Below are 55,792 nucleotides of genomic sequence, written 5' to 3' on the forward strand. Positions count from 1 at the left end.
GTAGCCCAACACTTGGCACCGAAAATGAAAAAGGTGTTGGCCTTGGTTTGGTGCTTTGTAAAGAATTTACCGAACTGCAGGGCGGCCGCATATGGCTGGAATGCCCTGAAGAAGGCGGTACGGTTTTCTACGTTTCGATGCCGGCGGCCACCTGATAGCCTAAATCAGCTGATTGTAAACTATAAGTTTATATATTGTATCGATGGAATCATTTTTGTTAGTTTTGACAATATGAGACCCGGCGATAAAGTAATTTGCATAAACGATAAAATAGATCCTGATAAAAGCGAGGAAATACGCCGCGATTTTGAGATCTGGATCACCAAAGACAAAGAGTACACCATCCGTGAAATTTTAGATAACGATGGTATTGTTACCGGCGTTTTGCTTGAAGAGGTACATAACTTTCCCAAATTTTTTCAGCTCATTAACCGCTACCAGGAACCTGCTTTTGCCATTTGGCGTTTCCGCAAACTCAATTATAACAGCGCACCTGCCGAAGCAGTAAGTGAAGTAGAAGAGCTTGTATCAATAGAAGAGGATCAACTTGTAAAAACCAAGTAATTGCTTAAATATTCAAGCGCAACATATCTAATCGCGTTTTGTGATATCGATGCCGATTGGCATAACAGCTACCATTGTTTATCGCCTATAACTTCGGTTTCTACTAATTGCGTTAATACCTTTTTTAGTACCTTTTCGCGAGCCCATTGCTGTTCGATTAATGTAGCATCAGTTTCATACCATGTTAGCGGTGGGTTTATCTCAATACGGGTATTGTAAACAAACTGTTTATTGGCGTGTAATTTAGTACCCTCGTAGCTGTTAAAACCTTCCGCTTTTATAATTCGAGCAAACTGTTTTGCGCTGATGTCGAGCTGCAGGCACTCGTCCACCGTGTTTTTAAAATCTTGCTTGTCTTCCAGCCAAAGTGTGAGTGTGTCGTTGTTAAAATCATGATCCGCAATGCAAATGCGGCTATAATTATAGTCGACAGAAATGATTAGCCACCATAGTTGGTCTTTTAGTTTTTGTGAAAGTTTTATCATTGCCTTAGCGTTTGTGTTTTAATTACTATTTGTTATTGATTGATGTTAAAAGCGGGCATCCAGCCCGGTAAATACTTTTGTATTGCAGCTAAAGTATCGCTGTGTTTCTGGCAGGCAGCTTGGTAGGCTTCCAGGCGTTGTTTTAGTTGACTGTCTTCTTTCTGTCTAGACTTAAATTTCCCTGGGCTTTTAAATGCGTTGTAAACGATATGCATACTTGTAAAGTGTTTTCTTTAAACTTCTGTAGGTGTTATTTGTATATATTAATTATGTGTGTTAGATTAGCAACAATCAACGAAACAAATATACAGAAAAATCTTTAATTAAATAAAGAAAAATCTTTAAAATATTTTATCAATGGAAGACGTATCAAAATCAAACAAAATAAAAACGGTAAGGCCCGAAACACTCGAATTTATTATATTATATAACCAATTACGGGGACGCGCATTTAATAATAATTCCGAACTAGCAGAAGCACTAAACTTTAATTCGGCCAGTAGTATTACCGAGATTATTAAGAGCAGGCAGAATATTGACCCTGAAAAATTAAAGACGTTTAAAGAAAAATACAGTGATTTTTTAAATGCGCCAAAAGCCGCAGAAAAATCTGTATATCAACGTACGGAGGAAGGTATCCCTATGTACGAAATTATCGCTACGGCCTCGGGTGTTGAAGTTTATAATGACATTAATGATTCCCGCCCGGTTGGACGCATGAATTTTCCCGGTATTGAGGAATGCGACTTCGCATTGCCGGTATGGGGGCACTCTATGTATCCATATCTGGAAAACGGCTGCTGGGTGGCACTTAAGATTATAAACGACCGCAAAATACTCCCTGGCGAAGTGTATTATATTGAGTGGGGTGATTATCGTATGTACAAGCGCCTGCTGGCCAGTGATAATCCCGAAGAGGTGATTGCTCACTCTGATAACACTACAGAGATGGTTGGTAATCGTTTAAAGTATGCGCCGTTCCCAATCCGGATAGACGAGATAAAGAAGCTTTGCCTGGTAAAGGATATTCATAAAAAACATAATCATTAATATGGCCCACGATATTATAATCCGCGAGGCAAACCTGGCAGATGTGTCGGCCATTATGCAAATAGTTAAGGATGTGGTGCCCTTAATGCAGGCTGCCGGTAATTTCCAGTGGAGCGATGATTACCCCAATCCGGATGTTTTTGAAAGTGATATAGCACTCAATCAATTATGGGTGGTCGAGGATGATGGCAACGTTGTTGGTGTTGCCGCCATTACAACAGAGCAGTATGCCGAGTATGCGCAATTGGGTTGGGACATTAATGAAATAGCCATAGTTGTACACAGGCTGGCCGTTAGTCCGCATTTTCAAGGGAGGGGTATAGCTGCCGCACTGGTGGCCGAAGCCGATAGGGAAGCTGCAAGACGCGGCATTAAACTGTTGCGGGTTGATACCAATTCACAAAATAAGGCCATCCAGAAGTTGTTCCCTAAAATGGGCTATGACTTTGGAGGCGAAATTACACTGGAGTTTAGGCCCGGACTTAGCTTTTACTGTTATCAAAAGCGTTTGGACCCATCGGTGTGAAATGGCTGTGTAATTGCACTAAACGATACACAATCAGGCTGGTAGCTTTATAGTGTATGGGGTAGGGTTAACTTTGTAGACTATAGACGCTTAGTTTACCTATTACCAATTACACTATGAATGCAGCATTCCAATCGTTGGACATTAATCAACTTAGCGTAGGTAGTGTTTGGCAAAATATAGCATTCTATATAACCATACTTCTTGCTTGCGCTGTTATAGTTGTACAGCTAAACGCTAACAAAAAAATAGGCATGCGTGCTTTCTTTAAAACAATGTTCCGTGTAGTGGTTTTGCATTCCACGCAATTGATAATCTCCAAAGTCCGCGGGCAAGCATCAAAACTCGGTAAGGCCTTGCCCCATTCATATTTAAAGTAGGGGGCCTGTTAATAATGTTTTATGTTATTTCTGTGATATGTTTTTAAGCGGCTATACCCGAGATTTGAATTTATTGCTGCGAACTATTTGCAGATTAAAATAAACATATACACTATGGAATACAGACAATTGGGAGCATCGGGCCTGCATGTGCCCGTTTTAAGTTTTGGCACCGCAACCTTTGGCGGCCAGGGCGATTTCTTTAAAGCCTGGGGTAATACCCAGCTGGAGGATGCAAAAAAACTTGTACACTTATGCCTTGATGCGGGCGTAAATTTTTTTGATACAGCTAACGTTTACTCTAAAGGTGTATCTGAAGAAATCTTGGGCCAGGCACTCGAAGGTTTGCGTAACAGGGTGCTTGTATCTACAAAGGCAACTTTCAGGATGAGCGATGGAGAAAATGATTACGGTTCCTCGAGATTTCATCTTATTAATTCGGTAGAGGCAAGTTTGAAGCGACTTAACACCGACTATATTGATATTTTTCACTTACACGGTTTTGATGGCAATACACCGGTTGAAGAAACCCTGCGCACGTTAGATGATCTGATTAGTGCAGGTAAAATCCGTTACATTGCCTGCTCAAACTTTTCGGGTTGGCACCTGATGAAGTCACTGTCTGTTTCCGAGCGTTATGGTTGGGCGCGCTATGTTGCTCACCAGGCTTATTATTCACTGCTCGACAGGGAATTTGAATGGGAATTGATGCCATTGGGGATTGACCAAAAAGTGAGCACAATAGTTTGGAGCCCGCTGGCTTCGGGGCAATTAGGTGGTAAGTTCCGTCGCGGACAGCCGTTACCGCAGGATAACCGCCGCGCGCAGGGTGGCAGCCATGGCCCCGAAACGGATATGGAACGCCTTTACAATATAGTTGATGCTTTGGACGAGGTGGCCCAGGAAACAGGTAAATCTGTAGCCCAGGTATCTATCAACTGGTTGCTGCAGCGCCCAACTGTCGCCAATATTATTATAGGCGCACGCAATGAGGAGCAGCTTAAGCAAAACCTTGATGCAGTTGGCTGGAATTTGACTACCGAGCAAGTTAAAAAGCTTGATGCCGCCAGCGACAGGGACCCGATATATCCATACTGGCATCAACGCCAGGATACGGGCTTGAACCCATTGCCAAAATTTTATTAAAAAAGAAGGGGCTGCAATAATTGCAGCCCCTTCTTTTTTAAGTCTTAAGTCGATCTGGTTACCTAAGGGTTATTCTTAATAGAGAGTCATGTTGAGCATGACGAAACATTAGACGCTTTGTTAGGTCTTCGACAAGCTCAGACAGACTCTTGCATTAAATTTAAAGCATGTCATTGCGAGGAGCTTAGCGACGTGGTAATCTCATCGCGTTCAACAAGCGAGCGACGAGGTTGCAACGCTATCGCTCGCAATGAGATCCTGCTTTGATAGCTTACAATTGCTTTATCCTAATATCCTTAAAATATGCCTTGTGTCCATGGTCCTGCAGGGCAATGTGGCCGGTTTTGGTAATACCGTATTCGGGGTGTTCTTTCCATTTGCCTTCGGCTTTCTTTTTCTTCCAGTCAGCATCCCAGGCGGTAAACTCCAAAATCTTTTTGCCGTTAAGCCAATGCTCAACATGGCCATGGTTAAAAACAATTTTACTGGTGTTCCATTCGCCAACAGGTTTTAAAACTTTTTGCTTATTGGGGATGTGCATGGCATAGTCGGCACCGGTTTTTTGCCAGTCTTCTAAAACATCGGGTACCCAGTTTATATCATCTATAATCTGGTACTCGGGGCCGGTAGCATAACTGGCATCATACTTTTTATCTTCCACAACGTGATATAAAACACCGCTGTTGCTGCCTTTGTCAATCTTCCAGCTCCAGGTTAGTACAAAATTATCGTACTGCTTATCGGTAACTATATCGCCGCCTGTATCTGTACCGTGCACAGTGCCCAGGCAAACCAGGGCGCCATTTTCAATGGTCCAGTTTTTAACCTCACCGGTTTTGTTGAAGCCGTGCCAGCCGTTTAAGTTTTTACCGTTAAACAGGCTTACCCAACCGGCTTTTTTTGCCTGCGCAAAGCCCTGCGAACTCATAAAGGCCATCGCTGCTGCAAGCCCAAGTATCTTTAAGTGTTTTTTCATCTTGATATTATTTAGCTATGCGCATTTTCTCAGGATCCCAAAACATTGGCGTGTTTTTGTAATAGCTGTCGTTACATAGTAGGGCAGGGGCCGCTGCACGATAGCCGAATATGGCATCTTCGGCAACCTTGCCGTTTGTGCGTATGGCGGTAATCCAGTTGTTCATGTGATCATACGGGCCGCCTTTGTAACCTTTTTCTGCTTCGTAAGTAATTACCTCGGGTGGTAATATTTGCTTACGGCCACTGTCGCTTTGCCCCGCTTTACGCATCTTTTCAATATAAAACGGATCGTCGGATGCGATGACCTTGTTACGTTTTAGCGTAACACTATCCCAGGTAACATCCATAGATCCTTCGCTACCTACTAATTTTAAGTAGGTAGTGCCGCTTGTGCCGTCAACAAAGTTGCAGCGTAAGCTCAGGTTAAAAGCAGGATGGGCGGCTGTTTTGCCGTAATCAAACGTGCCTAATAAAACATCAGGTACTTCGCGGCCATCGTTCCAGTAGCGTAAACCGCCAGATGCATATATTTTGTTTGGCCCCATAGATTCGGTTATGTAATGCAGGCTGCTAAACAGATGCACAAACAAATCGCCGGCCATGCCGGTACCATAATCGGTATAATTGCGCCATCTGAAAAAGCGTTTCGAATCATACGGGCGCTTTTTAGTATTGCTGATGTAAGTTTCCCAATCTACCGTCTGGGTGGATGCATCTTCGGGAATAGGGTACTGCCAAACCTCGATAGGGGCGCGGCGCGCCCAAAAACCTTCGGCATAGTTAAGTTCGCCAATGGCGCCGGCTTTCAACAATTCATGCGCCTTCTCGTTTCCTAATGAAGATACGCCCTGGCTGCCCACCTGGAATATTTTTCCGGTTTCTTTTTGCGCCTTTATAACTGCAGGCCCCTCGGCAACCGAGTGTACCATCGGTTTTTCGCAATATACATGCTTGCCTGCATGCATGGCATCAACTGAAATCTGCTGGTGCCAATGATCGGGTGTGGCAATTATCACTGCATCAATATCTTTACGGTTAAGTATCTCTTTATAAACTTTGGTAGTAAAAATATCGTTACCCCAACGGGTTTTGGCATCCTTTAGGCGGCCATCGTAAAGGTCACATACGGCAACCATTTTTACGCCGGGTACCTGTAGGGCAACAATGGCATCCTGCACGCCCATGCCACCTGCACCAATCAGGGCAATGTTTACCTGGTCGTTTGGTCCAAATTGGTTATAATGCTGTTTAAGGTAATAAAAACTGCCTTTATTTTCGGCGGCTATTAAACTGCTACCTGCGCCAACGGCTGCTGCGGTAGTTGCAAGTTTTTTGAGGAACCCCCGGCGGGATGCTTCGTTCTCTTTCATGACGGGATGTTTTGTTTTGAGGTTTATTGATTGCTCAAGGTAAGGTTTTTAAATAAATTTAGGAAGCGGTTGAGCAGTGAGCAGTTATTAGTTTATTAGGTATTAGTTATCGAGGGGGGGGGTGAAAACCTGCAGCCATTATCATATGTTAAATCAACAGAATGACTGTTAACTAATAACTACTTACAACTACATACCCAGCACCAATTAAAACAAGTATATTTGCCGCACTATATCATGAGCAAAATTGTAACCCCATACCACGACAATAGCACCAAAAAAGAACAAGTTGCAGATATGTTTAATAACATATCAAAAACCTACGATTTTTTGAATCATTTCATGTCGTTAGGTATCGATATTATATGGCGTAAAATAGCTATCAACGAGCTTAAGCAGCTAAAACCCAAACGCATTTTGGATGTGGCCACAGGCACGGGCGATTTTGCCTTTGAAGCGCTCACCATCCTTAAACCCGAGAAGATCATCGGGGTAGATATTTCGCAGGGGATGCTTGATATAGCAGATCAAAAAATAGCTAAACGCGGCCTGGGCGACAAGTTTGAGGTAAAACTTGGCGACTCGGAAAAACTGCCTTTTGAGGACGCTGATTTCGACGCGGTAACGGTAGCCTTTGGTGCCCGCAATTTCGAGAATCTTGAAACAGGCCTGGCAGATATTTTCAGGGTGCTTAAACCAGGCGGCAAAGCGGTGGTGCTGGAGTTTTCTAAACCAAGAGTGTTCCCGGTAAAGCAACTGTATAATTTCTACTTTAAGTATATAACACCAGGCATAGGTAAGCTTTTCTCTAAGGACTCACGCGCATACAGTTATTTGCCCGAGTCTGTAGAGGCTTTTCCGGATGGCAAAAGCTTTGTTGCTTTAATGGATAAAGCCGGTTTTAAGAATACCAAAAATCGCCCGCTTACGTTTGGTATCTGTTCCATATATACAGGCATTAAATGATAAAATACCGGTACTTCATCATTTTATTATGGATGGGTTGCTGCAACTTTGCGTTTGCACAGCAATTTGTACCGGCATGGGGCGGCGGTGCCGACCAAACCGACCTTAGCTTTGGTTTCAGCTTTTCGTACGTAAACAATACCTACAAAATTGTTAAGACCCCCGGGTGGCGTGCCCCGTTTTTTGATGCCGAGAATAATATGTACGTTACCGACTCGCTAAACAGCATCAGCAGCAAATCAAAACCTGGCTTTGCGGTTGGCTTTTTAACCCGCTACCGCCTTACCGATCACCTGGAGATACGTGCCACACCGTCACTTGTTTTTTCTGACAAAGGCTTATCCTATAAGTATGTGGATGCTACGCAGGATGTGGATAAGCAGGTACAAACCACCACGCTCGATTTCCCTATCAGCCTCAAGCTAAAATCCGACAGGATATATAACTTTCGCGCTTACCTGCTTGGGGGTGTTAAATTTTCGGGAGCCATAGGTTCCAAAAAGGATGAGTCCAATATTGATCTTTTGGATAGGTCTGTTAAAAATGTACGTAGCTATACCTCGTACGAAGCAGGGTTTGGGTTTGATATTTATTTCGAGTATTTCAAGATGTCGCCCGAGGTTAAGATTACCAACACCTTTGGCAATATGCTGGTGCCCGAGAATCATCCCTTTTCATCGCCAATAAGCAAGCTGTCGTTACATACATTTATGTTTAGCCTTTACTTTGAGTAAAAGGGCTGTCATTTAAAGCGCGGGTTTTGATATTTCTAACGGCGATTTAACCGCCGCAACAAATAAAAAACATAATTTCGCTGCCGATAGTTAAATACCTATGGCTAAAATTGCATTGATTACAGGCGCAACTGCCGGCATTGGCGAAGCTTGCGCACATACATTTGCCCGCGAAGGTTATAACCTTATTTTAACCGGCCGCCGCATGGAAAGGCTGGAAGCCCTGGCGCAAACATTAAACGAAAAATATAATGTGGAGATAGCGGTATCATCATTTGATATACGCAGCCGCCAGCAGGTAGTTAAAAGCCTTGATGAACTGCCCGACAACTGGAAGAAGATTGATGTGCTGGTAAACAACGCCGGCCTTAGCCAGGGCCTTGACCCGGTAGACAAAGGCAATTTTGATGATTGGGATACCATGATTGATACCAACATTAAAGGCCTGCTTTACGTAAGCAAAATTGTTTCGGGCTGGATGATAACACATGGCAGTGGTCATATCATTAACCTTGGCTCGATAGCCGGTAAAGATGTTTACACCAATGGCAATGTTTATTGCGCTACCAAACATGCTGTTGACGCCTTAAATAAAGGTATGCGGCTTGACCTGTTGCCACATGGTATCAAAGTAACCGCCATACACCCCGGTGCTGTTGAAACCGAATTTTCTGAAGTGCGCTTTAAAGGTGATAAGGAACGGGCAAAAAAAGTTTACGAGGGCTTTGAGCCCTTGCTGGCTCAGGATATTGCCGAAACCATTTGGTTTGTGGCATCGCGCCCGGCACATGTAAACATTAATGATTTGCTGATAATGCCAACGGCACAGGCCAATGCATCAACCATATTTAGGAAATAGCGTTTTGGCGCTGCATCATACATAAATATACAATTACTAAATACAGACAATTACCATGTCACTCATCACAAAAATAGATCAGGATATTAAGCAGGCAATGCTTGCCAAACAAGCCGACCGCCTTCGCGGCCTGCGTGCAATAAAATCGGCCCTGTTACTGGCCAAAACAGAAAAAGGCGCATCAGAAGAACTTACCGAAGATGCGGAAATAAAAGTGCTGCAGAAACTGATTAAGCAACGCAAGGAAAGTGCCGACATTTACAAAGCCCAAAACCGCGAGGATTTGTACGAGATTGAAATGGCCGAAATGTATGTTATTGAGCCTTACCTGCCGCAGCAAATGAGCCGGTTTGAAATTGAAGGATACATACAGGAAGTGATAGAGCGCCTGGGTATTACATCTGTAAAAGAAATGGGCCGCGTTATGGGTGTTGCCAATAAAGAGCTGGCCGGCCGTGCCGATGGTAAAACAGTATCTGAGGTGGTAAAACAACTGCTTGGTTAATTTTATTGATAATTAATAGTTGCAACTGTAGCACAATAAACTAATTTTATACTCAACTTTACCAAGTTTTGTACCGTTAGTTAAATCGGTACAGATGCTTGGCAACCAATATTATACTTGTTATTTATGAGCTACGAGCTGAAAGAAGAAGGTGGTTTTAGTTATATAGACGAAGGTCAGGGCGAACCCCTATTGCTTCTGCACGGCTTAATGGGCGCTTTAAGCAACTGGGAAAAAGTGGTAGAGGAGTTTAGCCCTCATTACCGTGTAATACTACCCATGCTGCCCATTTATGATTTGCCTTTGCTTACCACTGGAGTGCGTGCCCTATCAAAATTCATACATAAGTTTATAAAACACAAAGGCCTTAAAAATGTGATATTGCTGGGTAATTCATTAGGGGGCCATGTGGGGCTTATTTACGTATTGGCTCATCCCGGTTATGTAAAGGCCTTGGTGCTTACCGGTAGCTCTGGTTTGTATGAAAATGCCTTTGGCGGTTCATTTCCGCGCCGCGAGAACTATGAGTTTGTTAAAAACAAGGTTGAATATACTTTTTACGACCCGGTAACCGCTACCAAAGAGCTTGTCGATGATGTTTTCCAAACCATTAACGACAGGAGTAAAGTAATACGCATATTGGCTATGGCTAAATCGGCCATAAGGCACAATATGAAAGACGAGCTGCGCAAGATAACCATGCCGGTTGCGTTAATATGGGGACGCGATGACAAAATCACCCCGCCGGAAGTGGCTGTGGAGTTTAACGAATTGCTGCCAAATGCCGAGTTGCACTGGATAGATAAATGCGGGCACGCACCAATGATGGAGCGCCCGGAAGAATTTAACCAGCACCTTGGCGCATTTTTAAATAAAATAAAAAAATAAAATATGCTTGCAGTTGAGCTTATAGCTGATGCGATACCGCCGGTACACACATCTGATAGTATACAGAAGGTGTTTGACCGTATGGCGGAGTTTCGTGTAAGGCATTTGCCAATTGTGAATGAAGAACAGTTTTTGGGCCTCCTGAGTGAGGACGACCTTATTGAGGAGCCTGATTACAGTGTTCAGGTTGGGTCGCTTGCTTTATCGCTTGTAAATCCATACGTATTGGAAGGGCAGCATATTTATGATGTTATCCGCCTGTTTTATGAGCAGCAGCTTAGCGTGGTTCCGGTACTCAACCACAAGAAAGACTACCTTGGCCTCATAAGCGTTAATGCCATGAATGACTATTTTGCGCAGCTTACCTCTGTAGCGCAGCCTGGTGGAATTATTGTGTTGGAGATAGACAACAAGAACAATTCGTTGGCGCACATGTCACAAATTGTTGAGTCGGACAATGCGCAGATCCTGAGCTCGTATATCCGCACCTTTCCCGACTCTACTCGCATGGAAGTAACGCTCAAATTGAATAAGCGCGATCTGTCAAACATCATCGCTACGTTTTTGCGGTACAACTACGATATTAAGGCTACCTTTAATAATACCGATCATGATGATGGCGCTATGGACAGGTTTGATTCATTTATGAATTACCTGAATTTGTAGCCGGGCCAGATGCAATCAAAGTAACAAAAGCAGCAATTAAATTAAACTGCTCTATTTAAAGTAAAGTTCGGATATTCGCCACAAGATATGAATATAGCAGTTTACGGCAGGCAGTTTAATGATGCATCGGTTTTTCCATTCATTCGCCAGGTGTTTGAAAATTTAGTGATGCACCAGGTAAATGTTTACCTGCATCCGCAATTTGCCGATACCTTAAAAGGGAATTTAGATACTGCGCCATACCATATTCTCGATAGTAACCAGCCCATAAAAGATTTTATCGATCTTTTTATAACCATAGGCGGCGATGGCACCATGCTTGACATGGTTACGCTTATACGCGATACCGGTGTACCCGTTATAGGTATTAATTTTGGTCGTCTTGGCTTTTTGGCGAGTATTAACCGCAATGATATAGCTGCCGCTATACATGCCGTAGTTAATAAGGAATATACCATTGATAGCCGCGAGCTGTTGGTTATCGACTCGGAACAAAACCTGTTTGGCGACAATAACTTTGCCCTTAATGATGTTACCATCCACAAGCGCGATGATGCAGCCATGATCACTACACACGTATCGCTTAATGGCGAGTTTTTAAACTCGTACTGGGGCGATGGTATCATCATATCTACCTCAACAGGTTCAACGGCCTACTCGTTAAGCTGCGGTGGTCCTATCATCTTCCCGCAATCAAACAGTATAGCTTTAACACCGGTTGCGCCGCACAACCTCAATGTGAGGCCTGTAATTTTACCGGATACCAGCGAGCTGTCTTTCGAGGTGGAGTGCAGAGGTACAAACTACATAGTGTCCTGCGACAGCCGTACTATTATTATTGACAAGAGCGTACCGTTTAAAGTTTACAAAGCCGATTTCAAGCTTAATTTAATACGCCTTAATAATGAAAGCTACTTATCAACGTTAAGGAAAAAGCTATTATGGGGACTGGACGCCCGTAATTATTAAAGCCAGCTTATGCCAAAACTGTTAACAGTTATTTTTTTACTCTTTATATCTGTTAAGGTTAGCGGCCAAACCTGGGAAGTTGGGGCCGCGCTGGGTGGCTTTGGCTACATGGGCGATCTGAATACCAACAACCCTGTTAAAATAAACCAACCTGCAGCCAGTGTATTTGGCAAATACAATTTTAACGGTTACATAGCCGCAAAACTAAGCTTCACGCTGGGCAATATTCGCGGGGCCGACAGCACATCAAACGATGAACAGGTACGTAACCGCAACTTGAGTTTTTATACCCCATTGCGCGAGTTGGCTTTGCTGGCCGAGTTTAACTTCATGAAATACATTCCCGAAGCCGGGAAAAACAAATATACGCCATACGTTTTTTTAGGAGCAGGCATTACATCTTACGCTCCACGCACCCGCGCAAACGGTAATGTTATAAGCTTAAGGCACTTACGTACCGAAGGGCAGGAAAACGAATACAGTACACGGACAGCAGTAATACCTTTTGGCGCAGGTTTCAAATATAACTTTACCGGCAAATGCACCATAGCTGCCGAGCTTGGTTACCGCTATACATTTACCGATTACCTTGACGATGTTAGCGGCGTGTATGCTGAAAGGAGCCGACTGCCACTACCACTATCTGTAGCTATGGCCGATAGGTCCGGAGAGCGTTTAGGATACAACATTGGCACGCCGGGATCGCAACGCGGCGACTTCCGCCCACGGGATATGTACCTTTTTGCAGGTTTTACCATCTCATATACTTTCGTTACATCTAAATGCTACTTCGATAATTAACCACATTTAATTCTATTAAAGATATTTTAAAAAAATATAATTTTGTTAAAGCGAAACTTAGTAATATATTTATCGTTATAAAGGTATAACAACATATCTATTAACCTAAATATTACTATCATGGCCGAATTAAATCAAACCCCGGAGAAAGCCGGCAGCAAAAGCCGCTCAAAAAAAGCCGCACTTCGTGTAGACCTGACTGCAATGGTTGATCTGGCTTTTTTACTCATTACGTTTTTTATTTTAACCACAACACTTTCCAAGCCACATGCTATGGATGTAGCCATGCCGGTAGGGGATGAGCAAGGCGGCGTGCCCGAGTCGCGCACGCTTACGGTTTGTTTAGGTAAGGATAATAAGGTAATGTATTACCTGGGCCTTGCTAATAAACCCCTTGTAGCAGCCAAGCTAACCAACTTTAAAAGAGATGGCCTGCGCAAAGCCATAGTTGACATACGCGAGCAAGTAAAAAAGGCAACCGGCAAAAGTATGATGGTGATGATAAAACCGGCAGATACATCTGTATATGAAAACCTGGTAAGCGCCCTTGATGAAATGACCATTGCCGGCGTGCAGCAATATGCCATTGCAGATATCGCCCCTAAAGATGTGAGCCTTTTAAAAGACAGGCAGGCTTATTAAGGCAAGCTTGAGCAAATAACAAAAGCGCCCTGCAGTTGCGGGGCGCTTTTGTTATTATGTTAAATGTAGTTAAAATGCCATTTATTTCTTTTCCTTTGCATACTAAAATAATACAAAGTAAGTTTTACCTTTGTTCCCTGAAAAAAACAGCATAAGTTATTGACGGCTTTGCTTAAAACGAGTTTTATTTTATCAAAGCAATGTACTTAGCAGCGCTATAAATTGCTGTTAAGCCCCCGCACAAAAATGAGTTATAAAGAGCAAATTGATTTGCAAAGATTGCCAAAACACGTAGCTATTATTATGGATGGCAACGGGCGTTGGGCAAAAGGGAAAGGCAAATTAAGGGTTTTTGGCCACCACAATGGTGTGCTGTCTGTACGTGATGTGGTTGAGGGCTCGGGCGAGTTAGGCATAGCCTACTTAACCCTTTATACCTTTAGTGCCGAAAACTGGAACCGCCCAAAATTTGAGGTGTCGGCCATAATGGAACTGCTTATAAGCACCATTAATAAAGAGATCAACACACTCATGAAAAACAATGTGCGTTTAAACGCCATTGGCGATCTGGCACAGCTTCCCGGTAAATGTTTTAAGGAACTCAACAATGCAATTGAGCGTACATCTGTAAATACAGGTTTAGTGCTAACACTTGCGCTTAGCTACAGCTCGCGTAATGAAATGGTACAGGCCGCAAAAAAGCTTGCGGAGAAAGTACAAAGCGGCCAGTTACAGCCCGCTGATATTAATGAACAGATGTTTGAAGATAATTTATATACAGGCGGTATGCCCAATCCCGAGCTTTTGATCAGGACGAGTGGCGAGTACCGCATAAGTAATTATTTGCTTTGGCAAATAGCTTATGCCGAACTGTATTTTACCGAAAAGCTATGGCCCGACTTTAGGCGCGAAGACCTTTACGAAGCCATTTTAGATTTCCAAAAACGCGAGCGCCGCTTTGGTATGACAAGCGAGCAGGTAAACTAAATTTTTCCTTTTAACACTTTTTAACAACTGTATAAATTATTTTTAGCCCACTAAAACATTCGGATGAATAGAGTTTTTATCGCTATACTGTTTTCTTTTATAAGCACTGCAGCCCTTGCCCAGGTTTCTGGTTTCCAGAGATCATCTCTTAGCAAACCCGTGGCTCAGGATACCACGCTTAGCTACCTTAACCCCAAAGAGTATATCATTGGCGACGTAACCATATCTGGTGCTAAGTATCTTGACAAGGATGTTTTACTGCAAATATCAAAGTTAAACAAGGGCGACAGGATTACCCTGCCGGGCGAGCAAAACGCAAACGTTGTTAAAGATCTTTACAAGCAGGGTTTGTTTGATGATGTGCAGTTCAATATCAAGCGCATTAATATGGATACTGTGTTTATTGAGCTTGCTGTTACCGAGCGCCCGCGTTTGTCGCGATTGAAAATGACAGGCATCCGCAAAGGCGAGATTGAAGACATCAATAAAAAGCTGGCTGATAAAACAGGCAAAATTGTTAACGAAAACTTACTGAGCACTACTACTGCTATAATTAAAAAGCACTTTAACGAGAAGGGTTACTTAAATACTACGGTAAACATTACCCAAACTAAGGATCCCGGCGACCCAAACAGCATCATCCTTGATGTAGCTATTGATAAAAAGCAAAAGGTAAAGATTAATAGCGTTGATTTTGAGGGTAATACAGCCTTTAGCGACAGCAAATTAAGGAAGTTTTTGAAAGATACCCGCGAGAAAAAGTTTTGGCACATATTCGGTTCCAAAAAATTTAAGCAGGAAAAATACGAGGAAGATAAGGTGTTGCTTGTGCAGAAAATGCAGGAGAAAGGATACCGTGATGCGCAGGTTGTAAGCGATACCGTAACGCCTCATGATGATAAAACCGTAGATGTAAAAATTAAGGTTTACGAGGGGCGTAAATATTACTTTGGTAATGTTAAGTTTTCGGGTAACGCAAGGTTCTCTACAGATTTCCTTACCCGCGTTTTACAAATTGAAAAAGGTGCGCCATTTAGCGAGGAAGAGTTAAATAAAAGGCTATCAGGCCCAACACCTGCTAATGATGACGTTTCTTCTTTTTATCTGAATGATGGTTACCTAACCTTCACGGCCGACCCGGTACAAACCCGCATTTATGGCGATACTATCGATTTGGACGTGCGCATTTACGAAGGCCCGCAATACACCATTAACCGTGTAATATTAAAAGGTAATGATGTAACCAACGATAAAGTGGTTATGCGTGAGATACGTACAAAACCCGGCCAGAAGTTTAACAAGGAGCTACTAATACGCAGTGCGCGTGAAATTGGCCAGTTGGGTAACTTTGACGAGCAAAAAACCGAACCAAGGCCTACAAATCTTAACCCTGCCGATGGTACTGTTGACTTGGTTTACAACGTAGTTGAAAAACCTTCAGACCAAATCGAGCTTTCGGGTGGTTTTGGTGGTGGCCAGTTGGTAGGTACGCTGGGTTTAACGTTCAACAACTTCTCGTTACGCAATATATTTAACCTTAAAGCCTACAAGCCATTGCCAAAAGGCGACGGTCAGAAACTGAGTTTACGTGGACAATCGAGTGGTCGTACTTATCAAAACTTCTCGTTTACGTTTTCTGAGCCATGGTTAGGTGGCAAAAAACCAATTTACTTTGCACTATCTGCTTATACACAAGGTAGCTCAACAGGGCAGTATTATCCAAAAACAAGCCCTTACTACAATAACCTGCGTATTAATGGTGTGGGTGTAACTTTGGGTAAACGTTTAAACTGGCCGGATAACTATTTCCAGTTAAACTACTCGCTAAACTTCGACCACTATAACCTTGATAACTATTCGGGCTACCTATTTAACAACGGTACTTCTTATAACATCAAATTAACGCAAGAGCTTAGTCGTAATTCTATTGATGTCCCTATTTATCCAACGTCTGGTTCAAACATCAAGTTAACTTTACAGGGTACGCCTCCATACTCATTGTTCAACAACATCAACTACGGTATAGCAACTCCTGAAGAGCGTTATCACTTTGTGGAGTACTACAAATGGAAATTTGATGCGCAGTGGTTCCAGCGTATAAGCGGTAAATTGGTTTTGATGACGCAAGCAAGGTTTGGTTACCTTGGTTCATATAACAAAAAAGTTGGTCAGTCGCCGTTTGAGCGTTTCAAATTAGGTGGTGACGGTATGCAAAGCTACCAGTTCCTGCAAGGTACAGATATCATCGGTTTACGTGGTTATGAAAACTTCTCTATCGTGCCGGAAGGGTCAAGGCTTACAGCTAATACCAACCAGGGTAATGCTATATATGACAAGTTTACAATGGAGCTAAGGCACCCGGTAATCGCAAGCCAGTCGGCAACTATATTTTTACTGGCATTTGCGGAAGGCGGTAACGTTTGGGACAATATGAACCAATTTAATCCGTTCAACGTAAGGCGTTCGGTTGGTTTTGGTGCCAGGATATTTTTACCGATATTTGGTTTACTTGGTCTTGACTATGGTTACGGTTTCGACAGGTTGCCAAACCAGATCGGTGCAAATGGTGGCCACTTCCATTTTACAATTTCACAGAGTTTAAGTGGCGGATTTAATTAAATTTGCACAACAGAATTTATGAAGAAGATAATTTTATCAATTTGTTTCACGTTTATTGCATTTACTGCTGCCTTTGCGCAGCGTTTTGCATATGTAGACTCGGACTATATTTTGAAACACATGCCGGAGTATGCTTCCTCACAAAAGCAGCTTGCGTCGCTATCGCAACAATGGCAAAAAGATGTTGACGCTCGTTTCCAGGAGATTGACCGTTTGTACAAAGCTTACCAGGCCGATCAGGTACTGATGACAGCTGATATGCGTAAACGTCGTGAAACCGAGATTGTGGACAAAGAAAAGGCTGCTAAAGATTATCAGCGCCAGATTTTTGGCCCGGAAGGAGATTTGGCAAAACGCAGCAACGCACTGATTAAACCTATTCAGGAAAAAGTGTCTAAAGCTGTACAAGCCGTTGCCGAAAGCGAAAACCTCGACATGATTTTTGACAAAAACAGCGAAGTGATTATGCTTTATGCTAATCCCCGCTATGACAAAAGCAGCGAGGTGATCACAAGATTGGGTTTAAAGCCGGGCGTGCTTGCCAAGTAATTTAAAATTGAAATAGAACTATAAAATAAACACCAGAACAGTAAAAATGAAAAAACTATTTAAAGTTGCTTTAGTTGCAGCGGGATTGTTATTTGCAGGCAACTTTGCACAGGCTCAGTCTAAAATCGGACACATCAATTTTGAGCAGGTATTGAGTTTGATGCCTGAGTCAAAAACTTTATCGACTCAGCTTGATGTATATAAAAAGCAGTTTATCGACGAGCTTACTACAATGAATAACGAGTTGCAGACAAAAAGCGCCGATTACCAAAAAGCGAGAGCAAGCATGACAGATGCTGTGCGTACATCTAAAGAAACCGAATTACAGGATCTAAGCAAACGTTTCCAGGATTACCAAACCAGCGCTCAGCAAAAAGTTGAAGCTAAAGGTAACGAGTTAACAAAACCATTGGTTGACAGGGCTCGTGCTGCCATCGTAGCAGTAGCTAAAGAAAAAGGTTATGCTTATGTATTAAACTCATCACAAACAGATCTTATCGTATCGCCTCCGGCTGATGATATGCTTGCTGCAGTGAAATTGAAATTGGGTTTAAAATAATCTGAAAGTATTAATTAATCACAAAGCGCCCTTTTACAGGGCGCTTTTTTTATTTTTGGTACATGGCAAGTCTTGGTCCTATTGGTGTATTTGATTCGGGCATTGGCGGGTTAACGGTTTTCCGATCCATAGTTGAACAGCTACCCGGGTACGATTATATTTATTTAGGCGACAATGGCCGCGCGCCATACGGTAACCGGTCGTTCAATACCATTCACCAATATACCTGGGAGTGCGTGCAATGGATGTTTAAGCAAGGCTGCCCGCTGGTGATATTAGCGTGCAATACAGCATCGGCCAAGGCACTCCGTACCATTCAGCAGCAGGATCTTCCATTACACCATCCAGATAAAAGGGTGTTAGGTGTGATAAGGCCTACAGCCGAGGTTATAGGGAATTATACACAATCGAAAAACATCGGCATATTGGGTACCAGGGGCACTGTGCAATCCGGATCATATCAATTAGAGATAGAACATTTTTATCCGGACTTGAACGTTTACCAGCAGGCCTGCCCATTATGGGTACCGCTGATAGAGAACGGGGAATATAACAAGCCAGGTGCCGACCATTATGTTAAACAATACCTTGGCGAGTTGATGGCCCAGGCAAACGGAATAGATACCATTTTGCTTGCTTGTACGCATTATCCGCTATTGTATGATAAGATAAAAGCACACCTGCCGGCAAATGTTAATGTAGTTGCGCAGGGTGATATAGTTGCCGAGAGCCTGGTTGATTATCTGAAGCGCCACCCAGAAATGGAACAGCGCCTCGCCAAAGGCGGACACAGAAAGTTTTATACCACCATTGATGACACCGCAGATTTTGACCACCACGCATCACAATTTTTCGGGGAAACCGTAACGAGCCAATCGGTTGATGTTAATGAAGGCTGTTAGTATTTTATATGAGTTGATGTAGAACTATTCTAAATAATCCTTAAAAAACAACTACCAAAACGGTCAACAATTGCTGCGCATTTGTTAAGTTTGCAGCCTAAGCAAAAGCCGTTTGAACTTTTACGTTACATATATAATTATTGCATTAGGCCTGTTTGCTTTTGTGGGGGTGTTCACGCTGTTCGGCGTTTGGTCCGAACGTAAAATAAGTGCCTTTATCCAAAACCGACTAGGTCCTACAGAAACGGGCAAGTTTGGCTCTTTACAAACACTGGCAGATATTGTTAAGCTTTTGCAAAAAGAACTTATCATTCCTGCTGCTGCAGATAAGATATTATTTATGATGGCTCCGGCCATTATTTTTGTTGCGGTGTACCTCGGTTTTGCAGCGTTACCCTGGGCTCCGGGGCTTATTCCGTCAAACATCAATCTTGGGCTGTATTACATATTTGCCATTATTTCGATAGAAACGCTGGGCATATTAATGGCCGGTTGGGGTTCAAACAATAAGTATTCTATATTAGGTGCCATGCGTTCAGCAGCGCAAATCATTTCTTATGAAATCCCTGCGGGTTTTGCATTGATAGCTGCTGTTATGATAACGCATACCTTAAATTTGCAGGAGGTATCTTTACAGCAAGGCACCTTATCGCATGAAGGGGTTAAGTTTTTAGGGGTTTGGGATGTAAGTAAAATAGGTGGCCTAACTGCCTGGAATATTTTCAGGGCACCGCATTTAATTATCGCTTTCGTTATTTATTTTATTGCCTCATTAGCCGAGAGTAACCGTGCCCCGTTTGATATCCCAGAGGCGGAATCTGAATTAGTTGCTGGTTTCCATACCGAGTTTACGGGGGCGCAGTTTGCACTGGTATTCCTGGCCGAATACTCGATGATGTTCTTGGTATCAATGGTTGGGGTAATATTGTTTTTGGGCGCATGGAATACGCCGTTGCCAAACATTGGTACAGTAAAATTGGCCGACTGGACAACCGGAAACGTTTGGGGCGTAATTTGGATATTGTTAAAAGCATTGGGCCTTGTAGGTGTGCAAATGTGGATCCGCTGGACACTGCCACGCCTGCGGGTTGATCAATTGATGAACCTTTGCTGGAAAGTGCTTACCCCGCTGGCATTTATTTGTATGCTGATATCCGGCGTGTGGAGGCTTTGGTTAATGTAGTAAATGATTTTAGATTCAAGATGTAAGGTGTTAGATTCAAGATGTGAGAATCAAGAAAAAATAAAAAAGATCAAGTTACCAGTGGAGATAAAGAAACATCGCATCAATTAAGAATATAATAATCCAGAGAATCAGAAAAATCTGTTTAATCCCAGTTAAATCGGTGTAATCACAAAAAATAAAAATGTTTAAAAACGCACTCAACGGACTAACAACTGCATGGAAAGGGCTTACGCTTACCCTAAAGCACCTTGTTACGGGGAATGCAAAGCGTGATGTAATTGCCATTACCGATGATAATTACTTTAAACGCCAGGAAAATACCAATACCATACAATACCCAAAACAAGCGTTGCCGGTACCCGAAGTGGGCCGCTATCAATTGGATGTAGAAATTGACGACTGTATTGTGTGCGATCTTTGCGCCAAAGTTTGCCCGGTTGATTGTATCACTATCGAGTCGATAAAATCTACAGAGGGTGTGATAGGCCAAACGTCGGACGGGTCAAAAAAAATGCTTTACGCAGCACAGTTTGATATTGATATGGCTAAGTGTATGTACTGTGGCTTGTGTACCATAGTATGCCCTACAGAGTGCATTACCATGACCAACCAGTATGACCGTACCGTTTTCCAGCTTGCCGATTTAAACTACGAGTTTTCGGACATGTCGCCGGAGCAGGCTGCCGAAAAGCGCACGCTGCTTGAAAAGCAAAATGCCGAAAAACAGGCGGCAAAGCAAGCTGCCTTAAAAGCAAAGCAGGAGGGCGATAAATGAGCATGATGCAGGCGCTGTTTTACCTGATGGCTTTTATTACACTTGGGTCGGCTTTGGTAGTGGCGGTCGCTAAAAACCTGGTACGCTCGATATTTATGTTCTTCGTAACATTGTTTGGTCTTGCGGGCCTGTATGTGCTTGCCCTTGCCGATTTTGTTGCCGTAACCCAGATAGTGATTTACGTTGGCGGCATATTGGTGCTTATACTGTTTGCCTTTATGTTGTCAGGTAAAGAGACACTGGCCATTGCGCAACAGCAAACCAACCGCTTTATAAGCTTAAATAACCTGCCGTCGGTATTGTTAGCCGGATTATTTTTGGTTGTCATTATCAACGTAATTTTTAAGGCAGATGTAAACAACCTGCCCTGGATAAAGGCAGCTATTACAAGCCAGGTAAAAGTGAGCGATGCCAATATCAATAACATTGGCATTAATTTAATGACACGCTACCTGCTGCCTTTTGAGGCCATATCGGTATTGCTGATGCTTGCCCTTGTAGGCGCTGCGCATATATCACGTAAAGAGGAGGGCAGTATATGATAACCCTTACCGATTTTATGCTGGTGAGCGCTGCATTGTTTTGCCTTGGGTTATTTGTGGTAGTATCAAAAAAGAATGCCATACAGGTTTTGATAGGGATAGAGCTTATGCTGAATGCTGCTATTTTAAACCTGGTGGCCTTTGGTAAGTACGACCGCGTAAATAACGGCGGGCAAATGTTTGCCTTGTTTGCTATTATACTTGCCGCGGCAACAACCGCCGTGGCGCTGGCAATCATATTAAACGTTTATCGCCAGTACAAAACCATCGATCCGGATAAAATTAACAGGTTAAAAGATTGACAGCTACTGTAGCAAATATTGATAATTCGCAAATAGTGACCCTTGTTTTAACAGCGGTTACCTTGCCTTTTGTTGCCTTTTTAATCAACTTCCTGCTATTGCAAAAAAGTAAAGTGTCTGGCTGGGTATCAACCGCGGCAATTTTATGTAGTGCAATATTAGCTGTAAAAATATTAATAGCGTTATGGAACCAAAAACCTATCACGGCCCAGTTTGCTTGGTTCCAGATAGGCATTACCCGTTACTATGCAGGTATCTGGCTTAACAACCTGTCTGTACTAATGCTGGCGCTGGTACCACTTATTGCGCTGCCGGTTCATATTTATTCAACCGCTTATATGAAGCATGATAGCGGTTATGGGCGCTATTTTACCTACCTCAGTTTATTTTGTTTCAGCATGATGGCGTTAGTTGTAATGCGGAGCATGTTGTTGATGTATGCGTTTTGGGAACTTGTTGGTTTTTCGTCGTACCTGCTTATTGGTTTTTGGTACACAAGGGAAAGTGCGGCTGCGGCTAATAAGAAAGCGTTTATAATGAACCGCATCGGTGATATTGGCTTGCTTGTAGCTATCATGATTATTTATGCCATGTTTCACACTTTTAACATGGATCGCATTTTTGGCGAAGCAGGCCTCATACGAAAGAGCAGTATTAACGGGCTGGTGTGGACTACGCTTTTTGAGCATATGTCGGCCTATTGGCAATATGTTGCAGCAGCCGGCCTTTTTTTGGCAGTTGCAGCAAAATCGGCCCAGTTTCCTCTGCATACCTGGTTACCCGACGCTATGGAAGGGCCAACATCCGTTTCGGCATTGATACACGCTGCTACAATGGTGGCCGCAGGCGTCTTCTTATTGGGCAGATTTCTGCCGTTTTTCAACGGGACAGAGTTGCACATATTAGCCATAGTAGGATGTTTGACCGCATTCATGGCAGCAACTATAGCGCTAACCCAAAATGATTTGAAGCGGATATTAGCCTATTCAACCATTTCACAGTTAGGGTACATGGTTATGGGTATAGGTATTGAAGCATATCCATCGGCGTTGATGCATCTTGTAACCCATGCGTTTTTTAAATGCCTTCTGTTTTTGGTTGCGGGTATTGTTATCCATGAAATGAAGCATATCAAGGAAGAGAATAACCTTGATATTGATCCGCAGGATATCAGGCACATGGGAGGCCTGCGTAAAAAGCTGCCGTTAACATTTCTGGTAACCATTATTGGCGCTTTGGCACTAATTGGTTTGCCGCTTACATCAGGATACCTATCTAAAGACGGCATATTAATACACAGTTTTGAATGGTCTGAAGACAATGTTAACCGGTTTGCCTTCGTACCCGTTATGGCGGTAATAACTACATGGATCACGGCTTTTTATGTAACCCGTATGGTTGTTAAAGTTTTCTTCGGCGAGTTGCAGCTTCTTAAATCAAATCCGGCATTAAGCCTGCATCTAACAGACGGCGGCTTGTTGTATAAGTTACCGCTTATCTTTTTAGCACTTTGCAGCTTGTTTCCACTGTTTTCATTTAACCCGTTGTCTTACGAGCACTCCTGGTTATTTAATGGCCTCGCATCTAATTTCTTGGTTCAGAAGAATAACTATCATTTGTTTGTGCCTATAATTGTAGGTTTGGGAAGCGTAACCACTATGTACATGGCTTATTTAAGTTACGGCAAGCATAAATGGGCATTTCCGCAAGGTGGCTTTTTCAACCGGCTATCATCTAATGAATGGTACATCGATGCATTTTACAGCCGTGTTGTTGTAAAGGGCGTACTGGCGTTTAGCTGTGCGCTTTATTGGTTCGATAAAAATATTGTTGATGGCCTGGTACACCTGCTTGAGCGCATCGGACTGTTCTTATCGCGGGTGTCGGCTTGGTTTGACAAGTATATTGTTGACGGCCTGCTGCACACGGTTGCCGCTATTGTTGAAGCCATAGGCAATTTTGCGCGAAGGTTTCAAAATGGTAAGGTGCAATATTATTTGTATAGTATGCTGCTGGCCGTTGTAATTGTGTTCGTTTTAAAATTATTGATCTGGTCCTGATGAATATATTAACCCTGCTTATTTTTATACCTGTAGTGTTCGGGCTCATCATATTGGTGCTACCATCATCATTGCGGGTAACATTTAAATATATCACGCTGCTTGCAACTTTTGTACAGCTTTGCCTGGGTATAAAAATGTATTTGGACTTTAAAACAGGGCCATCGTTTGCAGGTATCAGCAACATTAATCAATACCAATTTGTACAGAAACTGCCATGGATCAACCTCGACCTTGGGGGTGCCGGCAAACTGCAGATAGAATATTTTATCGGGGTCGATGGTATGTCTATCCTATTGCTTGTGATGACTACCCTGGTAATGGTTGTTGCCGCTGTAGCATCATGGGAAATCAAGAGCAATCTCAAAGGTTTTTTTGCCTTGTTCCTGTTGTTGGACATGGCCGTTATAGGTGTATTTTGCGCGCTGGACTTTTTCTTATTCTATACTTTTTACGAGTTGATGCTGCTGCCTTTATACTTTCTGATAGGTATGTGGGGAGGCGTAAGGCGCGAGTATGCGGCCATTAAATTTTTCTTGTACACCTTATTCGGTTCGGTATTTATGCTGCTGGTAATGGTGGGCCTCTACATGTCTGTAAAGGACCCGGTAACAGGCAGCCACACGTTCAACATCATTTATATGATGAACCCTAAAAATTACATTGATGGGTCGGTGTTTTCGGTATTGGCAAACGGCAGTATTTTAGGGATGCCCGCCCGTACTGTGGGTTTCGTAGTGCTTTTTATTGCTTTTGCTATAAAGGTGCCGGTTGTGCCATTGCACACCTGGCTGCCCGACGCACACGTTGAGGCACCTACACCGGTTTCTATTATACTGGCGGGTGTGTTGCTTAAAATAGGTGGTTACGGTATTATCCGTATTTGCATGGGCATTTTCCCTGAGGTGGCACATAACCAGGCTTTTTGGCTGGGCCTGCTTGGGGTAGTATCAATACTATACGGCGCATTCAACGCGTTGGCCCAGCGCGACCTTAAGCGAATGATCGCCTACTCGTCTGTATCCCACATGGGGTTTGTATTATTGGGTATTGCCTCCAGTACAACAGAAGGCATTAGCGGAGCCATGATGCAGATGGTCAGCCACGGTTTCCTGTCAACCATGTTGTTCTTCCTGGTTGGTGTGATATACGGCCGCGTGCACGACAGAGATATTTATAATTTTCGTGGACTGGCCAGTCTGATGCCCCGCTATACGGTTTATGTAATGGTAGCGTTTTTTGCGTCGTTGGGCTTGCCAGGCTTTTCGGCTTTTGTGGCCGAGGCTTTTTCATTGATAGGTGCATTCAAGTCACAAACGGTAAACGGCCTGTTACCACAGTGGATGGCTGTTTGCGGGTCTATAGGCATACTGCTGAGTGCCTCTTACTTTTTATGGACTTTGCAACGCATGTTTTTCGGACAGATGTCTTTAAAAGGCGGCGAGTTTTGGAAGATAGCGCTAACTGATCTCAACATCCGCGAAACCGCAACACTATTGCCATTAGCCCTTATTGCTTTGTTATTGGGTGTGATGCCATCACTGGTTTTTGATAAGCTGAACGAATCTGTTCTGGCTATGGTAAGTTTTTTAAGCGGGAAATAATTTATGCAGCCTTATGGAATATTGTAATACGCTGCATCCTACAGGTAAATAAATAATATCACATGAAAAAACTGTTATTTTTTACCTGCCTCGTTTTTTTTGCAAAAGTTGCCGCGGCAGCAGATGGTCAAAAGTTTTCATCAAAAGTCCAGCGAGTTACAGTATTCCTAAGTGGTGCGCAAGTAACGCGTTCGGCAAATGTCAGTATATCGCCGGGCACATCTACGCTGGTGTTTGAAAATATATCACCTGATATTGATGTGCAAAGCCTGCAGGTAAAAGCAGCGGGCGCTTTTACCATCCTGTCGGTTAAGCAAGAGATGAACTTTCTTAATGAACAAGCCAGGCAAACACGGGTAGAAGGCTTGCGCGCCCAACAAAAGGCACTGCGCGATAAAATTAACATGCAAAATGCCTTGATGGCCGTTAATGCCGAAGAGGCTTCTATGCTTGCCAAAAACCAGGTTATAAGCGGAAGCAATACCAATCTCGACGTCCTGAAATTAAAGCAAGCACTTGATTTTCAAACGCAACGTTTAACGGAGAACAAACGCAGGGAAATTGCCATCAATAAAGAAATAGAGACACTTAATAGCGAGGTTACCAAATACAACAAGCAAATAGCCGATATACTCAAAGGAAGCAGCACAGCTACGAGCGATGTGTTGGTTACTGTATCATCAAAGGCAGCATTGCAAACGGTGTTTACGCTTACCTACCTTGTTAGCCATGCAGGTTGGTACCCAACCTACGATGTTCGCGCTAAAAACATCAATAGCCCAGTTACCATAGCTTATAAAGCCAATGTATCGCAGCAATGCGGTGAGGACTGGAAAGACGTTAAATTAACCCTGTCTACCGGTAACCCAAGCATAAGCGGCAGCAAGCCCGACCTTAAGCCGTACTATTTAAATTTTGGCATGTATTACAGCAACCAACCGATAAGCATAACAAAAGTTAGTGGTACAGTAACTGATAATACAGAGGCCTTGCCCGGCGTAACCGTACGCGTTAAAGGCACATCTATTGGCACCACTACTGATAAGGATGGTCATTATACTTTGCAGGTGCCTGCTAATAACCCTGTACTGGAGTATCGTTTTATTGGATACAAAAGTACCGAGTTGCCCGTACACGGCGCTACTATGAATGTCAAGTTGGAGGAAGATGCAAAGCAATTAAATGAGGTTGTTGTGACTGGTTATAGTTCTTTACGGAATAAGTCTAATCCCGGAAGTGCTGCCGAAATCAGAGTTAGAGGTATGGCGACTATGTCTAACACCATTCCAATTGCTGTAAACCAGCAGGAAAATCAAACTAATACGGAATTCCAGATCGATAACCCTTATACTATCCCTGCCGATGGTAAGCAGTATCTTGTTGCCATAGATGAGATCAGCACCAACGCAAGCTACCAATATTATGTTGCGCCTAAGGTGAGTACGGATGTTTTTTTAACAGCAAGCATTATCGACTGGAACAAGTACAATTTCCTATCAGGCGAGGCTAACTTATTTTTTGAAGATACTTTTATAGGTAAATCATTACTTGATACACATATTGCGGGTGATACTTTGAATTTATCATTGGGCACCGATAAGAATATTGTAGTAACACGTACCTTGCAAACCGAAATGAAGGATAAACAAGGTTTATTTGGCTCAAGCAAAAAGGAAATACGGAACTGGCTTATTAGTGTTAAAAATCGGAAAAGTCAGCCAGTTCAACTTTTGGTGGAAGATCAGATTCCGGTCTCGCAAAATTCGGCCATTGAAGTGGAGACGCAAGACGTTAGCGGTGCCGAATTTGATAAGGGCAACGGTAAGGTTGCCTGGAACCTAACGCTTGCACCACAAAACGAAAAACAACTTAATTTAAAATACCAGGTTAAATATCCTAAAAACCAAACCGTTATAGTACAATAATGAACCGACTGCTACCCAATATAACAGCCCTGTTGAGTGATGCATTAGGCAGCGTAACGTATTTTATGCCCGAGGTTTACCTTACCGTACTTTTTATATTGGTTTTGGTAACCGATTTGTTGTTTGGCAAAAACTCGGCAAAGCTTTGCCGCACGGTGGCAGTTGTGGGGTTGATATTTGTACTGGTGAAGGATTTTGAACAGTTTACAGCCATAGTCAACGGGTCGCGTTTGCTATTTAACAATATGCTGTTGCTGCACAGGCCGGCAGTAGTATTTAAGTTAATTACAGATTTGCTTGCGCTTATCATCCTGCTTTACATTCCGTGGGATCATCGGTTGGCTGCGCATAAAAAAGGCTTATCAGATATGTACACCATCGTCATTGGGTCGGTTTTAGGGCTGCATCTAATGGCGATGGCTTATAACTTGCTGGCGGTCTACTTGTCTATCGAGTTTGTTTCACTTGCTTCATATCTGTTGGTGGCTTACCGTACGCAAAATGCCTTTAGTGCCGAGGCTGCTTTAAAATATGTACTGTTTGGTGCGGCAACCTCGGCAGTAATGCTCTATGGTATCTCGCTCATATATGGGTTCACCGGAACGCTCGATCTGTTTGGCAGCCACATGGGCGAAAGTCTTGCTCATGCCAACCCGTTGGCCGTTTCATTTGCACAGGTACTGGTGTTAATTGGCATTGGCCTTAAACTCTCATATGTGCCCGTACATTTTTGGGTGCCCGATGTTTATGAAGGTGCAGCTACACCTGTTACCGCTTTCCTGTCGACCCTGCCCAAAGTTGCCGGCTTTGCGCTGCTGGTTAATTTTGTACAGCCCTTTGTGTTTTACACCGGATGGCAGGGGTTCGATTTCAGGCTGGTGCTATCCGCAATAGGTATCGTTACGATGGTAGCTGGAAACTTTGCAGCTGTGATACAAACCAACGTTAAACGCATTTTGGCCTACTCAGGTATAGGGCACACGGGCTTTGCATTGATGGCCTTTGTGACGTTTACGCAACAGGGACTATCGGCATTGAGTTATTACTTGCTTATGTATGGACTTGCCAACATTGCCGCGCTGGCACTTGCCAACTATTTTGAAAATGCTGAGGGCATTACTGATGTTAAACAGTACAAAGGGTTGGGGTTCAAATATCCGCTGGCATCGGTAAGTTTTGTGGTAATATTAATATCGCTTACGGGTATCCCAATAAGTGCTGGCTTTACGGCTAAGCTGTTTGTGTTTTCGGCTACTTACGGTGTTTACCAGCAAACGCATGATATTTGGCTGCTTGCGCTGATGATAACCGGCGCGGTTACCACGGTGGTTGGTTTGTTTTACTACATCAAAATCCCGCTAAACCTGTTTCTGCGCAGAAGCGAGCTGTTACTGAGCGAAAACAGATGGTCATACAACCTGGTTATCTTATCAACCATTGTTGCGGTTGTGCTTATCGTATTTGGTATCTTCCCGAATGCGCTCATAAAGTTTATGTAGGTAAATTAAGTATGCGTGCATAGCAATAATTATATTTTTCTAAATAAAGCATACTTAACAAGTCGTTATTTTTCATTTTTCGTAATTTATTAGTGAAAAGTTTATAAATTCAGGCCGATTTTAACCAATTGGCTATTGATTTTATATGAAACGTTACTTTCCCTTCCTGGTTATCCTTGCAATTTTAGTGTTGACTTTTATTTTTCCGTCGGTTGAATATGACAAATCAATAAAATCAAATTTTAACAGCGGGGATATTGCCTGGATGCTGATGTCGACAGCACTTGTACTGATCATGACCCCCGGACTTGCCTTTTTTTATGGAGGGATGGTTAACAAAAAGAACGTTATCTCAACCATGCTGCAAAGCATTGTCTGTATGGTTATCATAACGGTAATGTGGGGAATATTTGGTTTCAGCCTTGCCTTCGGCGATAGCATTGGCGGGGTAATTGGTAACCCGTCAACGTACTTCATGATGAAGGGCATGTTAGGCAACGCCAGCTGGAAACTGGCACCAACCATACCGTTGTTGTTGTTCGCCATGTACCAGTTAAAGTTTGCCATTATTACCCCGGCGCTGATTACCGGTGCCTTTGCTGAGCGCATCCGTTTCAATTCATACATCATTTTTCTTGTACTGTTCTCCATATTTATCTTTTCGCCATTGGCACATGCCACCTGGCACCCTGATGGCGTATTGGCCAAATTAGGCGTGCTGGACTTTGCCGGCGGTACGGTTGTGCACATGTCAGCCGGATGGGCTGCATTGGCGTCAGCATTGTTTCTTAAAAAGCGTAACGAGGCTACACATTCGCCTGCGCGCATCACTTATGTAATTATTGGTACAGGCTTGCTTTGGTTTGGCTGGTTTGGTTTCAACGCAGGATCGGCACTTGGGGCAAATCATTTAGCGGTAACAGCATTGGCAACAAGTACAACAGCATCGGCAGCTGCAGGTATTACCTGGATATTTTTCGATATGCTTCGCGGACGTAAGCCATCGGCTATGGGTACCTGTATTGGTGCCGTTGTAGGTTTGGTGGCCATTACCCCGGCAGCAGGCTTTGTGAGCGTACCGCACTCATTGGCTATCGGTATCATCTCGGCAGTGGTAAGTAACCTTGTGGTAGAGTGGCGCACACGCACTTCAATTGACGATACGCTTGACGTTTTTCCATGTCATGGCGTAGGTGGTATGGTAGGTATGCTGCTAACAGGTGTATTTGCGAGCCAGGCCGTGAACCCAAACAACACAACCGGGGAGGGCCTTTACTTTGGGCACACGCATCTCTTCCTCATCCAGTCGCTTGCCTTGGTAGCTACATCACTTTTCGCATTTTTTGGTTCGGTTATCTTGTTAAAAATTACCGATATGATATCGCCGCTACGCGTACCTAAAGAGGATGAAGTAGTTGGTCTGGATATCAGCCAGCATGGGGAGAAGTTGTAAGATATTTTAGCGACTTTGATTAGCGGTGATCATTTTGTTAGTGGTTTTTTCTTTGGCGCTTTTGATAGCCTTTGCAACAAGGCCTTTGAAAGGCAGTAGTTGGTTTTTGATCAACGGAGGTTTAATAATTCTCTATAGTTTTCTTATTGGCTTTATTCAAAGTATTTTTTGCAGGAATCAGAAAATATAGAGGTTGAAACTTGGGCTTTTGTGATCGCAGCAGTCATATTTTAATATCCATTTTATGCTATGTAATTTATGGATTGATAAGGGCATCGAAAGTATAAACTACTTGTCATTCTGAGGTACGAAGAATCTACTCGCAAATTACCTTGGCGGCGATAGATGCTTCACTATGTTCAGCATGACAGGGCGAATATTTGTCTACCCATACAACTCCGGCTTAAATCTTTTCGCTAACAGCCCTGTAGCTTTTTCTAAATCAATATTCGCTACAATAACACCCGGTTTGCCGTATGGTTGGTAGGCACTGCATTTACCATCGGGTGCTATGATGGATGAGGCAGCCTCGTGATATTTAGTTGCATACCCCACGCTTGCAAAGTAAATTGTGTTTTCCAAAGCGCGCATCATCATCGCTTTCTCGTAATAAGGGCTGTCAGGGTCGCCCCAACGGGTTATGGTGTTGCCGCTTATATCACTACCCGTTAAATGCGGGTGGAAAACAACCTGCGCACCCTCACGCGCTGCCCAACGTACCGATTCGGGATAACGAAAACCCTCATGGCAAATAGTGATGCCAAACTTTAAACCGCCAATTTCAAACAGGCTTCTGTCTGTTCCGGCCTGCCATGTTTGGTCCTCCGACGGGTCGAGCTGGTTTTTGGTTTGATAGCCAAGCACTTCGCCTGTATTCGATATCACGTGCGCCACGTTCAAAAAGTTGTCGCCCTCATACCAATCCATTGGCATAATAATGCCAATGTTGTGAGCCCCTGCAATGGCACAAACCTGATCAAGTGCTGCCTGCAAAACTTCCTGGCTTGCCTTTTCTACCTTATAGTCAGCCAAGGGATAGCCGGGCAAAAAAGTTTCGGGGAAGCAAACCACAATGGCTTGCTGTGCTGCCGCTTGCTTAGCCAATGCTTCGGTCTGCATCAATCCATCCTCAATTGATTTTGGAAACAGGGGAGTGGCAAGGGCTATTTTCATTATGGTTATAGGCTTTTTAAGTATTTAATAGTTTCGGGTATTTGGGTTGCGTGTGCAGGGCTTTCATCCTCAATAAAATAATGGCGTATGCCTATCGCTTTGGCAGCTTTTAAAACCTCCGGTACATTAATTTGCCCGGTGCCCAGGGCTACATCGTTATTTATATCGGTAGTGCCCGTCAGATCATTAGCTACGCCTTTTCGGATATCTTTCAGGTGGATCAGTTTAAAACGCCTGCCGTGCTTTTTCAGGAGCGCCGCCGGGTCTGCTCCGCCATGAAACGCCCATAACATATCCAACTCAAACGATACGTATTGCGGGTTGGTGTTTTTTACCAAATAATCGAACAGCGTACCATCTTGATAAGTACCAAACTCGTAGCCGTGGTTATGGTAGCAAAGTGTTATGCCCTGCGCTTTTAAAACCTGGCCTGCTTTGTTAAAATCAGCTACAGCTTTTTTTGCATCATCAATAGTAAAGGTATTACCGTGAGGTATCCAGGCAACCATTACGTACAACGAACCAAATATTTTGCTGAGCCTGATGGCTTCCTGCGGGTTGTTTACCACCGTTTCGTAATCTAACCCTATTGATGGCATAGAGATACCTCGCTCGGTAAGCATTTTCTTAAACTCCTCCGGGCTGATATTTTTAGGATTAGGGCCTTCCATTTCTGTTATGCCAAGCGCCTTAACGGTATCAAGCGTAGCGGCAACGCTGTTTAAAAAGCTTGCCCGGTAGGTGTATGATTGTACGCCAAACGGATAGGTGTACAAAGGCTTTTTAGCTTGCGAAAAACCGTATTTGGCTGATAGGGCAATAATTAACAGTAGAGCAATTTTTTTCATGATATGCAGATAGATTAGCCAAAGTTATAATAAACACACTTAATTAAAAGCCTTGTTTAATGGTGACAAAAACTATCATTAAAATGACAATGTGTTACAACACAATTAATTTAATGTTATACCTTTGCGTGCTCATCACAAATCATGAGCGATCAGATTAAACATGAATGCGGTGTGGCATTTATCCGCCTAAGAAAGCCACTCTCTTACTATCAGAAAAAGTACGGCACAGCGCTGTACGGACTAAACAAGCTTTACCTTTTAATGGAGAAACAGCATAACCGCGGGCAAGACGGCGCGGGCGTTGCTACCATTAAACTGGATATTGAACCGGGCAAGCGCTACATAAGCAGGCACCGTTCAATGGCCTCAAATGCTGTTGCTGACATATTTGAGTATATCCAGAAAAAGTTTGCCGAGATCCAAAAGGAAATGCCTGAAAAGATGGCCGATGCCGAGTGGCTTAAAGAACACGTTAGCTTTACCGGCGAGGTGTTATTAGGGCACCTGCGCTACGGTACGCACGGCAAAAACAGTATAGAAAGCTGCCATCCTTTTCTGCGCCAAAACAACTGGATGACACGTAACCTGGTTATTGCAGGTAACTTTAACATGACCAATGTTGATGAGCTACTACAGCAATTGTATGACCTTGGTCAGCATCCAAAAGAGAAAGCCGATACCGTGACCGTATTGGAGAAAATAGGCCACTTTATTGATACCGAGGTACAAGGTTTATTTGACCAATATAAACGCGAAGGCCTTGACGACAATGCCGAAATAAGCAAATTGATAGCCAACGATATGGACGTGGCTAAGATATTGCGCAAAAGCGCCAAAAACTGGGACGGTGGTTATACCATTGCCGGTATTTTGGGCCACGGCGACGCATTTGTAATGCGCGACCCTGTGGGCATACGCCCGGCTTATTATTTTTACAATGATGAGATTGTGGTTGCCGCATCAGAGCGCCCTGCTTTGCAAACTGCATTTAATATACCGGCCGAAGAAATCCGTGAGATTAAGCCAGGCCATGCCCTTATTGTAAAAAAGAACGGCGACGTGAGTGAGGATATGTTTAGCGAACCGGTTGAAAAGAAATCATGCTCGTTTGAGCGTATTTATTTTTCACGCGGCAGCGATGCAGCTATATACCGCGAGCGTAAGCAGCTTGGCCGTTTACTGTGCCCGCAGATACTGGATGCTGTAGGTAACGATATTAAAAACACTGTGTTTTCATACATACCCAACACTGCCGAGGTTGCCTTTTATGGCATGGTTGAAGGGGTGCATAAGTATATAAAACAATATCAGCGCGAGAGGCTGCTTAACCGTGAGGACAAGATAAGCGAAGAGGAACTTTCTGAAGTTTTGGCGCTTGCACCACGCGTAGAGAAGATTGCCATTAAGGACGTTAAACTGCGTACATTCATCACGCAGGATGCCGACCGCAGTGAGATGGTTGCCCACGTTTACGATACCACATACGGCTTAATTAAAAAAGGTACTGATAAGTTGGTAGTGCTGGATGACTCAATTGTTCGCGGTACTACGCTTAAGCAAAGCATCCTGAAGATATTAGATCGCCTTGGCCCGGTAAAAGTGGTGGTGGTATCATCTGCGCCGCAAATCCGTTACCCGGATTGTTATGGTATCGATATGTCGCGTATGGGCGAATTTGTTGCTTTTGAGGCTGCTATCAGCCTGTTGAGGGAGCAAGGCAAGGAGAACATCATTGCTGACGTTTACCAAAAATGTAAAGAGAGCGCCAAATTGCCTAAAGAAGAAGTTGTAAATTACGTAAAAGCTATTTACGAGCCCTTTACCGATCAAGAAATATCTGACAGGATTGCCAAGATTATCACGCCTAAAGAAATCAAAGCCGAAGTGAAAGTGCTTTACCAAACGCTTGATAATCTGCATAAAGCCTGCCCCGACCATTTAGGCGACTGGTACTTTAGCGGCGACTACCCAACACCTGGCGGTAACAAGGTTGTAAATCGTGCCTTTGTTAACTGGATGGAAGGCAAAAATCAGCGTGCTTATATGTAGGCTTTAGTGAATGGAGATTGGTTGATTAGAGATTAGTTTCTGAGTAAAAATATGATGGCGATAGGAGAGATCTTATCGCCATTACTTGTTTAATAAAATTCAAACAAACTCTGCATGTAGCGATTGTTTCTAATCTCTAATCTCTAATCTCTAATCTCTAATCTCTAATCTCTAATACTTATATTTAAACAATGAAAATCAAGCGATTTTTGATGGCTATAATAACACCTGTACTTGGTTTTGTTGGTTGCGGCCCGCATACACCTTATGGCAATAACGCTGCGGTTGGTAAGTATTATAGCGTTAACGGCATTAAATTATATATCGAAGTTTATGGCGAAGGGCCGCCACTACTCATGATACACGGTAACGGTGGTGACATGAGTTCTTTTGCCGAGAACGTGGCTTACTTTGCAAAAAAGTATAAAGTGATCTTGGTCGACAGTCGGGCACATGGTAAATCTGTAGATGCGGCTGATTCCCTCACCTTCGAGCAAATGGCTGATGATTTTGCTGCACTGCTTACCGAAATGCATATCCCAAAGGCATATGTCTTGGGCTGGAGCGATGGTGGTATCAACGCCTTACTTATGGCTATGCGCCACCCCGACAAGGTTATAAAGCTGGCCTCGACAGGGGCAAACATAACGCCCGACTCTACCGCCCTCGACCCTAAAGGCTGGCTGCAAAGCCAGGCTTATTACGAAAAGAATAAAAACCGGCAGTGGAAAACAGCCAAAGAGCGCAACAGTTGGAAGGTATTTATGCTCGATTGGAACCAGCCTAACATCAAGCCCGAGGATTTAAAGCAAATTAAATGCCCGGCATTGATCATAGCTGGCGACCATGATGTTATTGTTGATGCCCATACCAGGCTCATTCAAAAAAGCATCCCAGGTTCAAAACTTTGGATTATTCCTAACAGCGGGCATGCCACCCTTATTGAACATGCCGCTTTGTTTAATAAAACGGTAAATGCTTTCTTTATGGATAAATAAGTTTATAAAACTTAATTTGTCATGCATTAATCAAAAAAGATGTTTAAACATCTTTTATTAAAATTATATGTGTGCTTTGTATATCTTTGATCTATAATTACAAAAAGTAAAAATCAACTAATTAACAAAACAATGAAAAAAATTTTCGCAGTATTAGCTACAGCATTATTAATGCAAACAGCTTCTTTCGCTCAAACCACCTGGAAGGTTGACAAAGCACACTCAAACGTTAAATTTACCATCACTCACTTAGCAGTATCTGATGTTGACGGTTCATTTAAAGATTTTGATGCAACCATCACTGCTAACAAAGCAGATTTCAGCGATGCAAAAGTTAACTTTACTGCTAATACAGCGTCTGTAAATACTGAAAATGAGCGTCGTGACGGTCACCTTAAAGGCGAAGACTTTTTCGACAGCGCAAAATTCCCGGCTCTTACATTTGTAAGCACTGGCATTAAAGCAGCCGGTACAAACAAATATAAATTAAGCGGTAACTTAACTTTGCACGGTGTTACTAAACCGGTTGTTTTTGACATGTTGTACCGCGGTACTGTTACCAACCCAATGAGCAAACAGCCTACAGCTGGTGTTAAAGTGTCAGGTACTATCAAACGTTCAGACTTTAACTTCGGTTCAAAATACGGTTCACCTATGCTGAGCGACGAAGTAGTTATCACTGCAAGCGGCGAGTTTGGCAAATAATATTTTAAGCGGTTTAAAAACGCTAATACAAGAAGAGCCCGTAACATGTGTTACGGGCTCTTCTTGTATATGGTCGCGGTGCTTAGTCTATCCTTTTAAAATTAATTGATTTACCGATGAATTTAAATTTCCAGTAGCCTTTAACCTTAAGCTTACCGTCTTTATCAATCCTGGCGCAGGAGTTCCAATGGCGACCGCTGCTGGCATCGTAAATGATACCGTTTTCCCATGATTGCGATTCGGGGCTGTATACAAGGTTATCAACCACGTCCATTCCTAAAACTTTGCGATTGCGAAGGGCAGGGTTGGGGTTATGCTTATCCGTATAGGTATACATTACCTTATCGCCATCGCCATTGTTGAACCAAACCACGCGGGCTTTGTATTCATTGTCATCCTTATAAACCTGTACAATCAGGTTTTTTTCTTCACTTTCCCATTTGCCGCATATTTGGTCGGCCGCTGCTCCACCTTTTGTATGGTAATTTATACCGGTGTACATTATAAGAGCTAAAAAACTGCATAATAGTTGATTTGCCATCATATTGTAATGTTTTATACAATATAGGCAATACTAATGCCATTATTACAAGCCCCTGACGAAATAAATCTTATTTAACCGCGGTATTATTTTACCCTGTTGAAAGTTAACGTACGCCCAAGGAATTTTACATGCCAGTAGCCTTTTACTTTTAGCTGCCCGGTGTTCTCGATATACGCGTAAGCATCCCAACTTTTACCGCTTTGCACTTCGTAAATCTTGCCACCTTCGTAGGTTTTCGATTTAGGCTTGTATGTGATATTTTCCACTACGTCTAAACCAAGCACTTTGCGGGTGCGCAAACTTGGGTTTGGATTGTTTTTGTCTACAATGGTTTCCATCGGCTTGTCTTTACTTACGCCTCCGCTAAACCATACAATTTTAGCGCGGTAGGTGTTCTTATAGGGATACACCTCAACGGTAAGGTCTTTGGTAGATGCCATCCACTTGCCTATAATGGCATCACCAGAAGCGTTATCATCGGCTTTAATATTGGTAGCAGTTAAAATCAGCGCAGCAAAAAAGGAAAACAGGTATTTCATGATCGGGGTATAGTGCAATAGATATGCATCTCTCATTAACGTAAAAAGCAGCAATTGTTTTAAACAAATCCAAAAAAGTGCAAGAGTTCGTAGCTGACCCGCATTATAAAAGTGCCCTTAGTAACTTAGCATATTCACAATAACGAAAACGTTTTAGTTAATAGATGGCCCCTGACTACCCTCAGGGGCTTTTCTATTTATATATTTGGCATTAACCAATACATTCTATTTGTATGAAAAAAATCTGCCTTGCATTGCCGGTCGTGCTTATGGCCATAAATGCGTCTGCTCAAACCAAAAATATTTACCACAAAGGCTGGATAGATTTTAACAAAAACGGCCGGATGGATGTATTTGAAGATGCCAAACAGCCTATAGATAAACGTGTCGCCGACCTGATAAGCCAGATGAATGTTGATGAGAAAACCTGCCAGCTGGCTACCCTATACGGTTATAAAAGGGTGCTTAAAGATGAAATGCCTGTACCCAACTGGAAAAATGAGGTATGGAAGGATGGTATTGCCAATATAGATGAGGAGCTGAACAATCTTACATCACACACAGATGATGCGCCCACACAATACTCGTTCCCTTACAGTAAACATGCATCTGCTATAAATACGGTGCAAAAATGGTTTGTTGAGGAAACACGTATGGGTATCCCGGTAGATTTTACCAACGAGGGTATCCACGGCCTCAACCATGACCGCGCAACGCCGCTACCCGCCCCAATAAGCATAGGCAGTACGTTTGATAAGCAACTTGTACGCCGCGCCGGGCAAACCGTAGGCCGCGAAGCAAAAGCCCTTGGCTATACAAATGTTTATGCACCCATACTTGACCCCGCCCGAGATCAGCGCTGGGGCCGCGTGGTGGAGTGCTACGGCGAAAACCCGTTCCATATTGCTGAAATGGGCAAGCAAATGGTGCTGGGTATACAGGAGCAGGGTGTGGCATCAACCCTAAAACATTTTGCGGTTTACAGCATACCTAAAGGGGCGCGAGACGGCGCCGCCCGTACCGACCCGCATGTTGCACCGCGCGAAATGCACCAGGTTTACCTTTATCCTTTCAGGCGGGTAATCCAGGAAGCACACCCAATGGGCGTAATGAGCAGTTACAACGATTGGGATGGCGTGCCGGTAACGGGCAGCTACTATTTCCTCACTACGCTTTTGCGCCAACAGTTTGGCTTTGATGGTTACGTGGTGAGCGACAGCGAGGCGGTAGAGTACATTTACTCCAAACACAAAGTTGCTGCAGATTACAAGGACGCGGTGCGCCAGGCCGTTGAGGCGGGGCTAAATGTACGTACCAACTTTACCATGCCGCAAACCTTTATTTTACCCCTGCGCGAACTGATCAAAGAAAACAGGATTTCCATGAAAACCATTGACGCCCGCGTGGCCGATGTGCTAAAAGTAAAGTTCAGGCTGGGTTTGTTTGACAGCCCTTATGTGCCGAATCCTAAAGCTTCGGACAGGGTGGTACATACTGCTGCAGATGCACAAATGAGCCTGCAAATGAACCGCGAAAGCATGGTGCTGCTTAAAAACGAAAACAATCTGTTACCGCTCGATAAGGCTAAATACAAGAATATATTAGTTACAGGTCCGCTGGCAGCCGAAGGCAACTATACCATCAGCAGGTATGGTCCGTCACACAATCCTATTACGACTGTGCTGGATGGCATCAAAAAATATGTAGGCAACAACGGCAAGGTAAGCTATGCCAAAGGCTGCAACATCATCGACGCCACATGGCCCGAGAGTGAGATCATCGAAACGCCGTTGACAGCTGCCGAGCAGGCAAGTATCGATTCGGCAGTAACATTTGCAAAAAACAGCGATGTTGTGATTGCTGTAGTGGGCGAAGATGTTGACAGGGTGGGCGAAAGCCTTTCGCGCACGGGTTTAAACCTGCCGGGGCGACAGCTTAAATTGATACAAGCCTTGCAGGCCGTAGGCAAACCTGTAGTAATGGTGATGATAAACGGGCAGCCGCTTACCATTAATTGGGAAAATAAGAATGTGCCGGCCATTTTAGAGGCATGGTTCCCGAGTGTACAAAGCGGGCAGGTAATTGCCGAAACCTTGTTTGGCGATAACAACCCCGGCGGCAAGGTGCCTATCACGTTCCCAAAAACAACCGGGCAAATAGAGTTGAACTTTCCTTTTAAACCAGGTTCGCAAGCGGGGCAGGGTGGCTCAAACAGTTGGGGTAAAACCAGTGTAAACGGGGCGCTGTATCCTTTTGGTTACGGGCTTAGTTATACCAAATTCGAATACAGCAATTTGCAGGTGTCGCCTTTGAAGGGGCAATCGCAAGGCGATGTTACCGTAACTGTAGATGTTACCAATACCGGGCAGCGCAAAGGCGACGATGTGGTTCAATTATACGTTAAAGATGATGTAAGCTCGGTAACTACTTACGAGTATGATCTGCGTGGATTTGAGCGTATCACGCTTAGCCCCGGCGAAAGGAAGACCGTAACATTTACCCTTCACCCTGATGGTTTGGCGCTGTTGGATAAAAATATGAATTGGACTGTTGAGCCCGGTACGTTCCAAGCCTGGATAGGCGCATCATCTGAAGATATTAGGTTGAAGAAAACCTTCACGGTGGAATAGCAAACAGACGAAGGGCTGACTTGGGCTTGGCTTTGTAGCAAGCTTGAAAGTTGTTACAACATATTTATCAATCAAAAAATGATTTATTTGAGCTGTTGAGACGTAGTACGTTGCAAATTTGCGCATAATGTATAATTTTATGGCAAGTGTTGTACTTATTACACTTAAAGCGGATAAATACATTAATGGAAATAAAAACTACCGGGGTTAAAGGGAGCTGGCTTAAAAATATGATCATTAAGAGGCTTTATTTTGATAAGGCCATGTCATGCGCAGAACTAAGCGAACTTTTTGATAAAAGCATTCCATCTATTGCCAAAGCCATTAACGAACTGATTAAGGAGGGTTTTGTTGTTGAGCAGGGTTATGCACCATCGAGCGGTGGTCGCAGGCCGCTTATGTACGCTATTAATGCCAATGCTATGTACATATTGGCCGTAGCGATGGACCAATTGCAGGCGCGTATCCAAATGATAGACTTGCAGAACAACCCGGTGGCTGATATGGTAAGCGTTGAACTTAAACTGCATAACAACGATGATGCTTTGCCGGCTCTTATCAAATATCTTAATGATTACATTGCCAATTCGGGGATTCCTAAAAATAGAATAGCCGGAATAGGTATTGGTATGCCCGGCTTTATAAACGCCACTGAGGGTATTAACTATACCTACATGGATGCCGACGGGCAAAGCCTTAGCCAATACATTACTACTGCAACAGATATTAACACCTATATAGATAACGATTCCAGCCTTATAGCCCTGGCCGAACAAAAATTTGGCATAGCCCGCTCTCAGCAGGAGGTAATGGTTATTAATTTGGGCTGGGGTATAGGCCTGGGTATGATTATAGACGGTAAGCTGTTTAGGGGTTATAACGGTTTTGCCGGTGAGCTTAGCCACATCCCGCTGTCAGACGATGGCGCTTTATGTACCTGCGGCAAACGCGGTTGCCTTGAGGCAGAAGCATCTATGCTTGTTGTTGCACAGAAGGCTGAAGAAGGGATCAAAAACGGCCGTATTACAAGCCTGCGCCCCCACAACGGGCAATCAAAGGCAATGGGCGATTCGCTTATTGACGCTGCCAATCAGGGAGATCAGTTTGCGCTTGAACTTTTCTCTGATGCAGGTTATAAAATAGGAAAGGCACTTGCCATACTTATCCATATCATGAACCCGGCAAACATCGTATTGAGCGGGCGTGGTGCGCGGGTTGGAAAAATTTTGCTGGCCCCAATACAGCAGGCGCTCCATAAATATTGTATCCCGCGCCTGGCATCGGGTACCGAGCTGCTCATATCATCATTAGGGTTTGATGCCGAGCTGATTGGCGCAGCCGTACTGGTAATGGAGAACTTTGACAGGGAGACAAAGATTTAATTCCACAATATTTCTACTATCTCATGCTTACTTGCAGTATTGTAATCGCGTGAAATAAAAAATCCCCCAATGCTTAGGTATTGCATACGGGGGATTACTCATCATGTTTAATTTAGGCCTTATAGTTCGCTGCTTTGCGATACTTTGTATTTCAATTTTTCATGCTGGCTAAGCCAGTCGGCAATATAAGCCGCTACTTCTTCCCATCCTTGCTGTCCGCATATCCAGTGGGCGCGGTTGCTAAATGCCTTGAAGTCGGTAATGCTTATTTCGTCTGTATAGGCTTCGGCGTTGCGCTTAACTAGTTCAGCCGGAATAATCTCGTCCGCCTCGCCGCCAATAAATAACATGGGCACGTGTGGCAGCTCGGTATCAATTTTTCCGTCCTCACCCATGCAATCGCGTAAAACGTTTCGGCTATCGTGCGTAGCTGTTTCTGTGTAAGCGCGTAAGCTTTCATCTTCAGTGGATGTGTTTGTGAATGATGCTGTAAAGCTTTCCAGATCCATGTAGAAAGGATCGTTCCCTTTAAAAGGGTTTGCAATTAATGCGCTATTTTTCATGAAGCCCCAATCAAAGGCAAGCATAGCGTTGGGGGCAACAGAACTTATCGGTACGCCGATGTCTACAATGCCTTTGGCTACAAGCAACTGTACTACTAAACCACCAACCGAGTGTCCTATTACAATAGGTGGCTCCGGCTGTTCGCGTACAATTGATTCTATTTTGGTTAATATAGCACTTAGCTCAAGGTCGCCCAGGTCTTCGGGCGGGTTACGGCGCAGCTCTGCAGGTTCGCCTTCGTGAAGCGGCCATGCGGGTGCAATGCAGTTATATCCTTTTTCTGTAAAGTAGGCTATCCAATTATCCCAGCTTTTCGGGTTTTGGAACATGCCGTGAACAAATATGATAGTCTTCATGGGTAGTTTTTTTGCTTGTAACACTTACAGAAAAAAACGTACCAAAAGTTTATTTAATTTCTTGAAATGAAATTTATTTTACTGCAGTATTTGCTTAGATGCTGATGCTTTCGCCAACTTCAAAAATTCCATGAAACTTTATACCCGATTTTTCAAAGTGTTTTTTGTAATTGGCAAAGCGTGATTTCACAAAGAATGGCTTTGCAAAACCATCGTGCAGCGGCAGTATTTGTTTGGGTTTTATCTGATCGGCAAAGCCGGCAATTTTAAGTTCGTTTGCAAAAGGGGCCATAGTTACCAATAGCAGTAGATCAATACCTTGGTATTTAGCCAGCGTAGTATCAAGGCTATCAACAGGATGCAAAACTTTGTCATTGATTATAAGGCCGGTCATTTGTGGTATAGGGCTATCCAGCAACGGCTCATGAACAACCGGAATAGCTTCCAACTTAAACGGGCCGACATTGAAGATGCCTTCTTCCGTCAAATTAAACGTAATGTCTTCTTTGGTAAGCGCCTCGCCAACCTGGCTGTTGGTGTAAACAGGGGCGTTGCTCAGTTTTACTATTTCCTTAAGATTAGGCATATCCAGGTGGTCCGGGTGGATATGGGAAATAAAAATGGCGTTTACATCTTTAAATATTTCAGGCTTTACCAAGCCCTCAGCAAAAGTAAAGTTGCCGGGATCAACCAACAGCTTAAAACCGTCAAGCTCAAAAACCAGGCAGGAGTGTATGTATTTGGATATTTTCATGACCGATGCTTTAGCTTAAAACCAGGCAAACATCCAAAAGTTTGGTTACAGTATCTCCTTCAGTTCCTCGAAGAAATTAATGGTAGCTACTTGCCCTTCCTCAACCACACCAAAACCGTATGACGCAAATATGAAAGGCACACCTGCTTCCTGCGCTGCGTTGTAGTCGCCCATGGTGTCGCCAATATAAACCGGGGCTTTTAGTTGATGATCATTCACAATATCACGTATGTTATCGGCTTTGGGGTTACCCTTGGTGCCATAGCACTGGTGCGCTAAAAAATGCTGGTGCATGTTGTTCAGATCCAGAAATAGCTCGATATAGCCGTTTTGGCAATTGCTTACAATGTATAGCTTATATTTTTGACCAAGGTAATTTAGCGTGTCGGACAGCTTAGGATAAAGCTTGCCACCCTGCTTGCCTAAAATGTCCAGCTCGGCAATAGAGCATAGCCTTTGTACTTCGGCACGCTGATGGGTTTCCAGATGAGGAAATAGTTTTTCGAAGATCTTATCATAGGTCATGCCCGTTATCGAGCGCACGCGCTCGCGGGTCATTACCTCGTTTTTCATATAGTCGGCCTGGCTCAAAGCAACCTGCCATGCCTGGCTAATGGTTTCGGTACTGTCCCAAAGTGTACCATCCAGGTCAAATATTATACTATCAAATTTACCGTGCAGATTTTCCATTACCATGTATAAGGCACAAAAATATCATTTTTGCGCGTCTACCCGGCGCTAAAATGGTGGTTTATCCGTAAATGGGAAGTTTGCTTAGCATCAAGCCTGCTGTAATTACCGGTATGGCAATCAAAAGGTAAATACGAGCTAGTTGTGCGCTATCTGCATCGCCTTTTACAAATACTTTATATAGGTCGGTTTTTAGTTTTTCAATTGTGATTTTCATGGCAAACAAATTTATTGCGTATATCTATTTGTGTGACCGCATTAAAATGCGAAGGTTTAACTCTGTTATTTGTAGAACAAAATGCGTTTTCAATTTTAGTAGATAACGCTTTCAACATCAGCGTTAAACATCCTCAACCAATCCATTTGAAATAGTATTCCTAAGAGATGTATGTACGATTTACTGATGAAGAGCGTATTAGTTATATTTAACAACCCAATTATATACTTAGATGCTTCCTGATAAAAAGTACCGTTCCCTTGCGTTTGTGGTTGCCTTACTGGCCTGGACAGGCCTTGCACTGCAGTTTTATACTTCTGTTCCCGCGTATTTAGCAAAAGGCCGCACATTGGGCGGCACGCTTGTAGAACTGTTTAGCTATTTCACTATTCAAACCAACCTGCTGCTGGCCTGTGCTACAACTGCAGTGGTTATATATTCAAAAACTAAGACCTGGTTAAACCAGGCGGGTTTACTTACTGCTGTAGCTGTTTGCATCAGCATTGTATCGTTGGTATATAACCTTGTGCTGAGGCAGGCTTACCACCCGGTAGGGCTGGCCCGCATAAGCGACGAGCTTATGCATTTATTAACCCCAATTGCTTACGTAGTTTTTTGGATATTGGCAGTGCCTAAACAAAGCTTAACCTATAAAGGCGGTTTACCCTGGTTATTGTACCCACTGAGTTACCTGATATACATTTTGGTAAGAGGCGCGCTCACCAACATTTACCCATACTTTTTTCTGGATGCCGGCAAATTTGGCTACGGCAAGGTGGCAATAAACATAGCGGTGCTGATGCTTGTTTTTTTCGGTATCGACGCGTTTTATGTTTTTATAGGAAGGTTGATAACGCGCCGCAATCAGGCTGAATAGCCCGCTTTATTCCCGTTCTGTTTATTAAAATCCGTTTTGTAACGATTATGTTATAGGCTGTGCTATGGCTTAAACCTTGCCCCTTGGGGTTAGTTTAATTATTAAACAACGCAATTAATAACAAAATATAATAGTTATGAAAAATGGAATTTTAAAGTTAGTGGCTGTCCTGGTTTTGGGCACCGCTGCATTACAAAGCTGTTCAGTTGATAATCATTATCGTCGTAACAGGTATGATAGAGGCCGTGGATACGATCGTCATCATCACAACAATTATAACAATGGTTACGATAGGTACCACCGTTATTAATACATCAACCAAATCATTTTATAACAATTAAAAACACAAAATCATGAAAGCCTTAAAAGTATTTGCAATAGCCATTATAGCCATGTTTACCTTTCAGGGCGCAAAAGCGCAGGTAGCTATAAATGCCCGCATTGGTGCACCTGCACCGGTTTACCGCCCGCGTACAGTTGTTGTTACCCGCCCGGTATATCATCGCCCTGTTCGCCGCATGGTGTATGCCCGCCCGGTTTACCGTCGTCCGGTTTATCGTAAGGTGTATGTAAACCGTGGATACTACCGCCAGCCAAAAAGAGTAGTGATGGTTAGGCATTACTAAAAATATTAACTCATAAAAAGTCCTTGCGGGTATCTGCAAGGACTTTTTATGTTATTTGGTTACAAGCACCCAATCAACATAATATTTAGCGTTGCCCGCCTTTATCTTATCAACCGATGATTGCGACAAGCCGAAATAAGGCTTAGTAACCTTGTTTACACCGTTTGGATAACCGCCGCCTAAAGCGAAGTTCAGGATTAAAAATTCGGGTTCGTCAAATACCCATCTGCCATACTTTTCAATTTTCTGTTTGGTGACCGTATAAGTTACCTTGCCATCTACTTTAAAAACTATTCGCATGGGCGACCAATCTACCGAGTAAATATGCCACTTAGCTGCGTTAGTTGTTTTAGGCATATGTGCCCTAAAAGCAATCGGCGTATTGCCAAAGTAACCGGGGCCATGCAAGGCGTTGCTGGTCCAGCTTACATCGCCTACAGTTTCCATTACGTCAATTTCGCCGCAGTCGGGCCAGTTGCCCTTGCCAAGTGCCCAAAACGCTGGCCATAGCCCAGGCCCGGCAGTAACTTTTACCCTTGCCGATGCGGTGCCATACTTAAACATCATTTTATCGCGCGTATTAATTCGCCCTGATACAAAATCGTATTTATTACCTTCTTTACTGGTGTGGCCGGGTTTGTAGAGTGCCTTTAATACCAGCATCCCGTTGTTGGCTCCGTCGGCCTTGCCGTTAGTGAGGTATATGGTAGCTGCCGAATCAATATAGGCTTGCTGCTCGTCATTCACGGTGCGGCCGGTTATTTCAACGTTCCATTTGCTGCGGTCAAGCTGGCCCTGGCGAAAATCGTCAAAAAACACGGTATCCTTTTTGCTTTGTGCCATGGCCGTTGCCGATAGCAACATTAATGCAGGCAGCGTAAGTAGGTTTATTTTCATAAGTGGTAAATTGATGGGCTAAAGTAGCAAATAGTGCTAACACATTGTTTTTTACATAGCAATTACCATTGCTTTTTTATCTTGCACTTTTAACAAAATATATAAATGCGTAGAGGCGGTTTTTTTAATATGTTCATCATTATATCTGTTATTACACTGATAATGGACTGGTATGTGTTTAATGGTTTAAAAACCTTTACGGCCGACTGGCAATCGCGTGTTGCCCGCAATGTTGTAACATGGGGCTACTTGGTTTTATCAGTAGGTGTAACCATATTGTTTGTGCTTGGCTTTGTTGTGGGCGATATGTCTAAAGGTATGCCTACCTACCAAACCTGGCTGTTTAGCATTTTCCTAATGATGCTGGTTACCAAGCTGGTGTTTATCATCGTGCTTTCTCTTGGCGACTTGACCCGTTTTATTTATGGAATTGCCGAGAATGTGAGCGGCAAGCGCAAAGAGGGTGAGCCTTATTTCCCGAGCCGCCGTAAGTTTGTGAGCGAGCTTGCCATATTGATTGCTGCATTTCCGTTCGCGTCGTTTTTATATGCCATGGTGCGCGGTAAATATGATTATAAGGTGCATCGCAGCACTATTTTTTTTGAAGACCTGCCTGAAGCGTTCGACGGCTTTACAATCACCCAGCTGTCCGACATTCATTCCGGTAGTTTTGATAATACGGAAGCTATGCAAAAAGGTATTGATTTGGCAAAAGCGCAACAATCTGACCTGTTTGTTTTTACCGGCGACCTTGTAAATAACGGTGCCTGGGAAATAGAGCCGTATATTGATAGGTTCGGGTCGATAAAAGCGCCGTTTGGCCAATTCTCCATATTGGGTAACCATGATTACGGCGACTACCTGCAATGGCCCAGCCCGCAGGCTAAGGTTGATAACCTAAATAAATTGAAAAAACACCATGCCGAATTAGGCTACCGTTTACTGCTCGACGAAAACGTATCCCTCGTAAAGGACGGACAAAAAATATCCCTTATTGGCGTGCAAAACTGGGGCAGAGGTTTTATACAGCTTGGCGATTTAAATAAAGCTTTAAAGGGCGTTGATAAAGACGCTTTCAAGGTGCTGCTATCGCATGATCCTACCCACTGGGAGGAACAGGTGCGTTACCATGATACCGATATCCACTTAACGCTTTCGGGCCATACGCATGGTGCACAGTTTGGGGTAGAAACTGCCGGCCTGCGCTGGAGCCCCGTGCAATACCGCTACCTTGATTGGGCCGGCTTAATTGCCCAGGGCAAACGCCACCTTTATGTAAACCGTGGTTTTGGTTTTCTTGGATTCTCGGGCCGTTTAGGCATCTGGCCTGAGATTACGGTGATTACGTTGAAAAAGGGGAAAGCATAGGTAGCTTAATTTCATTGCGAGTGATAGTTCTTTAAAGTAATGGATTCATGTTGAGCCTGTCGAAACACTTGTCGCTTGGTAAAGTCTTCGACAAGCTCAGACTGACGCTGCTACCGGATATAGAACGGCACTGGAACCGAAGGCTCTGAAAAACAACGGAGTCATGTTGAGCCTGTCGAAACATTAGTCGCTCGCTAAGCTCAGGGACAAGCTCAGACTGACGCTTGTTGCTGACACTATAATCATCAACTCAGCCAGCGGCCAAATTCATAAAATTTTTTGATGCTGATTCCAATTTTACTGCCGACAGGGTGTTTACCGCGATTAGGATTTAGAACGCGCAGATTGACCTCGTCCCGTTCGATGATGAGTTCCTCGAAAAAGCCTTTGAACAAGACCTGCTTCACTGTCCACTTGGCGCCCATAGGCATGTTTGTAATTGACACATGTTCGGCATAAACCACAACAGTTCCGCGTTTAGATTTTATGCCACAAACCCGGGCCTGCGCGGCAGTCATCTCGCTGCAGCTAACTAGTATTTTGGACGTGTATAGTAACTTGGGCGAGTGGTAAAGCTCTTCTGGCGTGCCGTTTTCTACAATTTCGCCTTCTTTAATTACAATCAGTTCGTCGGCCATAGACAACAACTCGGCAGGGTCATGCGATACCAGTAGCACCGTAACGTTCCACTCCTTTACAATTTGCCTTATATCGTGCTGTAGTCCTTCGCGGTAGGCTGCATCAACCTGGTTAAAGGGCTCATCAAGCATTAAAACTTCAGGCTTGTTTATTAACGCCTTGGCTATGGTAACGCGCTGCTTTTCGCCGCCGCTCAGCTTTCCAAAGGGCATGTCGCGCAGGTCGTAAATGCCAAGCAGGGTAAGCGCTTCAGTAATTTTTGGAAGCTCGTAATTTTTATCGGCCATGGGCAGGCCGCGGCCAATATTTTCCCAAACAGAAGCTGCAGGATCCATGTCATGGTTATCCTGGCTCACCATCGCTATTTTATAATGCTCCTCGGTTGATGCAATACTGCGAAGGGGCATTGGTTGCCCGTGGAAAAAAACATCACCCGAATCGGGCTTAAGCATACCGGCAAGTAATTTAAGCAAGGTGGTTTTACCGCTGCCACTTTCGCCAACAATTGCCGTTATTTTACCCTGGGGCACAAAAACGGTGATATTGTTAACGCCCGATGATTTATCGCCAAAGTAGTTTTTGGTAACAGCAATGGTTTCTAATATCAGGTTATTACCGGGGCGCGAAGTTTGCGTTTGCTCAAACATATTATTACTACCAAACCTAAGTTTTAAAAGGATACTGGCCAAAAAAAATTCTAAACATCTGTCTCGGTATTCATAGCAAGCATTGAGAGAAGCCGCAAACAAACAAAATCGCACAAAATACCTTTATCATTCAAACCATTAAAATCAAAGAGATATGAACAAGACTATCGGAATTGTACTTATTGTTGTAGGCATTGCCATGCTGATATGGACCGGCTTTACGTACACTAAAAAGGAAAAAATTATTGACGCCGGCCCGGTACAGGTATCTGCCGACAGGGAAAAAAGTGTTAACTGGCCGCCATACTTAGGTGGTATTTTATTGGTGGGCGGTATTGTTATTGTTGCTACATCTAAAAATAGGTAAAGGCGTATATTAGCCTGAATGGAACCGGTATTTTTTGAGAAGCCCGCTAAATTTAGGGAATGGTTGCAGGCCAATCATACCAGCCAAACCGAACTACTGGTGGGCTTTTATAAAACAGGAACAGGCAGGGCAAGTATAACCTGGCCGCAGTCTGTTGATGAAGCCTTGTGCTTTGGCTGGATAGATGGCGTTCGCAGGTCATTGGGACCGGAAAGTTATACCATTCGCTTTACGCCCCGAAAGCCGGGCAGTATCTGGAGCGCTGTTAACATCAATAAAGTTGAGGCGCTTATTAAAAGCGGATTGATGCAACCCGCAGGTTTAGCAGCCTACGCCAAACGCACGGAAGAAAAATCAAGGATTTACAGCTTCGAGAACGAGGCAATGAAATTTAGCGCCCCTTATTTAAAAGCCTTTAAGGTTAATAAAAAGGCATGGGCATTTTTTGAAGCGCAGGCACCCTGGTATAAAAAAACATCGATACACCGGGTGATGACAGCCAAACAGGAAAAAACAAAGGAGAGCCGCCTGCAAGCGCTCATCAAAGCAAGCGAGGAAGGTCGGCGAACGTGATTATAAAAGTTTACCTGTTTGCAGGGCTTCCTGCAATACGGCAACTTTAAGTTTTGGTTTGTAGCACCTTGCCGAAAGCTTTTTAACCCACGGGCGCTGGTAGCCAAATAAATACCTTATAAAGCGCACCCTTGCCGAGCCTTTTGGATATCCGTACTTGTACCAGCTGAATTTGGATTTATCTATTTTAAAATGTTCGGCAAACTCTGCTAAAAACAGTTCTGTTTCAATATCTACAATGTCCAGATCAAGGTCTATGCTGGTGTTGGTATCAATACGTTCGCAATCAACAGCGTTTACTTTGTAACGCTTGCAATAGGTAGTAATAAACTGTTTTAAACGCGGGTTTATTTGCTCCATAAATTGCCTCCTGAGCGTTAAGGGACACATTTATTTTAGCAGCGTTGCATGCTTAAGGCAAATTACTACACATTTTTTTCGAGGATGAACATATCCAGCGGCTGTTTTAGTATGCCAAACTGCTGCGGTATCACCAACGGAATAATCTCGCCGGTTTTTTGATAGCCTCGGCGTTCGTACCAGTTAAGTAATTCGTGTCGGCTGGTAATCACCGTCATGGTGATGGTATTAATGCCTGCTTTAAGCGTGTATTCTTCGGCCGCCGCTATAAGGCGCCTGCCCAGCCCCTTTGCCTGCAATGACGGAGATACAGTGAGCATACCCAGATACATTTTATTGCCGCGTTTTTGCAGATAAACGCAGCCGGTTATTTTACCATCCTCGTCGGTGTTTTTTAAGATAGTGGCTTGCGGGTCGTTCAGTTGGATAGTTAGGTTTTCAATGTCTATCCGTTGCCCGTCTATAAGGTTGGCTTCCGTGGTCCAGCCTTGTTTAGAGCTTTCGCCGCGATATGCGGAGTTTACAAGGTTTACAAGTTCGGGTACATCTGATAGTGTGGCGGGAGAAACTGGCATTTGACAAATGTAAATATTAGCGGAGTAAAAGGTAAACGTTGCAGTTTATTGATGCCTTTTGCTCGAACATAAATGCAGTAGCACAGTTATCTAAATATATCCTTTGCGTTTTATGAGATATTTCGTCCTGTTAATTACGTTTTTAGTGGTCTTCGCAAAAGCAAATGGGCAAACGCAGAACACGGGGTGGTTCTTTTTGAGCCACACGCAAAAGGTCTCGGAAAAGTTTGACATTCGGGCAGATGTGCAAACACGGTCGGCAGATAAGTATGATTATTTTGGCACTTTGCTTTTGCGGGGCGCGCTCAGTTATAATTTAAGTAAGGTACATTCGGTAGCCCTTGGCTATGCTTACAAAGGCGACTGGCTGCATGAGGACGGCAGGAAAACCTACTCGCCCGAAAATAGGATATACCAGCAGTACCTTTACGATTTTAAAGCCGGCAAAACCGAGCTGAATTTACGTGGGAGGCTGGAGCAGCGCTTTGTAAAAGAGGATGGCAAAGTGAGTTTTTCGCAGCGCGCAAGGATATTTATAAGTGCCCAAATTCCGTTGATTGCCAATGCGGATTTTAGCAAGGGCGTTTACACCGGCGTACAAAACGAAATTTTTTTAAACGTGCAAAACAAGGCCAATGTAAACAATAGCGTATTTGATCAAAACCGCGTGTTTGGCTCATTGGGATATCGCTGGAGCAAAAAAATCGACACCGAATTTGGCTACATGTATTGGTATCAAAAAGAAATGGATCAAAACACCAAAACCAATGTTTGGCAATTAATGGTAACCACTAGCTTTTAGCATCAGCCCACTATATACTTATTATACGGCAGATATGATAGCGCCCTGATGAGCAGGTATGTTACAATAAATGTACTAACGGCCAGCACAGGTATCACTACAATGGCATCCAGCAGCCATTTATTTATAAGCGGGTACAACTGGTTAAGTACCAAAATATGCGCCAGGTACATACCATATGTAAGGCCAGACATGCGCGCAAAAAAACCTTCGGCCACGCCATTGCTAAATTTTATTACGCTAAACATCAGGAACAAGCCGGTAGCCATCATGGCTACGTTAATGGTTGGGAAGACCCATGAAAGCTCGAGCTCGGGCAGGTTTTTAGCAATTGGTAACTGGTGCGCAAAAACCCGGTTTGTTATAGCGTAGCCAACTATTACAAGTAAGGCCCCTATTAGCAAACGCCCGCTGTTGCTTAACCTCACATTCTCCTTTAAATAATTGCCCAGCAGCAGGTAGCCAATGTAGCCAGAAAAGTAATAACCGCTGTGGTATTTGTTCCAAAAGGCTTCTCCTAAAACTTCAGGGTAAACGGTTTTAATGTATGGGAAAAACAGTGTAATTATCCAAAGCAATAAAAAGAACTGCTTAAACCGTTTCGAGGCCCCCTGCACCCATGGCGAAAAAATGGGGATGAAAAGGTATAGGCCTATCAGCATATATACAAACCAAAGATGACCCGCATTTTCACTAAAGTTTATGGGTATGGTGTACAAGTTCTTCCACATTTGTTGTTGTGTGTTTGTACCAAGCAGATAGGGTATCAAGGCATACAATACGCTCCACACCAAAAACGGTATAAGCAGCCTTGTAAAGCGTTTTTTGTAAAACACAGATGCTCCCTCGTGCATGGGCAGCAATAAATAGCCGGATATCATCACAAATAGCGGCACGCAGGCCCGCATAAAACTACCGTAGTTATTTACCCAGCGAGCATGCTCACGTATAATGCTGCCGCCTGCACCTATGTAAAAAAATTCGCCGCTGTGTACCATCAATACCATAAAGCAGGCAAAAATTCGAAGCAGATTAAGGTAGCCTGTAGGGCTGGGTTTAAAGGCAACAGGGGGTGCGGGCATGGATCTTTTAAAAGTTTTGTAATTTATGTAATTGCATGGTAAATGTGGCCGCAAAATAAAACTTAGCTTTATGTTATTAGTTTTAATGATATCATTTATAGCTATGGCATTTATTGATTATTACAAAGTATTAGGCATTGATAAAAATGCCACCGATAAGGAAATAAAGAATGCTTACCGCAAAATGGCGCGTAAGTATCATCCGGATCTTAACCAAAATGATACCGAGGCCGAGCGCCTTTTTAAACAGGCAAATGAGGCCAACGAGGTGCTAAGCGATCCCGAAAAGCGGAAGAAGTACGATAAATATGGCGAAAACTGGCAGCACGGAGATGCTTATGAGCAGCAGGCACGGCAGCAAAGCCAGCAGCGCAGCTACGGCGGTGGCGGTGGTTTTGGTGGTGGCCAGGATTTTGGCGGCTTTGATTTTGGTGGTGGCAGCGGCGGCGACTTCTCCGATTTCTTTAACTCAATGTTTGGCGGCGGGCCTCCGGGCAGCGGGTCGGGCGGGGGCAGGCAATCGCAGCGTTACCGCGGGCAGGATTTAAATGCCACGCTGCAGCTGAACCTGCGCGATATTATGGAAAGCAAGAAGCAAACCATAACCGTTAACGGCAAAAACATCAGGCTTACCATACCTGCCGGTGTTGCAAACGGGCAAACCATAAAAATAGCAGGTCATGGCGGGGCAGGAAGTAATGGATCGCCGGCGGGCGATTTGTACATCGAGTTTTCGGTGCCCGAAGATGCCGAATTTAAACGCGTTGGCAACGACCTCTATAAAAACGTCGATATTGACATTTATACTGCAGTTTTGGGCGGAGATATTACTGCAGATACGCTAACCGGAAAAGTTAAGCTTAAAGTTGCACCGGGCACACAAAACAACACCAAGGTGAAGCTTAAAGGTAAAGGTGTGGCATTGTATAAAAAGGATGGGCAATTTGGCGACTTATACCTAACCTATAATGTACAGGTGCCAACTAACCTGAGCGATAAGCAAAAACAACTGTTTGAGGAGCTGGCCAAGTTTGACAATCAATAACACCTATTTATGAAAACTGAAAGCTTAATTACCGTTGATGACTTTTGCGTGTATCATAATATTCAATATACCTTTATTGACAGCCTTGCTGATGAGGGTTTGATAACCATAGTGCGGGTAGATCAATTGAACTGCATCCCGGTTGATGAAATACAAAAGCTGGAGCGGCTTGTGCGCCTGCATAATGAGTTAGAAATAAACGAGCCCGGCGTAATTACCATCAATAATTTATTGCAAAAAATAGATGACATGACACAGGAAATGAGCGATTTAAAGTCACGACTGCGGTTGTATGAACATTGATATTCTTTAAAGTGGTGAAGTTTTGTTAAACCTTGGCATCAATATGGTGTCAGAGCTATATAGAAACACAATTGGTAACTAAACTTAATAACCATGAAACTGATTAAAATTTCGATTATAGCACTTGTTCTTACCTTTTCAATGCAGCTGGCCAAGGCCCAGGTTTCTGTAGGTATTGGTGTTAATATCGGCCGCCCTGTGTATGGTGGCCCCGTAGTTGTGCGTGATTACGACGATTACCCGGTTTACCGTACTTACCCACGCCGGGTGGTTTATTACGATCGCCCTGCTTATCGTGTATATCCACGTAGGGTATATTACAGATCTTCATTTTATGGCAGGCCAAACTATCGCCCGGTTTACTACCGCGGCCCGGGCAGAGGTCATGGTTTTGGGCACGGTCGCGGCCATGGCAGGCACTGGTAATATAATTATCAGTATATTATAACAAAACAGGCGCATCATTTGATGCGCCTGTTTTGTTATGTGAAAGTATCTAATTGTTTATCAGGGTGCTGTTGGCGTAACCGGCGTAGCCGACATTACACTGTCGACAACAAACTTGCTTACGCCGCGCCATGGCAGGGTGTGCAGGTATTCCTTATAATGCAGTTCGAGCATTGCACCTGCGCTATGGTTAAGTTTATCGGCAACCTTATCATCCGTTACCGAAAACATAAACTCGTTTGATGAGATGTTGCCCTGCGTTTGCGAGCGTATACCGGTTTGAATGAGCCTGCCCTCATAGGTTTTAAACATGTAACCCTTTTTTACAAAATAGTTCATGGTGCCGGCTTTGGTGCCTTCGCCAAAAACAAAGTAGTAGCGGTAGTAAAAAATACCACCTAGTACTATTAAAACTACTAATACCAAAATGGTAACTATACGTTTGTTCATGTCAGCTTTGCGTTGTTATGATAGGCTAACACGCAAGGCAATTATAAGTTTACAAAATAGTTGGTAAGTGATGTAAAATCATCAAATTTTAAGTCGTAGTCAGCAGTGGTTCCAAAACCATAACTTACAAATACAAAGGGTATTCCCGCCAGGCGTGTTTGCTCTCCATCGCCTGCTGTATCACCAATGTAGTAAGGGTGTGTAAGCTTATGCTTGTGGGTAAGCAGTTTTATATTGTGATGCTTGGGCATAAAGTTTACGCCGTAGGCCAACTCATCGGTAATGTACTGTTCAATACCGGCCCATTTTATAAATTGCTGTATTATGCCTTTGGCGCAATTGCTCAGTATAAAAACCTTGTACTTTTGGGCTAGTAGGGGTAACCCTTCCCTAACGCCGTCATATAAAATGCCGCCCATGTCGCCAATAAGCAGGTGTCGCCTGTCGTTCACGGTAGCATAAATATCAAGGCGTTTTTGTTGGTCAAATTCAGGCATCAACGTTTCAATAACCTTTTTGCCTTCCCAGCCTACCATTGGCGCAATTACACTTCGGTCGATATGTTTTTCTATCCCCATTTCCTGGAATACAACATTCCATGAGTGGGCATACGTATCAACGGCATCCCAAAGGGTACCATCCATATCGAAAATAAGGCTATCGGGTTTTTGCATACTTAATTTACTAATGCCGTGAAATTAATAAGTTGATATGGGTTTGGCAGTAATTATTTCAAAGAATATACAAGTGCTATGGCGTATTCTTAAAATTAGTACGTTGAATATATCTCG

The 55,792-nt window shown here is 43.6% G+C and carries 62 protein-coding genes (1 of these 62 running past the window's edge); 43 read left to right on the forward strand and 19 right to left on the reverse strand.

The features are described 5' to 3' along the window. On the forward strand, window positions 1–155 hold the 3' portion of the coding sequence (locus tag FPZ43_RS15780) for a sensor histidine kinase (protein ID WP_146382900.1). It extends 1,180 nt beyond the left edge of the window; the window shows 155 of its 1,335 coding nt (coding positions 1,181–1,335); the start codon falls outside the window, past its left edge; its stop codon occupies window positions 153–155. 76 nt (window positions 156–231) lie between these two features. Continuing rightward, on the forward strand, window positions 232–564 hold the full coding sequence (locus FPZ43_RS15785; RefSeq protein WP_146382901.1) for a hypothetical protein: 333 nt from the start codon (window positions 232–234) through the stop codon (window positions 562–564). 68 nt (window positions 565–632) lie between these two features. Here the strand turns inward: FPZ43_RS15785 and FPZ43_RS15790 are convergent, their stop codons facing one another. After that, window positions 633–1,049, reverse strand: a complete 417-nt coding sequence (locus FPZ43_RS15790) for a hypothetical protein (RefSeq protein ID WP_146382902.1) — start codon at window positions 1,047–1,049, stop codon at window positions 633–635. A gap of 32 nt (window positions 1,050–1,081) precedes the next feature. Next, entirely contained in the window at window positions 1,082–1,264 is a 183-nt protein-coding gene (locus FPZ43_RS15795) for a hypothetical protein (protein ID WP_146382903.1), read from the reverse strand. Window positions 1,265–1,406: 142 nt separating this feature from the next. On the opposite strand from FPZ43_RS15795, the gene FPZ43_RS15800 reads away from it, so the two are divergent. The 4 genes from FPZ43_RS15800 to FPZ43_RS15815 all read left to right on the forward strand — a co-directional run bounded on the left by FPZ43_RS15800 (window position 1,407) and on the right by FPZ43_RS15815 (window position 4,151). Beyond that, a complete protein-coding gene (locus FPZ43_RS15800; protein ID WP_146382904.1) occupies window positions 1,407–2,099 on the forward strand; it encodes a S24 family peptidase in 693 nt (230 codons plus the stop codon). 1 nt (window position 2,100) lies between these two features. Then, window positions 2,101–2,625, forward strand: a complete 525-nt coding sequence (locus FPZ43_RS15805; protein ID WP_261381101.1) for a GNAT family N-acetyltransferase — start codon at window positions 2,101–2,103, stop codon at window positions 2,623–2,625. Window positions 2,626–2,741: 116 nt separating this feature from the next. Then, window positions 2,742–3,005 carry a hypothetical protein gene (locus tag FPZ43_RS15810; RefSeq protein WP_146382905.1) on the forward strand — a complete coding sequence of 88 codons (264 nt, stop codon included), beginning with the start codon at window positions 2,742–2,744 and terminating at the stop codon, window positions 3,003–3,005. A 114-nt stretch (window positions 3,006–3,119) separates the two neighbouring features. Next, window positions 3,120–4,151 (forward strand): aldo/keto reductase, encoded by a 1,032-nt coding sequence (locus FPZ43_RS15815; RefSeq protein WP_146382906.1) that lies wholly within the window; start codon window positions 3,120–3,122, stop codon window positions 4,149–4,151. A gap of 271 nt (window positions 4,152–4,422) precedes the next feature. Here FPZ43_RS15815 and FPZ43_RS15820 read toward each other — a convergent pair whose 3' ends face one another. Both FPZ43_RS15820 and FPZ43_RS15825 read right to left on the reverse strand, forming a co-directional pair. Continuing rightward, entirely contained in the window at window positions 4,423–5,127 is a 705-nt protein-coding gene (locus FPZ43_RS15820) for a 3-keto-disaccharide hydrolase (RefSeq protein ID WP_146382907.1), read from the reverse strand. A 7-nt stretch (window positions 5,128–5,134) separates the two neighbouring features. Beyond that, a complete protein-coding gene (locus FPZ43_RS15825) occupies window positions 5,135–6,499 on the reverse strand; it encodes a Gfo/Idh/MocA family protein (RefSeq protein ID WP_146382908.1) in 1,365 nt (454 codons plus the stop codon). Window positions 6,500–6,736: 237 nt separating this feature from the next. On the opposite strand from FPZ43_RS15825, the gene ubiE reads away from it, so the two are divergent. The 23 genes from ubiE (at window position 6,737) to FPZ43_RS15940 (ending at window position 30,491) form a co-directional block, all read left to right on the forward strand. Beyond that, the gene (gene ubiE / locus FPZ43_RS15830) at window positions 6,737–7,465 is read left to right on the forward strand and encodes a bifunctional demethylmenaquinone methyltransferase/2-methoxy-6-polyprenyl-1,4-benzoquinol methylase UbiE (RefSeq protein ID WP_146382909.1); all 729 of its coding nucleotides are present in this window, start codon (window positions 6,737–6,739) and stop codon (window positions 7,463–7,465) included. Further along, window positions 7,462–8,199 (forward strand): type IX secretion/gliding motility protein PorT/SprT, encoded by a 738-nt coding sequence (gene porT / locus FPZ43_RS15835; protein WP_146382910.1) that lies wholly within the window; start codon window positions 7,462–7,464, stop codon window positions 8,197–8,199. Before ubiE ends, porT begins: the two co-directional genes overlap by 4 nt. A 100-nt stretch (window positions 8,200–8,299) precedes the next feature. Continuing rightward, window positions 8,300–9,058 (forward strand): SDR family oxidoreductase, encoded by a 759-nt coding sequence (locus tag FPZ43_RS15840; protein ID WP_146382911.1) that lies wholly within the window; start codon window positions 8,300–8,302, stop codon window positions 9,056–9,058. A gap of 55 nt (window positions 9,059–9,113) precedes the next feature. Next, window positions 9,114–9,563, forward strand: coding sequence for a GatB/YqeY domain-containing protein (locus FPZ43_RS15845; RefSeq protein ID WP_146382912.1), 450 nt, complete (start codon window positions 9,114–9,116; stop codon window positions 9,561–9,563). 126 nt (window positions 9,564–9,689) lie between these two features. After that, window positions 9,690–10,451: an alpha/beta fold hydrolase gene (locus tag FPZ43_RS15850; protein WP_146382913.1), complete on the forward strand. Its 762-nt coding sequence runs from the start codon at window positions 9,690–9,692 to the stop codon at window positions 10,449–10,451. Window positions 10,452–10,454: 3 nt separating this feature from the next. Beyond that, window positions 10,455–11,117, forward strand: coding sequence for a CBS domain-containing protein (locus tag FPZ43_RS15855; protein WP_146382914.1), 663 nt, complete (start codon window positions 10,455–10,457; stop codon window positions 11,115–11,117). Window positions 11,118–11,204: 87 nt separating this feature from the next. Further along, window positions 11,205–12,086 (forward strand): NAD kinase, encoded by an 882-nt coding sequence (locus tag FPZ43_RS15860; RefSeq protein WP_146382915.1) that lies wholly within the window; start codon window positions 11,205–11,207, stop codon window positions 12,084–12,086. 9 nt (window positions 12,087–12,095) lie between these two features. Continuing rightward, complete coding sequence (porG, locus tag FPZ43_RS15865) at window positions 12,096–12,887, forward strand: type IX secretion system protein PorG (protein ID WP_146382916.1); 792 nt, start codon at window positions 12,096–12,098, stop codon at window positions 12,885–12,887. A gap of 120 nt (window positions 12,888–13,007) precedes the next feature. Further along, the gene (locus FPZ43_RS15870) at window positions 13,008–13,529 is read left to right on the forward strand and encodes an ExbD/TolR family protein (protein WP_146382917.1); all 522 of its coding nucleotides are present in this window, start codon (window positions 13,008–13,010) and stop codon (window positions 13,527–13,529) included. Window positions 13,530–13,775: 246 nt separating this feature from the next. After that, window positions 13,776–14,516, forward strand: a complete 741-nt coding sequence (locus tag FPZ43_RS15875) for an isoprenyl transferase (RefSeq protein ID WP_146382918.1) — start codon at window positions 13,776–13,778, stop codon at window positions 14,514–14,516. A 63-nt stretch (window positions 14,517–14,579) separates the two neighbouring features. Next, window positions 14,580–17,135, forward strand: coding sequence for an outer membrane protein assembly factor BamA (gene bamA / locus FPZ43_RS15880; RefSeq protein WP_146382919.1), 2,556 nt, complete (start codon window positions 14,580–14,582; stop codon window positions 17,133–17,135). Window positions 17,136–17,153: 18 nt separating this feature from the next. Continuing rightward, window positions 17,154–17,684 (forward strand): OmpH family outer membrane protein, encoded by a 531-nt coding sequence (locus FPZ43_RS15885; protein ID WP_146382920.1) that lies wholly within the window; start codon window positions 17,154–17,156, stop codon window positions 17,682–17,684. Between the two features lie 46 nt (window positions 17,685–17,730). Next, on the forward strand, window positions 17,731–18,243 hold the full coding sequence (locus FPZ43_RS15890; RefSeq protein ID WP_146382921.1) for an OmpH family outer membrane protein: 513 nt from the start codon (window positions 17,731–17,733) through the stop codon (window positions 18,241–18,243). Window positions 18,244–18,305: 62 nt separating this feature from the next. Further along, window positions 18,306–19,145, forward strand: a complete 840-nt coding sequence (murI, locus tag FPZ43_RS15895) for a glutamate racemase (protein ID WP_146382922.1) — start codon at window positions 18,306–18,308, stop codon at window positions 19,143–19,145. A gap of 112 nt (window positions 19,146–19,257) precedes the next feature. Next, on the forward strand, window positions 19,258–20,328 hold the full coding sequence (locus tag FPZ43_RS15900; protein ID WP_146382923.1) for a complex I subunit 1/NuoH family protein: 1,071 nt from the start codon (window positions 19,258–19,260) through the stop codon (window positions 20,326–20,328). A gap of 184 nt (window positions 20,329–20,512) precedes the next feature. Beyond that, the gene (locus FPZ43_RS15905; protein ID WP_146382924.1) at window positions 20,513–21,106 is read left to right on the forward strand and encodes a NuoI/complex I 23 kDa subunit family protein; all 594 of its coding nucleotides are present in this window, start codon (window positions 20,513–20,515) and stop codon (window positions 21,104–21,106) included. Beyond that, window positions 21,103–21,648 carry an NADH-quinone oxidoreductase subunit J family protein gene (locus FPZ43_RS15910; RefSeq protein ID WP_146382925.1) on the forward strand — a complete coding sequence of 182 codons (546 nt, stop codon included), beginning with the start codon at window positions 21,103–21,105 and terminating at the stop codon, window positions 21,646–21,648. Before FPZ43_RS15905 ends, FPZ43_RS15910 begins: the two co-directional genes overlap by 4 nt. Continuing rightward, window positions 21,645–21,950, forward strand: coding sequence for an NADH-quinone oxidoreductase subunit NuoK (nuoK, locus tag FPZ43_RS15915; RefSeq protein ID WP_146382926.1), 306 nt, complete (start codon window positions 21,645–21,647; stop codon window positions 21,948–21,950). The genes FPZ43_RS15910 and nuoK overlap by 4 nt, the downstream gene beginning before the upstream one ends. Further along, window positions 21,947–24,010: an NADH-quinone oxidoreductase subunit 5 family protein gene (locus FPZ43_RS15920; RefSeq protein WP_261381102.1), complete on the forward strand. Its 2,064-nt coding sequence runs from the start codon at window positions 21,947–21,949 to the stop codon at window positions 24,008–24,010. The genes nuoK and FPZ43_RS15920 overlap by 4 nt, the downstream gene beginning before the upstream one ends. Continuing rightward, window positions 24,010–25,614, forward strand: coding sequence for a complex I subunit 4 family protein (locus FPZ43_RS15925; RefSeq protein WP_146382927.1), 1,605 nt, complete (start codon window positions 24,010–24,012; stop codon window positions 25,612–25,614). The genes FPZ43_RS15920 and FPZ43_RS15925 overlap by 1 nt, the downstream gene beginning before the upstream one ends. Before the next feature lie 62 nt (window positions 25,615–25,676). Further along, window positions 25,677–27,539: a DUF4139 domain-containing protein gene (locus FPZ43_RS15930; RefSeq protein WP_146382928.1), complete on the forward strand. Its 1,863-nt coding sequence runs from the start codon at window positions 25,677–25,679 to the stop codon at window positions 27,537–27,539. Beyond that, entirely contained in the window at window positions 27,539–29,038 is a 1,500-nt protein-coding gene (locus tag FPZ43_RS15935; RefSeq protein ID WP_146382929.1) for an NADH-quinone oxidoreductase subunit N, read from the forward strand. Before FPZ43_RS15930 ends, FPZ43_RS15935 begins: the two co-directional genes overlap by 1 nt. A gap of 145 nt (window positions 29,039–29,183) precedes the next feature. Beyond that, the gene (locus FPZ43_RS15940; RefSeq protein ID WP_146382930.1) at window positions 29,184–30,491 is read left to right on the forward strand and encodes an ammonium transporter; all 1,308 of its coding nucleotides are present in this window, start codon (window positions 29,184–29,186) and stop codon (window positions 30,489–30,491) included. 384 nt (window positions 30,492–30,875) lie between these two features. Here FPZ43_RS15940 and FPZ43_RS15945 read toward each other — a convergent pair whose 3' ends face one another. Together FPZ43_RS15945 and FPZ43_RS15950 are read right to left on the reverse strand one after the other, a co-directional pair. Next, window positions 30,876–31,664: a carbon-nitrogen hydrolase family protein gene (locus tag FPZ43_RS15945; RefSeq protein WP_146382931.1), complete on the reverse strand. Its 789-nt coding sequence runs from the start codon at window positions 31,662–31,664 to the stop codon at window positions 30,876–30,878. Window positions 31,665–31,669: 5 nt separating this feature from the next. Further along, window positions 31,670–32,512 (reverse strand): sugar phosphate isomerase/epimerase family protein, encoded by an 843-nt coding sequence (locus tag FPZ43_RS15950; RefSeq protein WP_146382932.1) that lies wholly within the window; start codon window positions 32,510–32,512, stop codon window positions 31,670–31,672. A gap of 144 nt (window positions 32,513–32,656) precedes the next feature. On the opposite strand from FPZ43_RS15950, the gene FPZ43_RS15955 reads away from it, so the two are divergent. The 3 genes from FPZ43_RS15955 (at window position 32,657) to FPZ43_RS15965 (ending at window position 36,267) form a co-directional block, all read left to right on the forward strand. After that, on the forward strand, window positions 32,657–34,564 hold the full coding sequence (locus FPZ43_RS15955; RefSeq protein ID WP_146382933.1) for an amidophosphoribosyltransferase: 1,908 nt from the start codon (window positions 32,657–32,659) through the stop codon (window positions 34,562–34,564). Window positions 34,565–34,755: 191 nt separating this feature from the next. Then, window positions 34,756–35,562: an alpha/beta fold hydrolase gene (locus FPZ43_RS15960; RefSeq protein ID WP_222430988.1), complete on the forward strand. Its 807-nt coding sequence runs from the start codon at window positions 34,756–34,758 to the stop codon at window positions 35,560–35,562. 132 nt (window positions 35,563–35,694) lie between these two features. Beyond that, window positions 35,695–36,267 (forward strand): YceI family protein, encoded by a 573-nt coding sequence (locus FPZ43_RS15965; RefSeq protein WP_146382934.1) that lies wholly within the window; start codon window positions 35,695–35,697, stop codon window positions 36,265–36,267. Between the two features lie 82 nt (window positions 36,268–36,349). Here the strand turns inward: FPZ43_RS15965 and FPZ43_RS15970 are convergent, their stop codons facing one another. Beyond that, entirely contained in the window at window positions 36,350–36,769 is a 420-nt protein-coding gene (locus tag FPZ43_RS15970) for a DUF2147 domain-containing protein (protein ID WP_186461865.1), read from the reverse strand. A gap of 125 nt (window positions 36,770–36,894) precedes the next feature. Beyond that, on the reverse strand, window positions 36,895–37,350 hold the full coding sequence (locus FPZ43_RS15975) for a DUF2147 domain-containing protein (protein ID WP_186461866.1): 456 nt from the start codon (window positions 37,348–37,350) through the stop codon (window positions 36,895–36,897). A gap of 233 nt (window positions 37,351–37,583) precedes the next feature. Here FPZ43_RS15975 and FPZ43_RS15980 point away from each other — a divergent pair, with 233 nt between their 5' ends. After that, the gene (locus FPZ43_RS15980; RefSeq protein WP_146382937.1) at window positions 37,584–39,980 is read left to right on the forward strand and encodes a glycoside hydrolase family 3 N-terminal domain-containing protein; all 2,397 of its coding nucleotides are present in this window, start codon (window positions 37,584–37,586) and stop codon (window positions 39,978–39,980) included. A gap of 185 nt (window positions 39,981–40,165) precedes the next feature. Continuing rightward, window positions 40,166–41,362, forward strand: a complete 1,197-nt coding sequence (locus FPZ43_RS15985) for an ROK family transcriptional regulator (RefSeq protein ID WP_146382938.1) — start codon at window positions 40,166–40,168, stop codon at window positions 41,360–41,362. A 119-nt stretch (window positions 41,363–41,481) separates the two neighbouring features. Here FPZ43_RS15985 and FPZ43_RS15990 read toward each other — a convergent pair whose 3' ends face one another. The 4 genes from FPZ43_RS15990 to FPZ43_RS19345 form a co-directional block, all read right to left on the reverse strand. Continuing rightward, window positions 41,482–42,282: an alpha/beta hydrolase gene (locus FPZ43_RS15990; RefSeq protein ID WP_146382939.1), complete on the reverse strand. Its 801-nt coding sequence runs from the start codon at window positions 42,280–42,282 to the stop codon at window positions 41,482–41,484. A gap of 94 nt (window positions 42,283–42,376) precedes the next feature. Next, entirely contained in the window at window positions 42,377–43,036 is a 660-nt protein-coding gene (locus FPZ43_RS15995) for an MBL fold metallo-hydrolase (RefSeq protein WP_146382940.1), read from the reverse strand. 45 nt (window positions 43,037–43,081) lie between these two features. Beyond that, window positions 43,082–43,726, reverse strand: coding sequence for an HAD family hydrolase (locus tag FPZ43_RS16000; protein WP_146382941.1), 645 nt, complete (start codon window positions 43,724–43,726; stop codon window positions 43,082–43,084). A gap of 61 nt (window positions 43,727–43,787) precedes the next feature. Further along, the gene (locus tag FPZ43_RS19345; protein WP_186461867.1) at window positions 43,788–43,943 is read right to left on the reverse strand and encodes a hypothetical protein; all 156 of its coding nucleotides are present in this window, start codon (window positions 43,941–43,943) and stop codon (window positions 43,788–43,790) included. Between the two features lie 232 nt (window positions 43,944–44,175). Here FPZ43_RS19345 and FPZ43_RS16005 point away from each other — a divergent pair, with 232 nt between their 5' ends. Both FPZ43_RS16005 and FPZ43_RS16010 read left to right on the forward strand, forming a co-directional pair. Continuing rightward, window positions 44,176–44,820, forward strand: a complete 645-nt coding sequence (locus FPZ43_RS16005) for a Pr6Pr family membrane protein (protein WP_146382942.1) — start codon at window positions 44,176–44,178, stop codon at window positions 44,818–44,820. Window positions 44,821–45,173: 353 nt separating this feature from the next. Next, window positions 45,174–45,446, forward strand: coding sequence for a hypothetical protein (locus FPZ43_RS16010; RefSeq protein WP_146382943.1), 273 nt, complete (start codon window positions 45,174–45,176; stop codon window positions 45,444–45,446). Window positions 45,447–45,497: 51 nt separating this feature from the next. Here FPZ43_RS16010 and FPZ43_RS16015 read toward each other — a convergent pair whose 3' ends face one another. Further along, window positions 45,498–46,343: a glycoside hydrolase family 16 protein gene (locus tag FPZ43_RS16015; protein WP_146382944.1), complete on the reverse strand. Its 846-nt coding sequence runs from the start codon at window positions 46,341–46,343 to the stop codon at window positions 45,498–45,500. Window positions 46,344–46,448: 105 nt separating this feature from the next. Here FPZ43_RS16015 and FPZ43_RS16020 point away from each other — a divergent pair, with 105 nt between their 5' ends. Next, entirely contained in the window at window positions 46,449–47,711 is a 1,263-nt protein-coding gene (locus FPZ43_RS16020; protein WP_146382945.1) for a metallophosphoesterase, read from the forward strand. Between the two features lie 245 nt (window positions 47,712–47,956). Here the strand turns inward: FPZ43_RS16020 and FPZ43_RS16025 are convergent, their stop codons facing one another. Then, complete coding sequence (locus FPZ43_RS16025) at window positions 47,957–48,997, reverse strand: ABC transporter ATP-binding protein (RefSeq protein ID WP_146382946.1); 1,041 nt, start codon at window positions 48,995–48,997, stop codon at window positions 47,957–47,959. 154 nt (window positions 48,998–49,151) lie between these two features. Between FPZ43_RS16025 and FPZ43_RS16030 the strand changes: the two genes are divergently transcribed. Together FPZ43_RS16030 and FPZ43_RS16035 are read left to right on the forward strand one after the other, a co-directional pair. Continuing rightward, the gene (locus FPZ43_RS16030; RefSeq protein WP_146382947.1) at window positions 49,152–49,364 is read left to right on the forward strand and encodes a hypothetical protein; all 213 of its coding nucleotides are present in this window, start codon (window positions 49,152–49,154) and stop codon (window positions 49,362–49,364) included. An 18-nt stretch (window positions 49,365–49,382) separates the two neighbouring features. Then, on the forward strand, window positions 49,383–49,937 hold the full coding sequence (locus tag FPZ43_RS16035; protein WP_146382948.1) for a YdeI/OmpD-associated family protein: 555 nt from the start codon (window positions 49,383–49,385) through the stop codon (window positions 49,935–49,937). Here FPZ43_RS16035 and FPZ43_RS16040 read toward each other — a convergent pair whose 3' ends face one another. Both FPZ43_RS16040 and FPZ43_RS16045 read right to left on the reverse strand, forming a co-directional pair. After that, a complete protein-coding gene (locus FPZ43_RS16040; RefSeq protein WP_186461868.1) occupies window positions 49,938–50,297 on the reverse strand; it encodes a DUF1493 family protein in 360 nt (119 codons plus the stop codon). Between the two features lie 65 nt (window positions 50,298–50,362). Continuing rightward, the gene (locus FPZ43_RS16045) at window positions 50,363–50,872 is read right to left on the reverse strand and encodes a GNAT family N-acetyltransferase (protein ID WP_146382950.1); all 510 of its coding nucleotides are present in this window, start codon (window positions 50,870–50,872) and stop codon (window positions 50,363–50,365) included. A 112-nt stretch (window positions 50,873–50,984) separates the two neighbouring features. Between FPZ43_RS16045 and FPZ43_RS16050 the strand changes: the two genes are divergently transcribed. Next, window positions 50,985–51,674, forward strand: coding sequence for a DUF2490 domain-containing protein (locus FPZ43_RS16050; protein WP_146382951.1), 690 nt, complete (start codon window positions 50,985–50,987; stop codon window positions 51,672–51,674). A gap of 2 nt (window positions 51,675–51,676) precedes the next feature. Here the strand turns inward: FPZ43_RS16050 and FPZ43_RS16055 are convergent, their stop codons facing one another. Further along, a complete protein-coding gene (locus FPZ43_RS16055; protein WP_146382952.1) occupies window positions 51,677–52,756 on the reverse strand; it encodes an acyltransferase in 1,080 nt (359 codons plus the stop codon). A 70-nt stretch (window positions 52,757–52,826) separates the two neighbouring features. On the opposite strand from FPZ43_RS16055, the gene FPZ43_RS16060 reads away from it, so the two are divergent. From FPZ43_RS16060 to FPZ43_RS16070, 3 genes are all read left to right on the forward strand, one after another. After that, window positions 52,827–53,801, forward strand: a complete 975-nt coding sequence (locus tag FPZ43_RS16060) for a J domain-containing protein (protein ID WP_315897972.1) — start codon at window positions 52,827–52,829, stop codon at window positions 53,799–53,801. Between the two features lie 9 nt (window positions 53,802–53,810). After that, window positions 53,811–54,104 carry a chaperone modulator CbpM gene (locus tag FPZ43_RS16065; protein ID WP_146382953.1) on the forward strand — a complete coding sequence of 98 codons (294 nt, stop codon included), beginning with the start codon at window positions 53,811–53,813 and terminating at the stop codon, window positions 54,102–54,104. A gap of 93 nt (window positions 54,105–54,197) precedes the next feature. Beyond that, a complete protein-coding gene (locus FPZ43_RS16070) occupies window positions 54,198–54,530 on the forward strand; it encodes a virulence factor (protein WP_146382954.1) in 333 nt (110 codons plus the stop codon). A gap of 81 nt (window positions 54,531–54,611) precedes the next feature. Here FPZ43_RS16070 and FPZ43_RS16075 read toward each other — a convergent pair whose 3' ends face one another. Beyond that, complete coding sequence (locus FPZ43_RS16075; RefSeq protein WP_146382955.1) at window positions 54,612–55,001, reverse strand: hypothetical protein; 390 nt, start codon at window positions 54,999–55,001, stop codon at window positions 54,612–54,614. 41 nt (window positions 55,002–55,042) lie between these two features. After that, on the reverse strand, window positions 55,043–55,675 hold the full coding sequence (locus FPZ43_RS16080; RefSeq protein WP_146382956.1) for an HAD family hydrolase: 633 nt from the start codon (window positions 55,673–55,675) through the stop codon (window positions 55,043–55,045). Window positions 55,676–55,792: the final 117 nt, after the last annotated feature.

The organism is Mucilaginibacter pallidiroseus, from assembly GCF_007846085.1.
Taxonomy (GTDB): domain Bacteria; phylum Bacteroidota; class Bacteroidia; order Sphingobacteriales; family Sphingobacteriaceae; genus Mucilaginibacter; species Mucilaginibacter pallidiroseus.

Excerpts from the sequence above, each read along its gene's own strand:
- FPZ43_RS15785 (WP_146382901.1), top strand. The coding sequence starts at position 232 with ATGAGACCCGGCGATAAAGTAATTTGCATAAACGATAAAATAGATCCT.
- FPZ43_RS15790 (WP_146382902.1), bottom strand. The coding sequence starts at position 1,049 with ATGATAAAACTTTCACAAAAACTAAAAGACCAACTATGGTGGCTAATC.
- FPZ43_RS15795 (WP_146382903.1), bottom strand. The coding sequence starts at position 1,264 with ATGCATATCGTTTACAACGCATTTAAAAGCCCAGGGAAATTTAAGTCT.
- FPZ43_RS15800 (WP_146382904.1), top strand. The coding sequence starts at position 1,407 with ATGGAAGACGTATCAAAATCAAACAAAATAAAAACGGTAAGGCCCGAA.
- FPZ43_RS15805 (WP_261381101.1), top strand. The coding sequence starts at position 2,101 with ATGGCCCACGATATTATAATCCGCGAGGCAAACCTGGCAGATGTGTCG.
- FPZ43_RS15810 (WP_146382905.1), top strand. The coding sequence starts at position 2,742 with ATGAATGCAGCATTCCAATCGTTGGACATTAATCAACTTAGCGTAGGT.
- FPZ43_RS15815 (WP_146382906.1), top strand. The coding sequence starts at position 3,120 with ATGGAATACAGACAATTGGGAGCATCGGGCCTGCATGTGCCCGTTTTA.
- FPZ43_RS15820 (WP_146382907.1), bottom strand. The coding sequence starts at position 5,127 with ATGAAAAAACACTTAAAGATACTTGGGCTTGCAGCAGCGATGGCCTTT.
- FPZ43_RS15825 (WP_146382908.1), bottom strand. The coding sequence starts at position 6,499 with ATGAAAGAGAACGAAGCATCCCGCCGGGGGTTCCTCAAAAAACTTGCA.
- ubiE (WP_146382909.1), top strand. The coding sequence starts at position 6,737 with ATGAGCAAAATTGTAACCCCATACCACGACAATAGCACCAAAAAAGAA.
- porT (WP_146382910.1), top strand. The coding sequence starts at position 7,462 with ATGATAAAATACCGGTACTTCATCATTTTATTATGGATGGGTTGCTGC.
- FPZ43_RS15840 (WP_146382911.1), top strand. The coding sequence starts at position 8,300 with ATGGCTAAAATTGCATTGATTACAGGCGCAACTGCCGGCATTGGCGAA.
- FPZ43_RS15845 (WP_146382912.1), top strand. The coding sequence starts at position 9,114 with ATGTCACTCATCACAAAAATAGATCAGGATATTAAGCAGGCAATGCTT.
- FPZ43_RS15850 (WP_146382913.1), top strand. The coding sequence starts at position 9,690 with ATGAGCTACGAGCTGAAAGAAGAAGGTGGTTTTAGTTATATAGACGAA.
- FPZ43_RS15855 (WP_146382914.1), top strand. The coding sequence starts at position 10,455 with ATGCTTGCAGTTGAGCTTATAGCTGATGCGATACCGCCGGTACACACA.
- FPZ43_RS15860 (WP_146382915.1), top strand. The coding sequence starts at position 11,205 with ATGAATATAGCAGTTTACGGCAGGCAGTTTAATGATGCATCGGTTTTT.
- porG (WP_146382916.1), top strand. The coding sequence starts at position 12,096 with ATGCCAAAACTGTTAACAGTTATTTTTTTACTCTTTATATCTGTTAAG.
- FPZ43_RS15870 (WP_146382917.1), top strand. The coding sequence starts at position 13,008 with ATGGCCGAATTAAATCAAACCCCGGAGAAAGCCGGCAGCAAAAGCCGC.
- FPZ43_RS15875 (WP_146382918.1), top strand. The coding sequence starts at position 13,776 with ATGAGTTATAAAGAGCAAATTGATTTGCAAAGATTGCCAAAACACGTA.
- bamA (WP_146382919.1), top strand. The coding sequence starts at position 14,580 with ATGAATAGAGTTTTTATCGCTATACTGTTTTCTTTTATAAGCACTGCA.
- FPZ43_RS15885 (WP_146382920.1), top strand. The coding sequence starts at position 17,154 with ATGAAGAAGATAATTTTATCAATTTGTTTCACGTTTATTGCATTTACT.
- FPZ43_RS15890 (WP_146382921.1), top strand. The coding sequence starts at position 17,731 with ATGAAAAAACTATTTAAAGTTGCTTTAGTTGCAGCGGGATTGTTATTT.
- murI (WP_146382922.1), top strand. The coding sequence starts at position 18,306 with ATGGCAAGTCTTGGTCCTATTGGTGTATTTGATTCGGGCATTGGCGGG.
- FPZ43_RS15905 (WP_146382924.1), top strand. The coding sequence starts at position 20,513 with ATGTTTAAAAACGCACTCAACGGACTAACAACTGCATGGAAAGGGCTT.
- FPZ43_RS15910 (WP_146382925.1), top strand. The coding sequence starts at position 21,103 with ATGAGCATGATGCAGGCGCTGTTTTACCTGATGGCTTTTATTACACTT.
- nuoK (WP_146382926.1), top strand. The coding sequence starts at position 21,645 with ATGATAACCCTTACCGATTTTATGCTGGTGAGCGCTGCATTGTTTTGC.
- FPZ43_RS15925 (WP_146382927.1), top strand. The coding sequence starts at position 24,010 with ATGAATATATTAACCCTGCTTATTTTTATACCTGTAGTGTTCGGGCTC.
- FPZ43_RS15930 (WP_146382928.1), top strand. The coding sequence starts at position 25,677 with ATGAAAAAACTGTTATTTTTTACCTGCCTCGTTTTTTTTGCAAAAGTT.
- FPZ43_RS15935 (WP_146382929.1), top strand. The coding sequence starts at position 27,539 with ATGAACCGACTGCTACCCAATATAACAGCCCTGTTGAGTGATGCATTA.
- FPZ43_RS15940 (WP_146382930.1), top strand. The coding sequence starts at position 29,184 with ATGAAACGTTACTTTCCCTTCCTGGTTATCCTTGCAATTTTAGTGTTG.
- FPZ43_RS15945 (WP_146382931.1), bottom strand. The coding sequence starts at position 31,664 with ATGAAAATAGCCCTTGCCACTCCCCTGTTTCCAAAATCAATTGAGGAT.
- FPZ43_RS15950 (WP_146382932.1), bottom strand. The coding sequence starts at position 32,512 with ATGAAAAAAATTGCTCTACTGTTAATTATTGCCCTATCAGCCAAATAC.
- FPZ43_RS15955 (WP_146382933.1), top strand. The coding sequence starts at position 32,657 with ATGAGCGATCAGATTAAACATGAATGCGGTGTGGCATTTATCCGCCTA.
- FPZ43_RS15960 (WP_222430988.1), top strand. The coding sequence starts at position 34,756 with ATGAAAATCAAGCGATTTTTGATGGCTATAATAACACCTGTACTTGGT.
- FPZ43_RS15965 (WP_146382934.1), top strand. The coding sequence starts at position 35,695 with ATGAAAAAAATTTTCGCAGTATTAGCTACAGCATTATTAATGCAAACA.
- FPZ43_RS15970 (WP_186461865.1), bottom strand. The coding sequence starts at position 36,769 with ATGTACACCGGTATAAATTACCATACAAAAGGTGGAGCAGCGGCCGAC.
- FPZ43_RS15975 (WP_186461866.1), bottom strand. The coding sequence starts at position 37,350 with ATGAAATACCTGTTTTCCTTTTTTGCTGCGCTGATTTTAACTGCTACC.
- FPZ43_RS15980 (WP_146382937.1), top strand. The coding sequence starts at position 37,584 with ATGAAAAAAATCTGCCTTGCATTGCCGGTCGTGCTTATGGCCATAAAT.
- FPZ43_RS15985 (WP_146382938.1), top strand. The coding sequence starts at position 40,166 with ATGGAAATAAAAACTACCGGGGTTAAAGGGAGCTGGCTTAAAAATATG.
- FPZ43_RS15990 (WP_146382939.1), bottom strand. The coding sequence starts at position 42,282 with ATGAAGACTATCATATTTGTTCACGGCATGTTCCAAAACCCGAAAAGC.
- FPZ43_RS15995 (WP_146382940.1), bottom strand. The coding sequence starts at position 43,036 with ATGAAAATATCCAAATACATACACTCCTGCCTGGTTTTTGAGCTTGAC.
- FPZ43_RS16000 (WP_146382941.1), bottom strand. The coding sequence starts at position 43,726 with ATGGAAAATCTGCACGGTAAATTTGATAGTATAATATTTGACCTGGAT.
- FPZ43_RS19345 (WP_186461867.1), bottom strand. The coding sequence starts at position 43,943 with ATGAAAATCACAATTGAAAAACTAAAAACCGACCTATATAAAGTATTT.
- FPZ43_RS16005 (WP_146382942.1), top strand. The coding sequence starts at position 44,176 with ATGCTTCCTGATAAAAAGTACCGTTCCCTTGCGTTTGTGGTTGCCTTA.
- FPZ43_RS16010 (WP_146382943.1), top strand. The coding sequence starts at position 45,174 with ATGAAAGCCTTAAAAGTATTTGCAATAGCCATTATAGCCATGTTTACC.
- FPZ43_RS16015 (WP_146382944.1), bottom strand. The coding sequence starts at position 46,343 with ATGAAAATAAACCTACTTACGCTGCCTGCATTAATGTTGCTATCGGCA.
- FPZ43_RS16020 (WP_146382945.1), top strand. The coding sequence starts at position 46,449 with ATGCGTAGAGGCGGTTTTTTTAATATGTTCATCATTATATCTGTTATT.
- FPZ43_RS16025 (WP_146382946.1), bottom strand. The coding sequence starts at position 48,997 with ATGTTTGAGCAAACGCAAACTTCGCGCCCCGGTAATAACCTGATATTA.
- FPZ43_RS16030 (WP_146382947.1), top strand. The coding sequence starts at position 49,152 with ATGAACAAGACTATCGGAATTGTACTTATTGTTGTAGGCATTGCCATG.
- FPZ43_RS16035 (WP_146382948.1), top strand. The coding sequence starts at position 49,383 with ATGGAACCGGTATTTTTTGAGAAGCCCGCTAAATTTAGGGAATGGTTG.
- FPZ43_RS16040 (WP_186461868.1), bottom strand. The coding sequence starts at position 50,297 with ATGGAGCAAATAAACCCGCGTTTAAAACAGTTTATTACTACCTATTGC.
- FPZ43_RS16045 (WP_146382950.1), bottom strand. The coding sequence starts at position 50,872 with ATGCCAGTTTCTCCCGCCACACTATCAGATGTACCCGAACTTGTAAAC.
- FPZ43_RS16050 (WP_146382951.1), top strand. The coding sequence starts at position 50,985 with ATGAGATATTTCGTCCTGTTAATTACGTTTTTAGTGGTCTTCGCAAAA.
- FPZ43_RS16055 (WP_146382952.1), bottom strand. The coding sequence starts at position 52,756 with ATGCCCGCACCCCCTGTTGCCTTTAAACCCAGCCCTACAGGCTACCTT.
- FPZ43_RS16060 (WP_315897972.1), top strand. The coding sequence starts at position 52,827 with ATGTTATTAGTTTTAATGATATCATTTATAGCTATGGCATTTATTGAT.
- FPZ43_RS16065 (WP_146382953.1), top strand. The coding sequence starts at position 53,811 with ATGAAAACTGAAAGCTTAATTACCGTTGATGACTTTTGCGTGTATCAT.
- FPZ43_RS16070 (WP_146382954.1), top strand. The coding sequence starts at position 54,198 with ATGAAACTGATTAAAATTTCGATTATAGCACTTGTTCTTACCTTTTCA.
- FPZ43_RS16075 (WP_146382955.1), bottom strand. The coding sequence starts at position 55,001 with ATGAACAAACGTATAGTTACCATTTTGGTATTAGTAGTTTTAATAGTA.
- FPZ43_RS16080 (WP_146382956.1), bottom strand. The coding sequence starts at position 55,675 with ATGCAAAAACCCGATAGCCTTATTTTCGATATGGATGGTACCCTTTGG.